This window comes from Jeotgalibacillus proteolyticus (assembly GCF_050107735.1).
Taxonomy (GTDB): Bacteria; Bacillota; Bacilli; order Bacillales; family Jeotgalibacillaceae; genus Jeotgalibacillus; species Jeotgalibacillus proteolyticus_A.
Genome location: NZ_JBNILO010000006.1, coordinates 1 through 57,671, shown reverse-complemented (window position 1 = coordinate 57,671; position 57,671 = coordinate 1). Strand labels below are relative to the sequence as shown.

At 43.1% G+C, this 57,671-nt stretch carries 55 protein-coding genes and 1 pseudogene (1 of these 56 running past the window's edge); 13 read left to right on the top strand and 43 right to left on the bottom strand.

Going from position 1 to position 57,671, the window contains the following annotated elements; all coding sequences use genetic code 11:
- The 10 genes and pseudogenes from ACQCT8_RS10725 to glp all read right to left on the bottom strand — a co-directional run.
- On the bottom strand, nt 1-1,206 hold the 5' portion of the coding sequence (locus ACQCT8_RS10725) for an L-lactate MFS transporter (RefSeq protein WP_426870949.1). 60 nt of this gene lie to the left of the window's left edge; only the first 1,206 of its 1,266 coding nucleotides appear in the window; its start codon is at nt 1,204-1,206; its stop codon lies beyond the left edge, outside the window.
- Nucleotides 1,207-1,510: 304 nt separating this feature from the next.
- Nucleotides 1,511-2,047 (bottom strand): annotated as a pseudogene (locus ACQCT8_RS10720) (DUF1641 domain-containing protein); the annotation flags it as partial.
- A complete protein-coding gene (gene fdhF, locus ACQCT8_RS10715; protein ID WP_426870947.1) occupies nt 2,040-5,003 on the bottom strand; it encodes a formate dehydrogenase subunit alpha in 2,964 nt (987 codons plus the stop codon). The gene fdhF and the pseudogene ACQCT8_RS10720, both read right to left, overlap by 8 nt.
- 133 nt (nt 5,004-5,136) lie before the next feature.
- Nucleotides 5,137-5,643: a MogA/MoaB family molybdenum cofactor biosynthesis protein gene (locus ACQCT8_RS10710; RefSeq protein WP_426870945.1), complete on the bottom strand. Its 507-nt coding sequence runs from the start codon at nt 5,641-5,643 to the stop codon at nt 5,137-5,139.
- Nucleotides 5,644-5,743: 100 nt separating this feature from the next.
- Nucleotides 5,744-6,757 carry a GTP 3',8-cyclase MoaA gene (gene moaA, locus ACQCT8_RS10705; protein ID WP_426870943.1) on the bottom strand — a complete coding sequence of 338 codons (1,014 nt, stop codon included), beginning with the start codon at nt 6,755-6,757 and terminating at the stop codon, nt 5,744-5,746.
- A gap of 66 nt (nt 6,758-6,823) precedes the next feature.
- Nucleotides 6,824-7,420, bottom strand: a complete 597-nt coding sequence (gene mobA / locus ACQCT8_RS10700) for a molybdenum cofactor guanylyltransferase (RefSeq protein WP_426870941.1) — start codon at nt 7,418-7,420, stop codon at nt 6,824-6,826.
- 14 nt (nt 7,421-7,434) lie between these two features.
- Nucleotides 7,435-7,665 carry a molybdopterin converting factor subunit 1 gene (gene moaD / locus ACQCT8_RS10695; protein WP_426870939.1) on the bottom strand — a complete coding sequence of 77 codons (231 nt, stop codon included), beginning with the start codon at nt 7,663-7,665 and terminating at the stop codon, nt 7,435-7,437.
- On the bottom strand, nt 7,662-8,120 hold the full coding sequence (locus ACQCT8_RS10690; protein ID WP_426870937.1) for a molybdenum cofactor biosynthesis protein MoaE: 459 nt from the start codon (nt 8,118-8,120) through the stop codon (nt 7,662-7,664). The genes moaD and ACQCT8_RS10690 overlap by 4 nt, the downstream gene beginning before the upstream one ends.
- Nucleotides 8,113-8,637: a molybdopterin-guanine dinucleotide biosynthesis protein B gene (gene mobB, locus ACQCT8_RS10685; protein ID WP_426870935.1), complete on the bottom strand. Its 525-nt coding sequence runs from the start codon at nt 8,635-8,637 to the stop codon at nt 8,113-8,115. The genes ACQCT8_RS10690 and mobB overlap by 8 nt, the downstream gene beginning before the upstream one ends.
- Nucleotides 8,628-9,896 (bottom strand): gephyrin-like molybdotransferase Glp, encoded by a 1,269-nt coding sequence (gene glp, locus ACQCT8_RS10680; protein WP_426870933.1) that lies wholly within the window; start codon nt 9,894-9,896, stop codon nt 8,628-8,630. Before glp ends, mobB begins: the two co-directional genes overlap by 10 nt.
- Nucleotides 9,897-9,988: 92 nt before the next feature.
- Between glp and moaC the strand changes: the two genes are divergently transcribed.
- Nucleotides 9,989-10,504: a cyclic pyranopterin monophosphate synthase MoaC gene (gene moaC / locus ACQCT8_RS10675; RefSeq protein ID WP_426870931.1), complete on the top strand. Its 516-nt coding sequence runs from the start codon at nt 9,989-9,991 to the stop codon at nt 10,502-10,504.
- A gap of 120 nt (nt 10,505-10,624) precedes the next feature.
- On the opposite strand, the gene ACQCT8_RS10670 is transcribed toward moaC, so the two are convergent.
- Together ACQCT8_RS10670 and ACQCT8_RS10665 are read right to left on the bottom strand one after the other, a co-directional pair.
- Entirely contained in the window at nt 10,625-11,650 is a 1,026-nt protein-coding gene (locus ACQCT8_RS10670) for a ThiF family adenylyltransferase (RefSeq protein WP_426870929.1), read from the bottom strand.
- A 107-nt stretch (nt 11,651-11,757) separates the two neighbouring features.
- Complete coding sequence (locus ACQCT8_RS10665) at nt 11,758-12,255, bottom strand: N-acetyltransferase family protein (RefSeq protein WP_426870927.1); 498 nt, start codon at nt 12,253-12,255, stop codon at nt 11,758-11,760.
- Between the two features lie 155 nt (nt 12,256-12,410).
- On the opposite strand from ACQCT8_RS10665, the gene ACQCT8_RS10660 reads away from it, so the two are divergent.
- From ACQCT8_RS10660 to ACQCT8_RS10650, 3 genes are all read left to right on the top strand, one after another.
- Nucleotides 12,411-12,719: a DUF3243 domain-containing protein gene (locus ACQCT8_RS10660; protein WP_278240595.1), complete on the top strand. Its 309-nt coding sequence runs from the start codon at nt 12,411-12,413 to the stop codon at nt 12,717-12,719.
- A gap of 294 nt (nt 12,720-13,013) precedes the next feature.
- Entirely contained in the window at nt 13,014-13,322 is a 309-nt protein-coding gene (locus tag ACQCT8_RS10655; protein ID WP_426870925.1) for a PadR family transcriptional regulator, read from the top strand.
- Between the two features lie 15 nt (nt 13,323-13,337).
- Nucleotides 13,338-14,525 (top strand): chromate transporter, encoded by a 1,188-nt coding sequence (locus ACQCT8_RS10650; protein ID WP_426870923.1) that lies wholly within the window; start codon nt 13,338-13,340, stop codon nt 14,523-14,525.
- A 145-nt stretch (nt 14,526-14,670) separates the two neighbouring features.
- On the opposite strand, the gene ACQCT8_RS10645 is transcribed toward ACQCT8_RS10650, so the two are convergent.
- Together ACQCT8_RS10645 and ACQCT8_RS10640 are read right to left on the bottom strand one after the other, a co-directional pair.
- Nucleotides 14,671-15,300, bottom strand: a complete 630-nt coding sequence (locus ACQCT8_RS10645) for a YtxH domain-containing protein (RefSeq protein ID WP_426870921.1) — start codon at nt 15,298-15,300, stop codon at nt 14,671-14,673.
- A gap of 73 nt (nt 15,301-15,373) precedes the next feature.
- Nucleotides 15,374-16,093, bottom strand: coding sequence for a GNAT family N-acetyltransferase (locus ACQCT8_RS10640; protein WP_426870919.1), 720 nt, complete (start codon nt 16,091-16,093; stop codon nt 15,374-15,376).
- A 77-nt stretch (nt 16,094-16,170) separates the two neighbouring features.
- Here ACQCT8_RS10640 and ACQCT8_RS10635 point away from each other — a divergent pair, with 77 nt between their 5' ends.
- The 3 genes from ACQCT8_RS10635 to ACQCT8_RS10625 all read left to right on the top strand — a co-directional run bounded on the left by ACQCT8_RS10635 (nt 16,171) and on the right by ACQCT8_RS10625 (nt 18,246).
- A complete protein-coding gene (locus tag ACQCT8_RS10635) occupies nt 16,171-16,671 on the top strand; it encodes a metallophosphoesterase family protein (protein ID WP_426870917.1) in 501 nt (166 codons plus the stop codon).
- 176 nt (nt 16,672-16,847) lie between these two features.
- Nucleotides 16,848-17,807, top strand: a complete 960-nt coding sequence (locus ACQCT8_RS10630) for a D-2-hydroxyacid dehydrogenase (protein ID WP_426870915.1) — start codon at nt 16,848-16,850, stop codon at nt 17,805-17,807.
- Between the two features lie 175 nt (nt 17,808-17,982).
- On the top strand, nt 17,983-18,246 hold the full coding sequence (locus tag ACQCT8_RS10625; RefSeq protein WP_426870913.1) for a hypothetical protein: 264 nt from the start codon (nt 17,983-17,985) through the stop codon (nt 18,244-18,246).
- A gap of 90 nt (nt 18,247-18,336) precedes the next feature.
- Here the strand turns inward: ACQCT8_RS10625 and ACQCT8_RS10620 are convergent, their stop codons facing one another.
- Nucleotides 18,337-18,822: a GNAT family N-acetyltransferase gene (locus ACQCT8_RS10620; RefSeq protein WP_426870912.1), complete on the bottom strand. Its 486-nt coding sequence runs from the start codon at nt 18,820-18,822 to the stop codon at nt 18,337-18,339.
- Between the two features lie 44 nt (nt 18,823-18,866).
- Nucleotides 18,867-19,799 carry an alpha/beta hydrolase gene (locus tag ACQCT8_RS10615; protein ID WP_426870910.1) on the bottom strand — a complete coding sequence of 311 codons (933 nt, stop codon included), beginning with the start codon at nt 19,797-19,799 and terminating at the stop codon, nt 18,867-18,869.
- Nucleotides 19,800-19,964: 165 nt separating this feature from the next.
- Here ACQCT8_RS10615 and ACQCT8_RS10610 point away from each other — a divergent pair, with 165 nt between their 5' ends.
- A complete protein-coding gene (locus ACQCT8_RS10610; protein WP_426870908.1) occupies nt 19,965-20,849 on the top strand; it encodes an EamA family transporter in 885 nt (294 codons plus the stop codon).
- 221 nt (nt 20,850-21,070) lie between these two features.
- On the opposite strand, the gene ACQCT8_RS10605 is transcribed toward ACQCT8_RS10610, so the two are convergent.
- The 7 genes from ACQCT8_RS10605 to ACQCT8_RS10575 all read right to left on the bottom strand — a co-directional run bounded on the left by ACQCT8_RS10605 (nt 21,071) and on the right by ACQCT8_RS10575 (nt 25,775).
- Entirely contained in the window at nt 21,071-22,060 is a 990-nt protein-coding gene (locus tag ACQCT8_RS10605; RefSeq protein WP_426870906.1) for a Gfo/Idh/MocA family protein, read from the bottom strand.
- A gap of 95 nt (nt 22,061-22,155) precedes the next feature.
- Nucleotides 22,156-22,647, bottom strand: a complete 492-nt coding sequence (locus ACQCT8_RS10600; RefSeq protein WP_426870904.1) for an N-acetyltransferase family protein — start codon at nt 22,645-22,647, stop codon at nt 22,156-22,158.
- 29 nt (nt 22,648-22,676) lie between these two features.
- Complete coding sequence (locus tag ACQCT8_RS10595; protein ID WP_426870902.1) at nt 22,677-23,321, bottom strand: pyridoxamine 5'-phosphate oxidase family protein; 645 nt, start codon at nt 23,319-23,321, stop codon at nt 22,677-22,679.
- Between the two features lie 15 nt (nt 23,322-23,336).
- Nucleotides 23,337-24,062 (bottom strand): MOSC domain-containing protein, encoded by a 726-nt coding sequence (locus tag ACQCT8_RS10590; RefSeq protein WP_426871233.1) that lies wholly within the window; start codon nt 24,060-24,062, stop codon nt 23,337-23,339.
- A 56-nt stretch (nt 24,063-24,118) separates the two neighbouring features.
- Nucleotides 24,119-24,793: a VOC family protein gene (locus ACQCT8_RS10585; protein ID WP_426870900.1), complete on the bottom strand. Its 675-nt coding sequence runs from the start codon at nt 24,791-24,793 to the stop codon at nt 24,119-24,121.
- 32 nt (nt 24,794-24,825) lie between these two features.
- Nucleotides 24,826-25,182 (bottom strand): VOC family protein, encoded by a 357-nt coding sequence (locus ACQCT8_RS10580; protein WP_426870898.1) that lies wholly within the window; start codon nt 25,180-25,182, stop codon nt 24,826-24,828.
- A gap of 260 nt (nt 25,183-25,442) precedes the next feature.
- Complete coding sequence (locus tag ACQCT8_RS10575; RefSeq protein WP_426870896.1) at nt 25,443-25,775, bottom strand: four-helix bundle copper-binding protein; 333 nt, start codon at nt 25,773-25,775, stop codon at nt 25,443-25,445.
- Nucleotides 25,776-25,977: 202 nt separating this feature from the next.
- Between ACQCT8_RS10575 and ACQCT8_RS10570 the strand changes: the two genes are divergently transcribed.
- Nucleotides 25,978-27,105, top strand: a complete 1,128-nt coding sequence (locus ACQCT8_RS10570; RefSeq protein WP_426870894.1) for an ATP-grasp domain-containing protein — start codon at nt 25,978-25,980, stop codon at nt 27,103-27,105.
- Complete coding sequence (locus ACQCT8_RS10565; RefSeq protein WP_426870892.1) at nt 27,102-28,796, top strand: methyl-accepting chemotaxis protein; 1,695 nt, start codon at nt 27,102-27,104, stop codon at nt 28,794-28,796. The genes ACQCT8_RS10570 and ACQCT8_RS10565 overlap by 4 nt, the downstream gene beginning before the upstream one ends.
- 365 nt (nt 28,797-29,161) lie before the next feature.
- On the opposite strand, the gene ACQCT8_RS10560 is transcribed toward ACQCT8_RS10565, so the two are convergent.
- From ACQCT8_RS10560 to ACQCT8_RS10530, 7 genes are all read right to left on the bottom strand, one after another.
- On the bottom strand, nt 29,162-30,106 hold the full coding sequence (locus tag ACQCT8_RS10560) for an acetamidase/formamidase family protein (protein WP_426870890.1): 945 nt from the start codon (nt 30,104-30,106) through the stop codon (nt 29,162-29,164).
- Nucleotides 30,107-30,315: 209 nt separating this feature from the next.
- Complete coding sequence (locus tag ACQCT8_RS10555) at nt 30,316-32,973, bottom strand: MMPL family transporter (RefSeq protein ID WP_426870888.1); 2,658 nt, start codon at nt 32,971-32,973, stop codon at nt 30,316-30,318.
- 3 nt (nt 32,974-32,976) lie between these two features.
- Entirely contained in the window at nt 32,977-33,423 is a 447-nt protein-coding gene (locus tag ACQCT8_RS10550; protein ID WP_426870887.1) for a MarR family winged helix-turn-helix transcriptional regulator, read from the bottom strand.
- Nucleotides 33,424-33,735: 312 nt separating this feature from the next.
- Nucleotides 33,736-33,888, bottom strand: a complete 153-nt coding sequence (locus tag ACQCT8_RS10545; RefSeq protein ID WP_426870885.1) for a YpzG family protein — start codon at nt 33,886-33,888, stop codon at nt 33,736-33,738.
- Between the two features lie 146 nt (nt 33,889-34,034).
- Entirely contained in the window at nt 34,035-35,900 is a 1,866-nt protein-coding gene (locus ACQCT8_RS10540) for an adenylate/guanylate cyclase domain-containing protein (RefSeq protein ID WP_426870883.1), read from the bottom strand.
- A 23-nt stretch (nt 35,901-35,923) separates the two neighbouring features.
- Nucleotides 35,924-37,069 (bottom strand): HD domain-containing phosphohydrolase, encoded by a 1,146-nt coding sequence (locus tag ACQCT8_RS10535; RefSeq protein ID WP_426870881.1) that lies wholly within the window; start codon nt 37,067-37,069, stop codon nt 35,924-35,926.
- A 152-nt stretch (nt 37,070-37,221) separates the two neighbouring features.
- Nucleotides 37,222-37,668 (bottom strand): DUF4385 domain-containing protein, encoded by a 447-nt coding sequence (locus tag ACQCT8_RS10530; RefSeq protein WP_426870879.1) that lies wholly within the window; start codon nt 37,666-37,668, stop codon nt 37,222-37,224.
- Nucleotides 37,669-37,827: 159 nt separating this feature from the next.
- Here ACQCT8_RS10530 and ACQCT8_RS10525 point away from each other — a divergent pair, with 159 nt between their 5' ends.
- Entirely contained in the window at nt 37,828-38,508 is a 681-nt protein-coding gene (locus ACQCT8_RS10525; RefSeq protein ID WP_426870877.1) for a GIY-YIG nuclease family protein, read from the top strand.
- A gap of 397 nt (nt 38,509-38,905) precedes the next feature.
- Here ACQCT8_RS10525 and ACQCT8_RS10520 read toward each other — a convergent pair whose 3' ends face one another.
- The 13 genes from ACQCT8_RS10520 to ACQCT8_RS10460 form a co-directional block, all read right to left on the bottom strand.
- A complete protein-coding gene (locus ACQCT8_RS10520) occupies nt 38,906-39,976 on the bottom strand; it encodes an ABC transporter substrate-binding protein (RefSeq protein WP_426870875.1) in 1,071 nt (356 codons plus the stop codon).
- A gap of 14 nt (nt 39,977-39,990) precedes the next feature.
- Nucleotides 39,991-40,770: an ABC transporter ATP-binding protein gene (locus tag ACQCT8_RS10515; RefSeq protein ID WP_426870873.1), complete on the bottom strand. Its 780-nt coding sequence runs from the start codon at nt 40,768-40,770 to the stop codon at nt 39,991-39,993.
- 4 nt (nt 40,771-40,774) lie between these two features.
- A complete protein-coding gene (locus tag ACQCT8_RS10510; RefSeq protein WP_426870871.1) occupies nt 40,775-41,581 on the bottom strand; it encodes an ABC transporter permease in 807 nt (268 codons plus the stop codon).
- 163 nt (nt 41,582-41,744) lie between these two features.
- The gene (essA, locus tag ACQCT8_RS10505; protein ID WP_426870869.1) at nt 41,745-42,230 is read right to left on the bottom strand and encodes a type VII secretion protein EssA; all 486 of its coding nucleotides are present in this window, start codon (nt 42,228-42,230) and stop codon (nt 41,745-41,747) included.
- Nucleotides 42,217-45,036, bottom strand: coding sequence for a type VII secretion protein EsaA (gene esaA, locus ACQCT8_RS10500; RefSeq protein ID WP_426870867.1), 2,820 nt, complete (start codon nt 45,034-45,036; stop codon nt 42,217-42,219). The genes essA and esaA overlap by 14 nt, the downstream gene beginning before the upstream one ends.
- Nucleotides 45,033-49,490, bottom strand: coding sequence for a type VII secretion protein EssC (gene essC / locus ACQCT8_RS10495; RefSeq protein WP_426870865.1), 4,458 nt, complete (start codon nt 49,488-49,490; stop codon nt 45,033-45,035). The genes esaA and essC overlap by 4 nt, the downstream gene beginning before the upstream one ends.
- Nucleotides 49,490-50,827 carry a type VII secretion protein EssB gene (gene essB / locus ACQCT8_RS10490; protein ID WP_426870863.1) on the bottom strand — a complete coding sequence of 446 codons (1,338 nt, stop codon included), beginning with the start codon at nt 50,825-50,827 and terminating at the stop codon, nt 49,490-49,492. The genes essC and essB overlap by 1 nt, the downstream gene beginning before the upstream one ends.
- A gap of 13 nt (nt 50,828-50,840) precedes the next feature.
- A complete protein-coding gene (locus ACQCT8_RS10485; protein ID WP_426870861.1) occupies nt 50,841-51,080 on the bottom strand; it encodes an EsaB/YukD family protein in 240 nt (79 codons plus the stop codon).
- 138 nt (nt 51,081-51,218) lie between these two features.
- Entirely contained in the window at nt 51,219-51,512 is a 294-nt protein-coding gene (locus ACQCT8_RS10480) for a WXG100 family type VII secretion target (RefSeq protein ID WP_426870859.1), read from the bottom strand.
- A 520-nt stretch (nt 51,513-52,032) separates the two neighbouring features.
- Complete coding sequence (locus ACQCT8_RS10475) at nt 52,033-52,602, bottom strand: superoxide dismutase family protein (RefSeq protein ID WP_426870857.1); 570 nt, start codon at nt 52,600-52,602, stop codon at nt 52,033-52,035.
- Between the two features lie 131 nt (nt 52,603-52,733).
- Nucleotides 52,734-53,654, bottom strand: coding sequence for a proline dehydrogenase family protein (locus ACQCT8_RS10470; RefSeq protein WP_426870855.1), 921 nt, complete (start codon nt 53,652-53,654; stop codon nt 52,734-52,736).
- Between the two features lie 76 nt (nt 53,655-53,730).
- Nucleotides 53,731-54,741 carry a FecCD family ABC transporter permease gene (locus ACQCT8_RS10465; RefSeq protein ID WP_426870853.1) on the bottom strand — a complete coding sequence of 337 codons (1,011 nt, stop codon included), beginning with the start codon at nt 54,739-54,741 and terminating at the stop codon, nt 53,731-53,733.
- Complete coding sequence (locus ACQCT8_RS10460; RefSeq protein WP_426870851.1) at nt 54,738-55,760, bottom strand: FecCD family ABC transporter permease; 1,023 nt, start codon at nt 55,758-55,760, stop codon at nt 54,738-54,740. The genes ACQCT8_RS10465 and ACQCT8_RS10460 overlap by 4 nt, the downstream gene beginning before the upstream one ends.
- A gap of 176 nt (nt 55,761-55,936) precedes the next feature.
- On the opposite strand from ACQCT8_RS10460, the gene ACQCT8_RS10455 reads away from it, so the two are divergent.
- Nucleotides 55,937-56,905: an ABC transporter substrate-binding protein gene (locus tag ACQCT8_RS10455; protein ID WP_426870849.1), complete on the top strand. Its 969-nt coding sequence runs from the start codon at nt 55,937-55,939 to the stop codon at nt 56,903-56,905.
- Nucleotides 56,906-57,101: 196 nt separating this feature from the next.
- Complete coding sequence (locus ACQCT8_RS10450; RefSeq protein ID WP_278240636.1) at nt 57,102-57,536, top strand: peptidylprolyl isomerase; 435 nt, start codon at nt 57,102-57,104, stop codon at nt 57,534-57,536.
- Nucleotides 57,537-57,671 lie beyond the last annotated feature (135 nt).

Genomic DNA, 57,671 nt, shown 5'->3' with positions numbered 1-57,671 from the left:
TAATAGTGATATGGCAAGAGCGGCTACAAACGCACCTGCAAAAATGTACATGGTGAGCTGATAGCTGTTTGTCGCTTCTTCAATCCGCGTTACAACACTTGGTCCCACAAGCCCTGCTGCTGCCCACGCAGTGAGTATATAGCCGTGAATAGCGCCAAGCTGCTTCGTGCCGAACAAATCGCCAATGTAAGCGGGAATTGATGCGAATCCGCCGCCATAGCAGGATAAAATAACAAAGATTAATATCTGAAAAATGATCGCATTTGTTACATTTGGCAGGATAAAAAATGCTGCAGTCTGAAGAATGAAAAATGTAGTATAAACATTCGGCCGGCCGATATAATCCGATACAGATGCCCATCCAATCCGTCCAAAGCCATTAAACAGACCCATAATTCCAACCATAAGGGCAGCTGCTCCAGCCGTCATTCCGGCTACGTCCTGTGCCATAGGAGAGGCTACAGCGATAATGGCAATTCCGCAAGTAACATTTATAAACAGCATAAACCAAAGAGCCCAGAAACGAATGGTTTTTACTGCTTCATTTGCAGTAAGCTGCGATAAGTCGCCGGTTTTTTTATCCGTAGTTTTTTCCTCCAGCTCTTCTTTCGTCATCCCTTTAGGAAGGAAATCCTTAGGCGGCGGAGCTAAATACAGAGATGAACTGAACATCAAAACAAAATAAACCGCACCTAATAGAAAGAAAGTGTTCGAGATTCCCATGCCATTTATCAGCGTTTCAATGATTGGGCTTGCAATTAGTGAGGCAAATCCAAAACCCATAATGGCAAGACCCGTCGCTAATCCCCTTCGGTCTGGGAACCATTTTACTAAAGTGGAAACAGGCGTTATGTACCCGATTCCGAGCCCCATGCCTCCAAGGGCTCCATAAAAGAAGTATAAGAGATAAAGATTGCCTATGCTATCCGCAAAGCCTGCTCCAATCATGCCTATTCCAAATAAGATAGTAGCCACAATCCCTGATTTCTTTGGACCGTGCTTCTCCACAAAATGTCCCATAAATGCAGCAGATAAACCTAAAAATAAGATTGCTATACTAAAAGTAAGTGCTACTTCGCTTGAAGACCACCCATGTTTCTCTGAAAGTGGATTTGAAAATACACTCCAGGAATAAACTGAACCAATAGAAATGTGAATGCCCACAGCTGCTGCTGCAATCAGCCATCGATTTTTTGTTTTCGCCATTGTTGCGCTCCTTTCAGCCTGAGGGCCTCATTGTCACTTGCTCAGATATGAATTACATCCCCTTAAGACATGGTTTTTCAATGTCTTAAGGGATTCTGCTGCCTTATTTTATAACTAGGTCTTTCTTTTTAAGAGCAAGTGTAAGAGGAATAGAGAGCAGGGATACTCCTGCTGCTGCGATCAGCCAGCCCTTCCCGCCGGTACCTGTGCTAACGCGTTCTGCTTCCTTGCCCTTGCTGTCATGACTCTTATCGGACGGAATGCTGGTCGGTTCACTTCCAACCGTTCTTTGTACTCCGCCCGATTCTTCCTGAGCATTTTGTTCATGCTGCTGATCCTCTGGCGTTTTAGTTGTGCGTTCAAGGTCATCCTGCTTTTCACCAATCCCTTTCAAGAAGGTGATGCCTACAGCCATCGCTCTTTTTACGTCCGGATCAGTTAATGACCGGAGAAGGGTGAAGTAACCGCCCTTCTCCTCTTCCTCTGATAGCTCCGAAATGCGGGCAATACCCGTATTAACTTTTAAAATTAATGGCTCTAGCTGCTGAACATTCAACGTTCCTAATGTTCCAAGCATCAGCAGGAGATTTTTCAGCGTGTTGGTTGTTTCAGGAGAATCCGCTGTTTTAACCAGAATATCCATTACCTTGTCTCCCTGGGAGAGGAGCGCGGTCCCCATTTCCAAAATCCCCCGGTCCTGGAGGTGGTTCAGGATTTTAAATGTTTCCTGAATCGCCTCTTTATTGGCCAGAAGCATGTTTTCAATTGATTCCAATTCACTTTTCCGGAGCTCTTCTTCACTTACCTGAAGACGGTGAATGACTTTCGTTGCTTTAGCCACGGTAGCTCGACTCCTTCTTAATCTTCACCAGATCACCAGGGAAGATGTAATCCTTGCGCTTCCATTTTTCTTCCACTTGCACACCGATTTGCGGCTGCGGATTTCCATTTCGATGGTTGATTCTAGGCAATGGGCTTTCCCCTTTTGGTCTGAGAATCTCAAGCTTTGCACTGATTTCCTTATACGCAGGAGTATCTGTATCTTTGTCGGCATGACTGCTTGTTAGAAAGTTGATTGCGGCTTCTCCTGAATCGTTCATAGGAAGGTAGACTTCTTTTCCTTTTACTCGGTCCGTAACTAGGCACTCTACTTTTACATGCCCGTATGGGGAAGTGAGGCGGACCAGTGTGCCATCCTCAAGCCCTCTTTCTTTTGCAAGCTCAGGTGATACCTCCAAAAATGCTTTCGGTGTTTTAGAGGTAATGCCTTTAGATTTATACGTCATATTGCCCTCATGGAAATGTTCAAGCAAACGTCCATTGTTTACGTGAATATCGTATTCCTGATCGAAATCAAGAGGCTTGGTCCATTCAACAGGGAATAACCTTGCTTTGCCATCCGGAAACGGGAAATCTTCTGTGAATAGTAGCGGTGAGTCAGTGCCATCTGCAGCTACAGGCCACTGAAGACTCTTGTAGCCTTCAAGACGCTCATAGGTTACTCCTGCATAAAGCGGAGAAAGAGAAGCTGCTTCTGCCATAATTTCGCTCGGATGATTAAAGGTCCAATCTCCTCCAAGACGGTTCGCAATTTCCTGAATGATTTTCCAGTCCGGTTTTGAGTCCCCTAATGGATTCATCACCTGATACAAACGCTGGATTCTTCTTTCGGTATTCGTAAAGGTGCCTTCTTTTTCAAAGCTTGGACTGGCCGGCAGCACCACATCTGCAAATTCAGCTGTTTTGGAAAGGAAAATATCCTGGACAACAAAGAAATCAAGCTTTTCAAAAGCCTCATGAACATAGTTTAAGTTTGAATCCACCATTCCCATGTCCTCGCCTTTTAAATACATCATTTTTAGATCACCGGAGTGAACAGCAGCGATCATCTCGTGGTTATTTAATCCTGGCTCGGACGGTAAAGGTCCTCCCCATTTTTCTTCATATTTAGCACGAACGGCATCATCTGTAACTTTTTCATATCCAGGAAAACGATCTGGCATACTGCCAAAGTCGCTGGCACCTTGAACATTATTATGACCGCGAAGAGGATAGCTTCCGGCACCTGGCTTCCCGTAATTTCCTGTAATCAGCAGAAGGTTTGATATGGCTGTGCTGGTATCGCTTCCACCAAGATGCTGCGTGACACCCATGGCCCATAAAACAGATACCGTTTTTACCTCCACGATTTGTTCAGCCATAAAGATCAGGGTTTCTTTGTCGATTCCTGTCGTCTCTGCCGCATACTCCATTGTGTATTTTTCTAAGCTGGCAACATACTCCTGAAGACCGTTGACCCGGTTTTCAAGGAAGGTTTTATCAGCCCAGCCCTGATCCACGATGTATTTGGTCACGGCAGAAAGCCATACAATATCCGTACCTGATTTCGGCTGGATAAAGAGATCTGCGCGATCTGCCATTTCATGCTTTCTGAGATCTGCGACAAACAGTTTCTGCCCTTTTAATTTGTGCGAGCGCTTTACTCGTGTAGCAAGAACCGGGTGGGATTCAGCAGTGTTCGATCCAACAATCAGAACGAGCTCTGCTTTTTCAATATCTGTAATGGATCCAGAGTCTCCACCGTGGCCTACTGTTCTGAAAAGTCCCATGGTTGCAGGAGTTTGACAATAACGGGAGCAATTGTCCACGTTATTGGTCCCAATAACGGAACGGGCAAGCTTCTGCATGACATATGATTCTTCATTTGTACATTTGGAAGAAGAGATAAAGGCCATCGAGTCTGGTCCGTGCTCTTGCTTTGCCTGAGAGAACTTAGACGTAATAAGCTGTAGAGCTTCCTCCCATTCAGCTTCACGGAAGGCATCTCCTTCACGGATGAGCGGTTTTGTGATGCGTTCTTCGCTGTTAACAAAATCCCAGCCGAATTTCCCTTTTACACAGGTCGAGATGCCATTTGCAGGTGCTTCAGCCTGAGGCTCCACTTTTAAAATTTTGCGGTCCTTTGTCCAGACATCAAAGCTGCAGCCTACACCGCAATACGTACAAACCGTTTTTGTTTTTTTAATTCTCTCGTCACGCATGGCAGATTCCATATCAGAAATTGCCAGAATGGAGCCGTAGCCTGTTTCTACATTTTTTGTAATTTCAATCATTGGACGAAGAGTCTTTTTAGCGATTCCTGTGAGGAAACCGGCTTCCCCTTCCATTCCCTTTTCCATCATGGCATTACATGGACAAACGGTAGAACAATGTCCGCAGGATACACAGGAGGATTCATTTATTTTGGAGTCCTTGTCCCAAATCACGCGGGGCTTTTTTAAATTCCAGTCGATTGTCAGCGTTTCTGTGACCTGAACATCCTGACAGGCTTCCACGCAGCGTCCGCACAGGATGCATTGATCCGGATCATAGCGGTAAAACGGATTGGAATCATCTACTTCAAATGGTTTTTCTTCAAATGGCATACTTTGGTGATTAATCTTCATATCTTTAACTGTATTATGTATTTCGCAGCTTCCATTGTTATAGTCACAAACTGTGCAGTATAGTTCATGATTTTTCAAAATGCGGTCCATGCCGATCACTTGGGCTTCTTTTACATCCTTATGTTCGGTGTCCACTACATCTCCTTCGTTTAATGACGTAGAACAGGATCGGACAAATTCCCCGTTTACCTGCACAATACAGGTATCGCATGTTTCAATAGGACCCAGACTTGGATGATAGCAAACCTGCGGCACTTCAATGGAATGCTCTGTCAGCGCCTGGAGAACGGTTTGTTCTTCACCGACATGAACGTCTTTTCCATTAATATTGACTCTCTTCTGATCCGGCACGATCATCTCTCCCCATAATTTAATGTTTTTTCAAAAAACAGTCTTTTTACTTTGCTACCCTAAAGGAATAAATTAAAACGTCATCGGTCCTATTATGTCGTAATTTTCCGATTCTTTCAGGGCTCCGCCTTTCTTACTGCTTATTAATTTCCATTACAATATGGCCAATTTCCGGCAAAATAAGTTTGTTTAGCGCAAGCTTAACTGCACCCGTTGAGCCAGGCATCGCAAAGATCACCGTTTCTTTTACAGTTCCTGCGACAGCTCTTGATAAGATGGCCGCTGAACCGATATCTTCTGTATAGCTTAAGCAGCGAAAAATTTCTCCAAAGCCGATTAATTCTTTTTCTAAAAGAGGGGTAACAGCTTCAATGGTTACATCTCTTTTGGAAAACCCTGTTCCCCCATTTAAGAGGATTGCATCAATTTCAGGGTCCTGTATGCCGCTTTGAACAGCTCTTTGAATAAGGAGTTTTTCATCCGCAGTAATTTCATAGCTTTTCACTGTGTGCTCATTTTCTTTCAGCAGATTAATTATTTTCTTCCCGCTTTTATCTGTTTCTTCTGTTCGTGTATCACTGACGGTTATGACTTTGCAGGTGACGGGTCCGGCAGACTTTTTTCTGTGTTCAGACAACATATTTTCATTCCTCCACTTTACCAGCATTTTTTAGTTTAAATTGGCTGGGTATTCCAACGCCAAAAAAGACAGACGGAATCTATTCCGCACTGCCCTTGGGCTAACCCCCGATATACGACATCTCAATTTTCTTTCTGTTTTTCGCGGTCTCTTCTGTCCGTTCATCAGAATAACGGTCTTTTCGCTTGTTCCACAGAAGAGCAATTTTGTCTGTTATCTCTTCACTAGTGGAAGTATTTCTCATAAATGCTTTTAAATCAAAGCCATCTGATGCAAATAAGCATGTATAAAATCGTCCGTCAGCTGATATTCTTGCACGGGTGCAAGTGGAACAAAAAGAATCTGAAACGGAAGAAATCACTCCTACTTCAGAAGAAGTGCCGGCATAGCGGTAGCGGCTCGCTACTTCACCATAATAGGCTTCATCAAGAGGAATTACCTTGAACTTCTCATTCAAACGCTCAATAATCTCTTTTTTTGTTACTACAGATGATAGCTTCCAGCCGTTTGTACTGCCTACATCCATAAACTCGATAAATCTGAGTGTAATGTTCCGGTCTTTGAAATACGAGGCCATTGGAATAATCTGGTCGTCATTCACGCCCTTTTGCACGACCATATTAATTTTTACCTCAAGACCGGCATTCAGTGCCGCAGATATCCCTTTTAAAACCGGTTTTGTGCTGACATTTCTACCATTCATTTTTTTAAATACGTCTTCTTCAATCGCATCCATGCTGACATTGACACGCTGGAGACCTGCTGCTTTTAATTTTTCTGCATACTTTGGAAGCATCATCGCATTGGTGGTCAAGGCAATATCCTGAATTCCCTCAATGGCATACAGTTTTTCAATCAGCTCATGCAGATCTTTCCTGAGCAGCGGCTCACCGCCTGTTAAGCGGACTTTTTCCACGCCAAGCTCTGCCATTGATCGGACAAGCTGACAGATTTCATCAAATGATAAATACGCTTCTTTAGGAAGAAAGGCAAAATCCGGTCCGAAAATTTCAGCTGGCATACAATAGGAGCAACGGAAATTGCATTGATCCGTAACCGATATTCTGATATCTCTAAGAGGTCTTGAATAAACGTCCCGTACTGGTTCGGTCATGTTCAATCTCCTTTCTTAAGCACCTGTGACTCATTTAAAACGCACTAGAATGCAAGCAGAATAATACTATTCATTCTTTTTCAGATGTTCAAATTCCAGTTGGTCATTTATATTTTCAAAAGCCCGTTTTCTTATACCGGACTCTTCTTCTGACACTGTCTTAGCATGAAAGCGCTCAATCCATTCCATCATGCGGTAGCTCCCCGAGGCTAATTGGTTGGTTAAATGAAGCAGGGTATCTCTATGATAAATAGCACATAAGGGCTGCAGTCTGTTATCAGAACAAGGAATGACACCTTGAATGCCGCTCGAAAGATACCTGAAAAGTTTTCCAGCCGCCTCCGCATTAAAAAATGGCATGTCACAGGCAAGAACGAAATACCATTGTGCGTCCCTTTGCTGCATTGCAGTATAAATACCCGATAAAGGACCTTTTTCTATAAAAGGCTCTTGATCCTGTATAACAGAATACGCTGTTTCGTTTTCAAAGCGGTCTTTTAAATCAGGATGACTGACGACCAGTATTTCTTCTGTGTAAGGAGAAAGCGCGTCTGCTGCATGCTGATAAAATGGTTTGCCGTTCATTTCAGCAAACGCTTTCGGTTCACCGAAACGTGTAGATCCCCCGCCCGATAAAATAACGCCGATGCATTTTTCTCCCACTTTTTTTCTCTCCTTTACCCGCCGCTGACTGGTGGAATCAAGGCCACACGATCGCTTTGGGATACCCGATCTTCAGGTGCAGCATATTCTTCATTTATAGCGACCATTAGTGACTCCGTTTCGATAGCATAGCGTGAAGAAAGTTCTGCCAGCAGTTCAGCCACAGAAAGCGAGGTTTGCTCAAGAGTGATCGTATCCTGTCCGGTCTGTTCTCTTAAATGCGCAAAACATTGAATGTGTATCATAAGGGCTTCACCTCCCCGGGTTCCCCATTTGAATAAGGTGTTTTTTCAAGCTGATCTCCTATCCATGCTTCTCCGTCTTCCCAATATTCCTTTTTCCATATCGGCACGATTTGCTTGATCCGCTCGATCGCATATTCATTTGCCAAGTAGGCATCCTTTCGATGAGGAGTCGAGACTGCAATGACAACGGCTATATCTGAAATAGCCAGCTTTCCTGTACGGTGCGTAATCGCAGTGACGGCATCCGGCCATTTTTCTTTAATTTCATCGCCTATTTTCTCTAATTGCTTTTCTGCCATTTCCGGGTACGCTTCGTATTGAAGAGACAGCGTTCTTTTTCCCTTCGTAAACTCCCGGGCGGTTCCGATAAAGTTCACAACGGCTCCTGCCTCAGGACGAATGACTTTCTTTGTTACTTCTTCCACCTCGATCGGCTGAGAAGTGATCCTATACATAAATTTTCCCCCTTAAAAAATCGACAAACCACCCACAGTATTTTTCATGTTCGTCTCTTAAAAAAACAGGGATGGATAGGTCCTCTATTTCCACTGTTTTCTCCCGAAGAATCAGTACGATATTTGTCAGATCTTTTAACAGTGAAGCATCTTCCTGTTTGCCAAGCATCACAATTTTCGGGTAGTGGGCTTTTTTATAGCCTTCGATGAGGATGCCATCTGCACGAAGGGCTTTATAAATAGCCGTTAGCTCTTCGAGAGTCCACTGCCCTTTTTGGTTTGCGAGCTGTAATACACCGTCTCCTTCAACCGCGCTGAGAGCTGCACCTGCCTGCATATGCTTATGGCTGTCTTTTGACGACAGAGTTCCATCAGGCTCACCGCCATGTCCATGGTGTTTAATGGTCCCCAGCCGGAACCCCGCTTTCACAGCGCTTTTAATCAGCCGCTGTGCTGCAGTGGTTTTGCCGCTGTTTTGATAGCCGACGATTTGAACAACCGGAAAGTCTACTCCCATGGCCACTCACTGCCTTCAGTTGATTCAAGAAGCAGCACGTCCACCTGATCTCCCTCTTCGTAGCCTCTTGTTCCTCCCGGCAGCACGATAAAACAATCGGTACCGGCAAGAGATGTGACGGCACTTGACTTATCAAATCCATTTGGGCCGGCCCATACTCCTCTTTCATCATAAGAAAGCCGGCTGCGGACAAATCGTGTAAAAGGATTTGGTTTAGGAAAATCCTTTGATAATCGCGCCGTCACTTTTAACAAATGCGGCTTGGTATTGAATAAACGAAGATTTATGACTGGCCTGACATACAGCTCAAAACCAACAAAACAAGCAGAGGGGTTTCCTGATAAGCCAAAAAGTAGTTTCCCTTTAAGATGAGCAACCGTTGTGACACTGCCGGGTCTCATTGCGATCTTGTTAAATAATACATCTGCGCCAAGTCTGTCGTAAATGGCAGGAAGGAAATCAAAATCTCCGACAGAAACGCCGCCGGTAGTAATCAGCATGTCTACCTCGTCTATTGCCTTCTGAATGGATGAAAAGCAGCCTTCAAGATCATCATCCAGCTTTCCAAACATTTTGACTTCTCCACCGGCAGCCCTAATCTGTGCAGCTGCCATATAGGCATTGCTATTGCGGATTTTGCCTGGCTGCAATTGTTCACTTACATCAAGCAGCTCAGAGCCGGTAGCAAAAACTCCTATTAAAGGCTTTTTGGCTACCTCCACAAACTCATAGCCAAAGGTCGCCAGAACAGCCACTACACCAGGTGTGATTTTCGTTCCTTTCTGAACGAGCACCTCACCCTCTTTTGTGTCTTCTCCTGTGAACGAGATATTATCCCCTTTTTGAAAGGCCCGTTTGATTGACATACTCTCCTGCCCGTCCTTCGAGGATTGGGCTGTTAATTCAAGCATTACCACCGCATCACACTCATCCGGTATTTTTGCTCCAGTCATAATCCTCGCAGCTTCAAACGCATTTACTTTTTTTGAAGCGACAAAGCCGGCACCGATTGTCTCTGTAATCATAAATGTGACAGGGTGCTGTCTTGTTGCATGAGTTGAATCTTCTGCCCGGATGGCAAACCCGTCGTAAGGGGACCGGTCAAAAGGCGGAACGGGATGCAAAGCTTTAATGTCCACAGCAAGGGTTCTGCCGTATGATTCTTCAATATGTACTTTTTCTGTTTTGCCTGAACCTGCAAGAGTGATGACACGGCTCACCGCTTCTGCTACCGGAATGGGCTTTCTTTTCTCAACCATGGCGCGGCTCTCCCTTCTTCACTATTTAAACCTGCGATTAATTGAACTGACATGATACAATGACGAATATGACGAGTAAATGAGGTGCTCCTATGGCAGAGTTTACACATTTTAATGAGCAGGGCAGAGCAAAAATGGTGGATATCTCCGAGAAAACGCACACAGTCCGCTCTGCAGCCGCTCAAACCAGTGTACTGGTTAATCCCGAAATCTATCAAAATATTACGAATCAAACCATGAAAAAAGGGGACGTTTTAAGTGTCTCCCAGGTAGCCGGCATTATGGCTGCAAAGCAGACCGCATCTCTTATACCAATGTGCCACCCTATCTCTCTCAGTGCTGTTGACATCTCTTTCAGCTGGGAGCAGAAAAAAGAAAGCTTCGAGCTTATCATTGTTGCAACAGTCAAAACAACCGGAGGTACAGGTGTGGAAATGGAGGCTTTAACGGCTGCATCCGTTTGTGCGTTAACTGTTTATGATATGTGCAAGGCGCTTGATAAAGGGATGGTAATCGGACCTGCTTTTTTAAAGGAAAAAACAGGAGGAAAAAATGGAGATTATCACCGCCGGATGATTCCAGCTATGCATATGGATGAACGACCCTGATCAAAAGCAAGGAAAGTACATGATTATACTTATTCAGTTGTTCCCCTCTTACAGGAGGGCGAAACGTTCTGCAGCTGGTTTTCCCTCTCGTCCAGGCAAACGGACCAGAGGGATTTTTTCTCAGCTGAAAATTCTATGGTATATCTTTTTCGCTTCTGCAACGTCGTTTGTACCATGAATAAGCACCCGGCCATCTTCAAAGACCACCATCCGTTTTTCATTCATTTCCACACTCAATAAAAAATGATTGTACTGCACAGGCAGCCCTTGTGTAGTAAAGATTGCATTTAAATCCGGCAAATGAAGATTTTTCTTCACAGCAGGACGGATTTGTACAGTATCCCTTCCGCATAGCACCGCTGTTTTCATAGTATGTTCAGCAGATAAATACGGATAGGTCGGCTGAGTTCCACAGGTTGGACACATGCTGCTTTTACGTTTTCCGACTTGAATGGCTGCATGTGTATTTTGCCACAGATCAAACGTAATTAATTTTCCGCTAAGCGACCCTTTGTCCTCCACCAATAATTTCAGTGCTTCCGTTGTTTGATAAGACACAACCATTCCCACTGCCGGACTGATAATCCCGGCTGTATCACAGGTCTGCCCGCCTGCAGTCGGCATTTTATTCCATAAGCATTGAAAACACGGGGTCTCACCTGGAATAATGGTAAACGTCATTCCACTGCTTCCTACACAAGCTCCATAAATCCATGGAATTCCCAGTTTATGTGATACATCATTTAGGATCAGCCGCGTCTCATAATTATCTGTCGCATCCAGAATTAAATCTGCTTCACCTGCTAATTCCAGCAGGTCAGTCCAGGTCGCATCAAGTACATGCGACTCTACTTTCACAGTATGATTAATTTGTTCAAGTCTGTATTTTGCTGCTATGGCTTTAGGCAGCTTTTTTTGTGCATCGAGCTCGCTGTATAATTGCTGCCGCTGCAGATTGCTGATCTCGACGTAATCTCGGTCCACGATGGTCAGCTTGCCCACTCCAGCGCGTACAAGAGACTCTGCGTTTCCTGTGCCAAGAGCTCCTGCTCCGACAAGCAGGACATGCTTCTTTTTGAGTAATTGCTGTCCTTCTTCACCAATTGGACGAAAGAGTTCCTGTCTTGAATATCGATCGTCTGTCATTGATCTCCCCCCTTTTCCTATTTGACTTGTTATGTACAGAATGGCATTTAGTTGAAAAGTGTCCTTTAAACATAGCAATAATTAGACATGGGAACAAGAATTTGGTTTTAGTTCATTTCGAGTTTCATATATTCTTCATCAATATAAACTCCGTTTAGTTTAAGCGCCTTTTTTTCCAGGCCATATGGTTTAAATCCCAGCGAAGTATATAAGCTTTTCGCATTTGCATTTGATTCCACTACAGTCAACAGCAGCTGTTCCACTTCCTTTAATTCACCCGCTTTTTGAATCGCTTTTTCCATTAGCTTTCTGCCAATTCCTTTTTGTCTGTATCGAGGATCCACGTACATTGCCACGATATCTGATTTATGCCGGAGTTTTTCTTTTTGCTGTGGAATAAGTGTAACGGTCCCCACGAGTTTTTCCTCGATCCATCCACCGAATGTAAATAAATAAGGAATGTCTAGACGCGCTTGAAATGCTTCGACGGATAATTCTTTTTCTTCTTCATAGCTGGCTGCAAAGGCTTCTGGATTTTGCAGAAGTGCCTGCAGTCTTAACTCTCTATACTCTTTTGCGTGCTGGCCTGTTAGCTGAATGATCATCTTATCTCCCTTTCTCTTAATCTGTTTATTGAATTATAAAGGAATTTCACTTATGAAGATATTACCCTTTTTAAAGCACATCGTCAGGTTTTGATTTTAGCATGCCGGGTATCCATAAACTGTAACCAAAAATAGAAATATCAGGAGGTTTTATCATGAGTATCGAAAATAAAGTAGAAAAAGAGATTCAACAGACTGATAATGAAAAAAAAGAAGATATCCTTCAGAATTTTGACCGCTTTAAAAACTATCTTGGCGACCAGGTATCTAAAGGTGAAAAGCTTGGATTAGGCGAAGAATCACTCGCTAAAGGTGCAGAAAAAGTCGGAGACTACCTATCGAAAAACGAAGATCCGCGCAACCGCGAGGAAAAACTTCTTCAGGAGCTATGGAAAGTTGGAGACAAAGATCAGCGCCATCAGCTTGCACATCTGCTTGTCCGTTTAGCACAAACAACTAATTAATCGATGCAGCTGAAAAATAGAGGGTGACCCTGTATCTGCTTTTATGCAGATGCAGGGTCACCTTTTTTTCTTGATTTTAATAGTAATCGTTCACAATCCTATTAGTTCCTGTGCAGGAATGACTATTTCACCCCCACAAAATGGTTTATTTACAGCGCTACCGCTTCTTCTAATGTAGAAAGTTAAGAATTCGTAAATAATCCTCCTGAAGCTTCACAGCCGCAGCCCGTCCTGCTAAACTTCAATGTAGAATATCGATATCGATTTACAATAGTAAGGAAGAGGAGATTCTATTTGGAGGATAAAGTTCTACGCAAACTATTTCTTGGTTTTATCCAGATTCATATTTTGCATCATGCTAAAGAAGAACCCATTTATGGTGCCTGGATGGTACAGGAACTCCAGGAGCATGGGTATACCATGTCATCCGGCACCCTCTATCCCATTTTGCATTCCATGGAAAAAGATGGTTTAGTCACAAAATACGAAAAGGTAACGGATGGGAAAATACGCAAATATTATTCTGCCACAACGAAGGGAATAAAAGTACTTGAAGAAGCAAGGGTGAAAGCAAAAGAACTAATAAAGGAAATTAATGATTAAGGTTAGGAGACGATTATGAAAGAACGAGTAACTTTTCAGACACTTATTCAACTTTTACTTATTTCCACAAGGCTTGGGCTTACGTCATTCGGCGGACCTGTCGCCCATTTAGGCTATTTTCATGATGAATATGTCCGCCGTAGAAAATGGATCGATGAAAAAACGTACGCAGATCTTGTGGCTTTATGCCAATTTCTCCCTGGACCTGCAAGCAGTCAGGTGGGCATTGGGATAGGAGTCCTCCGTGCCGGCACGATTGGAGGAATTGTTTCGTTTATCGGGTTTACTTTGCCTTCCGTTCTGGTTCTTATATTATTTGCTCTCGCTGTGCAGAGCTTTGATGCCAGTAACGCAGGATGGCTGCAGGGCTTGAAAATTGTGGCAGTTGCTGTTGTCGCTCATGCCATTTTGGGAATGGCCAAAAATCTTACACCGGATTTAAACCGTAAAGCGATCGCACTGCTCGCGCTGACAATCACTTTGCTCTGGCAAACAACGTATTCACAGATCCTTGTGATTCTACTCGCAGGGGTTATTGGCTGGATTTTATTTAAAGGTCAGCAAGCTGAAGAAAAAAAATCATTTTCTTTCCCCATTTCAAAGAAGTTTGGTGCTGCTTGTCTAGTCTTGTTTTTCGGTTTATTGCTCCTTCTGCCGATCTTGAGAGAAGCCACTCAGTGGGGGTGGATGGCTATGTTCGACAGCTTTTACCGGGCTGGTTCCCTTGTTTTTGGTGGAGGCCATGTTGTTCTCCCGCTTCTCGAACGTGAATTTGTCCCGACCGGCTGGATCAGCCAGGAAGATTTCTTGGCAGGCTACGGGGCAGCGCAGGCAGTACCTGGTCCTCTATTTACTTTTGCAGCTTACTTAGGCGCTGTAATGGATGGCTGGTCAGGAGGCTTGCTTGCTACATTTGCTATTTTTCTTCCTGCCTTTTTATTGATTCTAGGCGCTCTTCCATTTTGGAATCAGCTGCGGCAGAATTCTTCTATTAAAGGAGCGCTGACAGGTGTGAACGCTGCAGTAGTCGGCATTTTAATTTCAGCCTTTTACTTCCCAATCTGGACAAGCTCCATTATGGAACCTGTTGACTTTGCTTTTGCAGCGATTTTGTTCAGTATGCTGGTTTTCTGGAAGCTGCCACCTTGGGTAATCGTTTTAAGCGGTGCAGTTGGCGGAACTATTATTTCCTACCTTTGGTAACTACAGCGGTATCGGGGGAATAGCCAATATAAGTAAATGCAAAAAAGGACATTTCTACGCCCTTTGAGATTCGTCAGACTTTGGGTAAATGTTTTACATTATCAAAAAAACCACCTGCCAGTTGGCCAGGTGGTTTTTTCTTCTATTATTTTCTTCTTGTACGGTTTCCAGGAATATCTCCTTTTGGAGAAGCAGCTACCGTTTCTGCACTTTTAGGATTTAATGTAGCTGTGCCTGTGCCAGCTGATGATCCAGTGTTCGTAGAACCCGACTGGCTGTTCGCAGATCGGTTTTGGTTAGAAGAAGTTGAATTAGTTGAAGAAGAAGATAAGCTGTCGTCGCTGTCTCCTGTTACTTCACTGCCTGCTTCCGCTACCTGGCTGCCAATATCTTTAACGCCTTCCGTTGTTTCTTTTGCCGTTGATACGATATCAGAAGCACTTTCTCTGATTTCGTCCACCTGAGGAAGAACATCCTCGTTCACTCTTTCATATAAGCTTTGAGCATCACTCATCGCATTTTTTAATACGCTCGCAGCAGATTTTAATCGGTCCTGCAGATCATTTTTAATCTCTGAAGGATTATCTTTTACTTTGGTTACAAGCCCTACAGTTGAATCCTTTACGCCCCTGCCGCCTGAAGCTACAGATTTGCGTGTAGTAGAATCAAGCATAGTGACTGCTCCACCAATCACTGCGCCTATTAAAACGCCTTTAAGCAATTTGCTGTTCTTTTCCTCTGTGCTGGTTGCATTATATTGTTGAGTTTGTGCCATGGTAATGCCTCCTATAAAATTAATTTTAATGTGTTAATTTTGTAGTTCCCCGCTTTACCAGAAAATAAACTTTTTAATTTTTCTCTTTAAGTCTAGCAAATACAATCCAATCACCAAGTTCGGTCTGATCCAGCCAAATGCCTACGTATCCTTTTTGGAGAAAATCCCGATGACGGCTGGTTTTATCCAGTCTAATATAAATATAAGATGATGTATCAACCGGAAAGTCATTTACCAGATGTTTGTAAAATATATATCGACTTATTCCTTCATATTTCTCCTTCATCTGCACAATCATAAGTCCTTGAGAAAATTTGTCTTTTATTGACGGAACATTTAATGGAGAAACTGTGCAGCAAAGATGAGTAAAAAAATCATTCGTATACTTTAATTGCTGCATGAGCACTTTGGCGAGTGTCTGTTGAAGATGATTGCCGCGGTAATCTGTATGTACTAAAGAGATCTCCTGATGGACCACCTTCATCCGCTCATAGTATGGCAATTCAAGGTCATGACCTATGTTTTCACTGTCTTCACCAGGATAGAGCAATGCTCTTGCACCGATTAAGTGATCATTCACAAATGCACCCAGCATGATTCCACCCTCAGACAGGATGTACAGAAGCTCATTTTTCGTAAGCGGCTGCAGCATGTCAGGGTTTTCCAAGCCTTCCGAAATCTTGTTCTGCAATTCAAAAAATAGTCCCTCATCTTCCTGATCAAGCTGTCTTACAGTAAATTGTTGAACTGTATCTGTTGGCTGATGTGTTAATTCTCCCTGAAATAGGTGCATACATTCGGATCTCCTTTATGTCGTTTCAATTCTACTGATACAATAGTTTAACATGTAATGTGAATGGAGTGAACAAAATGAATATCATTGTACTATCTGATACGCATATGCCCAGAATGGCTAAAACGCTCCCGCCAGTTCTTGAGTCTTATCTGCACAAGGCAGACGCAATCATTCATGCCGGAGACTGGCAAACAGCTGCATTAGCCGATGAATTAAAGAAATATGCTCCATTATACGGAGTGACAGGAAATGTGGATGAACCACCGCTTCACGAGCGATTTGAAAAGGTCATAAGGCTGACCTTTGGCACCTTGACTATAGGCGTCACTCATGGAGACGGAAAAGGGAAAACCACCGAACAGCGGGCAATGGAACCATTTAAAGATGAAAACCCCGATCTCCTTATTTTCGGCCACTCTCATATTCCCGTTAAGAAAAAGGTGAATGGAACCGTGTTATTCAATCCCGGTTCGCCGACGGATAAAAGAAAACAGAAGCACTTTTCTTTTGGTCATCTCCATGTGAATGAAAATGAGTGGTCTATTGAGCATATTTATTTTGATTCAAAAACCTGAAGCTTAAAGATTGGTTAATCTTATACAATCTTTCGCCTTCAATGTTCGGTTTTCCTTTATTCAGGCAGCTTACTTTGAGAGAAAAGGGGAATATGAGATAGGAAGAGGTACTCCAACATCGAAATAGAAGAAACCGTGGATAGGATAGAACCAACTGCATAAAGGAGGAAATAACTATGTCAACACGCACATTAATTATTACGCAAAATTTGTCATCCCATTTGGAAGAACAAGTACATACTCTTTTGCCTGACTGGAACATTATTACCGGCAAGGATGCATCAAGCTGGAAACCTCATCTTCAGGAGGCTGAAATCATCGCCGGCTGGAAAAAGGAAATGGATGAGCTTTTAACGGATGATGCCCGTCTTAAGTGGCTTCAGTCCTGGAGCGCCGGGGTGGATAATCTATCACTTGATGTATTTGAAAAACGGAATCAACTTGTTACGAGTGCAAATGGAGTTCACGCTAACCCAATTTCAGAAACGATTTTTGCTATGATGCTCGGTTTAACCAGACTCGTCCACACGTATGTTAAACAACAGCAATCCAAAACCTGGCACCACGCCGGACTCGGTCTTGAAATGCACGGGAAAACGCTGGGACTGCTTGGAGCAGGAGCAATCGGGAAAGAAACAGCAAAGATTGCGAAAGCCTTCGGCATGAAAGTCATTGGTTTTAGAAGAAGCGGGAAAGAAGAAGAATATTTTGATACCATGATTCCCATGACTGAATTGACCAGTGCTCTGCCCGAGTGTGACTACGTCGTTAACACATTGCCGCTTACAAAAGAAACAACAGGACTTTTTAATACTGAACAGTTTGAATCAATGAAGGAATCTGCCTATTTTATTAACATTGGAAGGGGCGAAACAGTGAATGAAAAAGCGCTCATTAAAGCCTTGCAGGAAAATAAAATAGCAGGTGCAGGTCTGGATGTGTTTGAGCAGGAGCCGCTTGAAGAAAACAATCCCCTGTGGGAAATGGATCAGGTCATTATCACACCGCATACATCAGGCGCAACAGAATATTATAATCAGCGTGTGATTGAAGAGATTTTTATACCAAACCTTAAGGATTACTTGAAAGACCAAAAACCCTCAATTAATCTGGTTGATTTTAAAAAAGGATACTAGTTATACAGGTACAGGCAGTAGACCGGTTTATCTCCACTGCGGGGCATCCCTCAGGCATAAGAATGAACCGGTCCTATTACGTGTGACAGACTTATATCTAGAATGCTTGTAAATGTCTCCCCTCCCATTTTGAATGCATACACTAGAAAAAAGTGATTCCATGGAGGTTTTACAAGTGCAAAACCCGGCCAATTGGTATATGCCTTCCCCCTTTCCCTACCCCTACGCACCGTGGATGCAGCCAGCAAATCCATACGGTCAATTTGATCCTGTAAGTCAGCAGTATCAATCCTTTATTCCGCTTTATGTGCAGGCTTTCCCTTACTACAATCCCGGAGATCCGAAATTTCAGGCATGCAGAAGCCGCTGTACACTTTTAGGATTAACACCCGGCACGCCTTCCTGGTCCAATTGTGTTCAGAGCTGCATGCGCTTTTAATTAATGTCCATGCAGCTGATTAAGAAGCTAAGGGTTGGGAAACTCTGTTTAAACGCTTTATGATTTTCCTTGCTATATTTTTCATTTAGTTCAGCCGGCTTCAATCGAATAGACTGCTTGCTCTGCTTCAAATCTACTGATTGTCTTTTCACGCTTCATTCCTGATTTCTCCAGCAATTTGCAGGAGGACACATTGGCCGTTTGTGTTTCAGCTATAATTTTTTTCAGCTCTAATTCAGTAAACGCATAATTTATTGCGAACAAAACCGTCTCTTTGGCGAACCCTTTCCCCCACCACTCAGGTAAAAACTGATAGGATAGTTCAAAATCATGTCCATCGTGATGCGGATTAAGGGAGAGGGTCCCCATAAACCGGTCTGTACGTTTCTCTCTTACCACCCAGCAGAAAATGGGTTCACGTAAAAGAACCATTTTGTTTATTTCTTCCTGAACGAAATTTGCGTCACGCACTCCCCCAAGGTATTTTCTTACTTCCTCATTGCTGTACATTGCTTTTATCTCTTCAGCGTCTGATATACGAATTTTTCTTAATCTGCATCTTCGTGTTTCAAACAATTACCTTCAGCTCCCTGGAGTTTAATGATCTGCTTCATCGTACATTAAACTTCTTTGATATAAGCCACAGCCTTTGCTGCATCCTTCGCAAAATCTTCAGGAACAGCATGCCCCATCCCCTTTTTAATGATCAGCTGGCAGCGAATGCCTTGTTCCTCAAGCGTTTTTTGCAATTCAACTGTTTGTTTCAAAAAAGGGTCCTGGTCCCCAGTGATTAAGCAGCCTCTTAAACCCTGAATTTGTCTTTCAGGCAGCATGAAGTGTTCAAGGTCCTCATCTCTAATTACCGGGATTACAGCGATAAACCCATCAACATCAGCCAGCCGCCCTTTTAAACACAGCTCCAGTGCCAATGAACCGCCTTGAGACGCACCCGCGACGATCCTGTTTTGCGCAGTGAATTTTCCCTGAAATTCTTCATAGAGAGACGTGACTTCACGTAAAGCCTTTTCTTTATCATCCCAGCTGTAAGCATGCAGACCAAACACCTGAGAGGATTGGGGAAATCCAAAGACGCATTCTGTCTCCGTTTTTTCATCCAGCCAAAATGAAGAAAAATCCTCTGCATTCCCCCCTCTCCAGTGCAGCGGGAAAATACTTGTATCCGCTTTCTGGCTGCCGTAAACGAAAAGCTTTGCTTCTGCATCCTGTGTGTGTTCTTCAAAGAGCTTTGAACACTGTGCAATTATTTCGGTAAATTCTTTTTTACCGTGAAGGGGCAGTAAATCCTTGTCATTTTTCAACATTTGGGGATGCCACCAGATGCCCGTATGCAGTGCTTCCTGTAGGACTGATATGGCTGCATCGTATTCATGCTGACTAGAGAAGGCACACGCTCTCCATAAGCAGATCTTTTCCATCCGTTCAGGAAAATCCTGCTCTGTTTGAAGTAAAAGTCTATGAAATTGCTGCAGCTTCCCTTGTTTAAAATACTCAAAAAGCTCCTGTTGACGATCAGAAAATGTTTTTATCAGCATTCTGCCACTCCCTCTTCTTTTCCTAAATCATACTAGTAAAGAGTATTTAAATGTTAAAATATTCTTACTAGACTGATAACATGTTCTTTAAAGCTGTTTTCAGTTAAATTATTTTCACTGAGAAATGAAACACTCTATTATGACTAAAAAACAAAGAGGGATTAGATGAAGGGAACTATTTCTGCCGTGCTCGTTTTACTCGCAGCTGTTTTATGGGGGACTACAGGGACTGCTCAGTCTTTTGCGCCAGAAGGCACTCACCCCATAGTATTCGGCACCATCCGTCTTGCCATCGGCGGGGTGTTTTTATTGGTTTATGTACGCTTGAAGGGAAAATGGACGATACAAAATTGGCCATTTAAAACGGTTTTTCTTGCTGCATTATGCATGGCTTTTTATCAGCCTTTCTTTTTTTCAGCCGTGAGCATAACCGGGATCGCAGCCGGGACCGTCATTGCAATCGGAAGCGCTCCTGTAATTGCAGGTATGCTGGAGTGGACGTTTTACAGGCGGACTCCTCAAATAAGCTGGTGGGCTGCCACCGTCTTAGCCATTGGAGGCTGCGCTTTACTATTTGCCAACCCGGATTCCATTCAAATGGAACCGTTAGGAATCGGACTTGCGCTTGGGGCAGGAGCCTCTTTTGCTGGATACACCATTGTAAGCAAGCAGCTGCTTTTATCACATTCGCCGGATACCGTCGTTGCCCTTGTATTTACGCTCAGTGCCCTGCTTTTACTGCCGCTCTTACTTGTGTATGACCTTAGCTGGATCACTCAGGTGAACGGTCTCGCATCCAGTATATATATCGGCATTTTCGCTACAGCAATTGCCTATTTGCTTTTTGCAGCTGGCTTAAAAAACATTCAAGCCTCCACAGCCGTTACATTGTCGCTCGCTGAACCGCTGACAGCTGCTCTTCTCGGCGTTTTCCTGGTTGGAGAGTCGCTTTCATTGCTTTCGTGGCTAGGGGTCGGTTTGCTCTTCAGTGCCATTTTGGTTTTAAGCCTGAAAACAACATCTTCAGCATCGCCGGCAAATACATATTAAACTGAATAATTGAATTGGCTGCAAAAAAAGTTGGTTGGTGCATAACAAAATGAAGGTCGCGTCTCAAGCAGCCAATCCCTGTGGAAAGCTTCCACCTGACGCGCAGCAAACCGGTCAAAGAGCTTGGGACACTTTGTCCCAGCCTCTTTGACCGGTTCATTTCACTGCTGGCAAATGATTCTGACCATGACTTTATTAAAAAAGTCCCATTTGACTTTTAGTTATGTAGAGCTTTCGCTTGTCTTCAGATTGGATTGACTGGCAAGTTCATTTACACGGGTCAGTTGAATCATGTCTTCTCTTGTAATGGCAGGCTGGATGCCGTGAAGAATTTCATTTACCCATTGCTGCATGGCGCTTGGCAAATTAGCAGGCAAAGAAGGTGTGGTGATCCATTCACCGTTATTAACCAAGCTGCTTTTATAACGAACATGTTCATCCTGTACAAGATAGACCCCTTCTGTTCCATGCAGCTCAAGGGCAAAATAGCCGCCTGAGACGAATCCTGTTTCAATCACACCGAGTGCTCCGCTTGCATACTCAACCAGCACTACTGCCTGATCATCCACTTCGTAGTTGAAAAAATGACTGAATCTTGCATTTGCATTTTTCACTTCTCCTGCAAGCCGGTTTGTCAGATAAATAGGATGTGCACCTAAATCAATCAGGGCTCCTCCTCCAGTCCCCTCTTTCTTTAGAAAATGGTCCGGAAGCCAGCCGTTTGGACTGCCATCAAAAGGAACGGCCCCATTATGTGCTGTTCTGCAGCGGATCATCGTCAGTTTTCCGAGAAGCCCCTCGTCAAGCACCTCCTGAGCGTGTAAATAATAGCCTGCAGTGAGTCTTGGGAGAGACAGCATGAGTGAAACATTTGCTTCGTCAACAGCCTTAAAAATCTTCTCACATTCCGCAGCAGTGAGTCCGAGCACCTTTTCACTGAAGATATGCTTACCATAAGAGGCGGCTTTCGTAATAATCCTTTCGTGATCACTCGTTGGTGTGTCCACAATCACAGCATGAATCGTTTGATCTGCTAGAAGCGCATCCAGATCCTTTTCAAAACGGACATTCAGTTCCTCTGCCCATTTTTCACCGCGTTCCTGATCTTCATCCCATACAGCCTGGACATGAATCATAGGGTTTTCCATCGCTTCTTTTGCGTAATCGTCTGCATGTACATGCCATCTGCTTATTAGTGCTGTGTTTAGCATTTTTTATCCTCCTCTGATGTTTTTGTTCTGTATTCGTATGTTAAGCTTCATATTCTATTATTCTTTCAAATCATAGAAAGATGACTCATGGAAGATCACTGCATCTTCAACTTTCTTACTAAAGTAATCGAAGTTCCGTATGTTCCCGCTTCAACAAAACCTGCTTTATCGTATAATTTCACAGCCGGTGCATTTTCGGGGTCCACACTTAATGACAGTGCCCGATAGCCTTGCTTTTGGGCTGAGAGAATCATGGCATCTAACAGGGCTCTGCCTGCCCCTTTTCCTCTGGCCTGCTTCTTTACCGCCATACCGATTTCAGGTATGTTCTCATCAACGAAGCCATACCCGGGATTCTCTTTTGAAAATAGCCGGTGCCAGATGGCTCCAGCGGGCATATCCTGCTCGTCCACTGCCAGAAGTACTGCATCTCCCTGTCTTCCCCAGTTTTCAATATACTTTTTTATTCCCTCTTTTTCTAAAAGCTTATCAACCTGGGGTTTGTCATGGGAAATATAAATAGATTCATAGAGCATCTCTTTTAAAAAAGGAAGCTCTTCTTTTTTCATACTGCGAATGGTATACATGAATGCTCACCTTTCATACTATGCGCCTTTTAATAGAGCCTGTTTATATAGCCGTCTTCTAACCTTTGTGTCATTTGTTCCGTTGTGTGATCGTCTATCTTTGTGTGCTCGATCAGCATTTTCGCAGCCGATGGAAGCTCATGCCCGGCAGGCCAGGTTTCCGGATTCCACAGCCCTGAGCGCCTAAATGCCTTTGCACAATGAATAAAGCATTCTTCCACTTCCACAGCAATAGCCAGCAGCGGCTCTTTCCCTTTGAAAGCCAATTGGGAAAGGATTTCTTCATCCTGAATGAGCTGGGCTTTACCGTTAACCCGAAGCGTCTCTCCCAGACCCGGTATAAAAAAGAGGAGGCCGATCCCTGGATTGAACAAGAGATTTCTCATAGAATCAACCCGTTTATTTCCCGGCCGCTCTGGAATGACCAGTGTTTTTTCATTTAAAACATGCACAAATCCAGGGTAATCTCCCCGTGGAGAAGCATCACCTCTCCCTTTTTCATCCGATGTAGACATGACTAAGAAGGGAGACTTTGAAATAAAAGTGCGGCAGTGCCCGTCAAGTACGGGTATTACTTTATTTATAGCGAGCTTGCCCGGTTCGCCGATAATGGCTTCAAGCTGCTCGATGGTGGTGATTTTTTTATCAAATGACAGATCTGGATCTGTATTCATAGACTGTTTCACTTCCTATTCTTTCAGGCGGATTTCATCACCCATGCGGATTTCGCCGCTTTGAAACACGGATGCATAAACCCCAAACTGGTTATTTCTTTCTTTTGCTACAGCAGCTAATAGGGAGGGATCTTTTTCAGCGCTATCAGGATGAACCGTGATGATCATACATCTCGTACAGGTCGACGTTACGTGGATCTCCACCTGTTTGCCTATCACCAGCGTTTTCCCCAGCCAATTTTCTTCACTGTACGGCTGGTCCTGCAGCAACTCGATTACGAGGTTGGGACGAAACCTTCTGCCGTCCACATTCCCTCCCCTTACCTTTGAAAGCTCATTCAGCGAAGAGCTCGTGATCATAAGCAAGTGAGCTTCTTCAATCGCCCCTAATGGAACATAGCTGGGGGCATAGCGCACAAGACTCAGCGGACGGCCGGACAGAGCTTCGAGGTCCTTCAGAATGGCAGGATCTCCCCATTGCTTTATTGCACCATCCGGCTGAGTAATGGAAAGCTGGGGAAAAGCGTGTAAGGATTCCGCACCTGAAAATGCTGCTTTATATTGAGCCATTTGCCGGCATTGAGTAATGGTCAAAAATTTATCTTCTCTTGATTCATCTTTAAATGCGTGACTTCGATCTCCATATAAGCCATAGTCCATGACTTGTGTTTTTTTTACGTTCTCACCCTGAAACGATTTTACCGGATAGCGGGTAATTTCCTTCACGTGTCCAATTAACAAAGCAACCACCCTCTCCTGAACTGCGATGATACTTTATGATATGTGGCGGAGGCTGGTTAGTATCCATTTATATTTTTGATTAAAATATCTCCGGAACTGTCAAGCTCTACTCTTTTCGTTTGATTGACCTCAATGGCCACCGGGTGAATCTCTGCCTGATGGGTTGAGAAATACCATGTGCGTGCAGGCGGCCCGAGTAGAATAAATGCTTCTCCGTCTCCTACAAAATTCAGCTCCTGCGGATGGATCGTTTTCTCTTCTCCTAGAATCCCCTCTTTTTTTAACTCTTCCGCTGCCTTTAACACCTGATCTGTTGTCAGGTTAATTTCGCTGATATTCAGCAGCTGATCTGCCGAAAAAGAGTTTCCAAATTCACTTTTATTCCCGCTGCGGCCAATGAATTCTATGATATTTCCACATGGATCTTCAAAATAAAAAGAATCCGCATCAAACGCTCTGAAGTATACTTCGTCTTCTCCATTTTCCCTGTTCAGCTCTACCTTTGAACGGACCCATTCTTTTGCAGTGTGAAAATAACGAGCAGGAATATTAAAAGCAAAATGATAAAAAGGATTTCCGCTTTTCTGTATGAACATCAGTTCGCTCGTTCCCGCCCTGACAGAAAATTTTTCCCTATCCTGCTTTATTACGGAAAATCCAAGTGTTTCTAAATAGAACGCTTTCAATTTCTTCAGATCACCCGTATAGATTTCCACTTTCGAGATTTCCACGCTTTTTTTCCTCCTGTCTTTTTGGTGCTCCGTCATTTCATGTGTTCAATTAAGCCGATGCCCAGTCCTTCAGGATCTGTAAAATAAGCGAGCCAAAAGTCATCAAACTCCATTTTTTCTGTCATATTGCGGGCTCCCAGGCGTTTTGCTTCTTTTAATGTAAGATCAATAGAGTCTACTTGAATCTGTATTCTTGTTCCGTGCGGATATTCCTCCGGACCCTTGGCGATTCCTCCGCCAAGCCCTCTCTCCCCTTCACTGCCCGTATGCACTGGCGTGTAGCCCCAATTACTGCTTTCCATCTCCCAGCCAAAAATAGTTGAATAAAACTCCATAAGTTTCTCAGGCTGCTGACTGTTTAATTCAAAACCGACCACTTTCCCTGACATGCTCAACATCCCCCTTTTTTCAGCTGAACTATTCTATATGTTTCATCATAACAATAATTCCCTCTTTCTTTCCTGTGAAGTTCTAGATTTTCATAAAGTAAAAGTAAAAAACTATCCTTTTTTTGTGCTCTTAAAAAAATCCGTCCTGCATGTACGCAAAACGGATGTCGATTAAAGAAAAGTTTTTTCTTTTAATTGCAAATTGACAGGAGCTTAAGGAAAAACATTGGGGATCTTTCCCGGCAGCCCCCAGCATTTTTTTATGCTGCTTTTCTGCAGGCTTCTGCGCATCTAAAGCAGGCCTCTGCACATTGACGGCAATGATCATGGTGATCTGCATGTTTTTGGCATTCGTTTCCGCAGGCTTCACAAATATCTGCGCATAAAAAGGCAAGCTGAGCGATAAACGGAGAATTTCTGGAAATTGCCTGTTCCATAAACGCACACATGTCAGCACATTCTCTGTCTAACCGGATGCATTCACTCACCATTTTCACATCATCTTCGTTTAAACAAGCATCAAAGCAATGGTTACAGGCTGCTGCACAATCGTGTACAGCCTGAAGTAATTCACTATGTTGTTCATGTCCCATTTCATTACCTCCTATCTATTAATCGTTCTATTACTTTTCTTTACCTTTCTGATTACAACTAAACATTTCAGATTAAAATCATTTCACATTCAATAACACTTATATTTATAATCTTCTGAATTAATGTATTTTTATAGTTCATATTAACTATTTAACCTCCCAGCCGATGAAATAAGTACTACGATCCGGAGGTGCTGAATTTTTGCTCATTTTAGATAAACAGATTGTTTCTCCTTTATTAATCCAAACAGCAATTAACCATAGTATTCCAATCTATTACAGCGGTGATAAAAGGAAACTCGCACTTCCTTCCAATGGAAAACTGCTCACCAATTCAGAAAGCTGTCTTTCCATTTTGGAAAACCAGCATCCTGCACACGCTTTTACGCTTGCATCCAAGCTGATGAAAAATAAAGCAGCCTTTCGGGAATTCGCTTCAGCTGTTAATCCAAGCTACTATTTTGCTTTATTAACAATGGAAGAACTTCTTGCCAAGGATAAAAGTAACGTCCCTTATCCCGTTGTCATTAAACCAAATAAGGGCTATTCAAGTGTAGGTGTTTATATTGTTCACCGTGAATCAGAGTGGGAGGAGGCTGTAAAGGGTTTGTATGCAGATTTGCTGCTGTCAAAAAGCATGTATTCCAATTCAGTGCTGGACGGGGAAGAAATTATCGTTGAACAATGGATCGACGGAGATGAATACGCAGTAGATTGCTATATTAATCACGACGGCAAACCTGTCATCCTCAATATTCTAAAGCGTATGTTTGCAGACGAGCATGATACTTCAGACCGGATTTATTATACTTCCGCTCCTATCATGCAGGAGATGAAGCAGTCGATTACAAACTATTTAACAGAGTTGAATAAGCAGTTAAATATCGTAAACTATCCTTTTCATTTAGAAGTACGGAACAGTAAAAATGGGATTGTTCCAATCGAATTAAATCCATTGCGTTTTGCAGGAGCAGGAACGACGGATGTGAGTGATCACGCCTTTGGAATTAAGGGTGCTGAGTACTATTTCAAAGACATGGAACCGAAATGGGCAGAAATTTTGAACGGGAAAGATGACGCTGTATACGGCTTTTTCTGTGCAGAGCTGCCATCAGACATCAGTAAATCACTGGTTCACTCAATCGATCACGAAAAGCTTAAAAAAGAGTTCACACATATTCTTGAATACCGCGAAATCTCCGCTTCAGATGATCGGACATTTGCGGTTATATTCTTTAAATCTATGGATATAAGCGAAATTCATCACTTACTCTCTCTTGATTTGTCTCATTATATACAATTACTGTCGTCTAAGGAGCCTGTCATATGAAAAAGCTTAACCCGAAAAAGTCACTTCGCACTCAATTATTTCTCAGCTTCATCATACCGTTTGTCTTTCTTGGTATGCTGGTATTTGGTTTTGTTCATTTTCTCACAACATATATTGTGGATGAGCACGTCCTGCCTCAATTTGATCAGATCCTTCAAATTAACGGACAGTACCTGGCAGATAACCTTGATGAAGCCCTCATTTCAGATGCCATTCAAAATCCCGAAGAAGCTGGCGGTGAACTGACAGAGTCCTTGAATTCCTTTATTTCAGGCAAAGAAGGAATTGAATATGTATATGTTCTGACCAAGCAGGAAGGCACAGACTATATCGTTGCACTGAATGGCAGTGAAGAATCAATGATCGAGTCCCCTTTTACATCGGAGCAGGAACAGGCTTACACCTCTCAGGAAACGGTTTTAACCTCGATTTATGAGGATGAATGGGGTGTACATAAATCATTTTTTATTCCACTGGCCGGCTCGGACGCAGTCGTTGGAATTGATATGGATACAACCTTTGTTCACGACCTGCAGGAATTAATCCTGGTGTTTCAAATCATTTTATTTGCCGTATCTCTGCTGATAGGAAGTCTTATCGCTTACTTTATGGGCAGACAGATCAACAAACCAATCTACTCCCTGCTCTCTTCCTTAAAGAAGATTAGCAACGGTGATTTATCAGAGGAAATTAATGTAACACGACAAGATGAAATTGGCACTCTTGCAGCAGGCTTTGAAGATATGCGCACCAGCCTGGTCCAAATCATCGGAAGTGTGAAAACAAACTCAACCCAAATCAACCAAACGAGTGAAACATTAGTCCAGGCATTTGACGAATTGTCTGAAGCCTCCTCACAAATCGCGGTCGGCACGGGCGAAGAAGCCAGAGCATCTGAAACCCGTACCCAGCATATCGATAATATCTCACAGGGCTTCTCTGTTATGGCAGATAAAATCGGGGATGTTTCTCAGCAGACGCAGCAAATTGAACATTTTACAAAAGAAACGGGTAAGATTGCTGAAAAAGGTTCTACTCAACTAAAAGAAATCTCAACACAAATCAACCGAATCCAGGAAAATGGCCATGTAAGCTCCGGCCGCATTACGCTTTTAGGAGAAAAAATCAGCCAGATCAATGAAGATATTAAACTGATTAAAGACGTTGCAGACCAAACTAATCTTTTGTCACTGAATGCCTCAATTGAAGCAGCAAGAGCAGGAGAAGCTGGAAAAGGCTTTTCGGTAGTAGCACAGGAAGTACAAAAGCTTTCCGGCCAGACTGAAGAAACGGTATCAACGATTACAGCGATCTTGAGAGAAATCACGGATCAATGTTCAACCATGCTTCAATCAAATAAAAGTGATAATGAAGAAATAAGCAATGGAGTGGAACTCGTCACGACCAGCGGAGAACTTTTTGATCAAATTTTCAAGGCTGTCAACGAGCTTACATCAAAAGTGGACACCATCGTAAACAGTGTGGAAGAAGTAAATACTGCTTCCACGGAATCGATTAAATCCATTCATGAAATTGCTGCTATTTCTGAAGAAGGCGTCGCCACCATTCAGGAAATCTCTGCTTCTTCCCAGCAGCAAAATGCAACCGTCGAAATGCTTCAGGAGCAAAACCACGAGCTGCAAAAGATGGCTCATTCATTGAATGATTTAGTGAAAAAATTTGTAGTGTGAAAACAAGCTTGAAATGAAGACTGATTTATGGGGCCTGTTCATTTCGGATACTTTCAGGCTGTTTACAAGGAAGCTTTTATATTACTAATAATTTGCACAACAAGACTAGGAGCCTGAGACAAAGTGTCTCAGGCTCCTAGTCCGGTTTACTGCGCTTCAGGCGGACGCTTCCCCAAAGACGGCGCTGAGCCTTGCCCTGAAAAGTCTCAGCTTGCTGTCATATCCTGCGGGAGTCGTCACCTTCTGCTCCGCACACCTCATACTATTAATAAATACTGCATCATTTTTAAACTTCTTTTAGTTAAGTCTCTACCTCTTCGAACGATTCACTGCGCTTATGGTGCAAGCATTCATGCTTTCATTTGTTAGGCTTCTTTCAGCACACCATGTGGCAGGACAGCGTGAACTCCTTTTACTCCATTTACAATTTGCGTGATTCTTAAATCCACGGTAACACTTGCTAAAGCCATCGCTTCTGTTTTATCAAGGCTGTATTTTTCCTGCATAATTTGCAGAATTCCTTCGAGCGCAATGGCGGTCGCCTTGTTCAGGTCATCATCAAAGCCAAATGCGACCCACCCTGAAGGTGTATGCGCATGCGGCATGGTCAATGTGGGCTGGCCGTGAAGCGTAAACGTTAAATCTACTTTATCCATCGGGCATTCAATGGCGGTTCCGGAAACTTCTCCGTCTCCCTGTGCCGCATGACCGTCCCCTACCGAAAACAAAGCTCCATCCACTTCAACCGGCAAGTATAGCGTACTCCCCTTCACTAATTCCTTGCAGTCAATATTGCCTCCGCAATTTCTCGGCGGAATCGTGGAATGTGCGCCTTCATCGGCAGGAGCATTTGCCATAATCCCCATAAACGGTGCAAGAGGAACAGAAAAAGACCGGTCTCCTATTTTTGCTTTTCCGGTCATTGTGTCCCGGTTCAATTCCCAATCCACACGAAGCTGAGGAGTTTCAGTTAAACCAACAATGGAATTATGCCAGACATTTGCCCCGCCTGCCACATTCCAGCCATACCAGCTTGGGATAATATCATTTATTTTAATTTCCAGCATCATGCCGGGCTGCGCTCCTTCGATTCTGATCGGACCAATAAGCGGATGCCCCAGCCCATCTTCATTTTCACGTGATAGAAATTTTTCTTCTTTGCCATCCTCATATGTGTAGCCCCATTCCAGTCCGATCGTATTCAGTTCAATGGAATCCCCCGATTGAATGGACATGATTGGTTCATAATCCTTTGAAAATGTACCATGCAAAAAATCGTTTTTCGCTTCTAATCGATGTGTAGTTGACATAGATTTCATCCTTCCAGATAAAATGGGGTTTTTGAAAGAAACTTCCCTTTCCATTCATTTACCCGAAATTCATTTTTTCAAATCCTTACCAGCTGAATTCAGGAAGAAAGAAGCACGATGATGAATGAGCCCATATATTAAAAAAGCCGGTGAAACTTTCTGATTGAAAGTCTCACCGGCACATTTTTTGCCTTCTTAAACCGTTGTAGTTATTTCTTCTTCTTAAACGGCCACCAGACACCGTTATCAAAAGAAACGGTAATAGCCGGTATAAGGAGCGGCAGAACAATTAATCCGTAAAGCAAAAGTCCTGTGATAACAATGGTCGCAATTTGCACAAGGCTCAATACGCCTGAAGGCATCATCGCTCCGAATGTTCCTGCAAGTATTATGGCAGCGGTAATAATAACCGTTCCCATTTTTGCCATGGAAACCTTCATTGCTTCCCGGACGCTTAACCCGCCGAGTGCTTCTTCTCTAAAACGGTCAAGCAAAAAGATTGAATAATCCACGCCTAACGCCACAAGCATCACAAAGCCGAAAAATGGAACAGCCCAGCTGATGCCGTCAAAATCAAATACATTCACAAAGATTAATTCTGCAAATGCAATTGAAGTAAAGTAGGTTAACAGAAGCGAGCCGATCATATACAGCGGCATTATAAATGACCGGAATAAGATGGCCAGCACAATGAATAAGCTGATCAGCATAATCGTAACCGTCTGAGTAAAGTCATTAGAGGAAATGACGTCCAGGTCACTGTTAATGCTTGAAATGCCTCCATAAGCAATTTCAGCATCTTCAAACGGGGTATTTACTACAACCCGATCCACTGTTGTTTTTATTCTCTCCACTGTTTCAATGGACTGCGGAGAATAAGGATTGTCTTCTAAAATCACTTCCAGCTTCGTTCCGGTTTCTTCTCCGATCGCGTATCGGTCAAGTACCTGAACAAAATCTTCACTTTCAAGTGTTCCTTGAGGAATAAAGACGCCCGTGTCACGGACAGCTTCACTTTCACTCATTTCCTCCATAATTGAGACAGCACTCTCTAGTCCATCTGAAATTTGTGTGAGACCTTCATTTGAAGCACTCACACCTTCAGCAAGCTGAGATAATCCATCCCCAAGTCCTGCTGCCTGCCCACTTTGCGCTTCAATCTGCCCTGCTGCACCGCTGATCCCTTCCTGAACAGCTCCAAGCTGCTGCTGAATAGCGGCGATTTGCTCAACCGTTTGCGGGATGTTTTGAGACTGCTGCAGTCCTTGAGATACAAGACCGAGCTGTTCATTAATTTGCCCAAGACCTCCAGCAGCTTCTCCAAGACCCCCTGCGCCTTCCTGAGATTCACCTGAAGGAATCTGACCAGTTATTTCGTTCAGGCCTGCTTCGACTTCAGTCAATCCGCTTTGCACATCTCCAAGACCGTTTTGCGCTTCATCCAGCCCTTCAGTCAGCTGTGCAAGCTGGCGGTCAATATAGAAATCTTCAATCACTTCTCCGGTCGGCCGGGTAATGGCACGAACGGAATCAACACCCTCTACCTGAGAGATCTCTTCACTGATTAATTCAATATAAGGGACAGTACTTTCTGAAATAATATCTTCATCACTCGAAATAATCACCTGAGCCGGAAGGGAATCCCCCGCTCCAAAGCCATCCTCAATTGCATTTAACCCTTTAACGGACTCATATTCACCGCCGATTTCATCCACCGTATTGTACGATAAATCATCATCATAAGTGAAAAGCAGCGGGATGGTAATAATCGCAACGACCGCCATGGAAATTAACGGTCGGTTGACAGACAATCCGCTCAGCCGTGTCCAAAGTTTACTGTCATTATGAGAAACAGATTTTTTAGACGGCCAGAACAGCTTTTCTTTTAATACGGCCATAAAGAATGGAACAATCGTAAATAAAACAAGCAGCAGTACAGCAATTCCGACAGAAACCGCTACAGCTGATTTAAATATCGGGAAATCTGCAAAGCCAATTGCAAAAAAGCCGATAAACACTGCTAGGCCGCTGATCAGCAGCGTTCTTCCCGCTGTTTTATACGTGTTCACGATCGCTGTTTCAACCGGTTTCCCAGCTGACAGTTCTTCTTTATACCGGCTTAAAAGCAGGATGCAGTAATCTGTTCCGATCCCAAACAAAATAGCTACCAGGAAGATCTGAGTATAGTTGGAAACCGGAAAGCCAAACCAGTCAATAAAAAACGACACGATGGATTGACTGATCAAATACGTAAGCCCCACTGCTACCAATGGAATAAACGGCGTTACAACTGAGCGGAAAACCGCAAGCAGCAAAGCAAAAATTAATACTACTGTAATAATTTCTGTCCGTTCAAGCCCTTCCTGCGCACTTAGGTTTACATCATTATTGATCACCGCTTCTCCTGTGAGATACGCTGTGATTTCTTCCCCAATGATGTCTGATCGTATGCTTTCAACAAGCTCAATAATCTCTTCATTTGTACCTTCAACCGTAACAGGAACTAAAACGGTCTGCTGATTTTCGGACACAAGCTGGTCTTCAATTTCCTCACTTTCAAAAGGATCAAGAATATCCGTTACGGGAGCCTCAAGCTGTTCAAGCTCCTCGACAATCGCGCCGATTTCTTCCCTTGAAGCCTCATTCAACTCCTCCTCTAAAGGAAAAACGAGCGAAATTGTATCCTGTCCTGCTCCGGCATTTTCCAGGATTTCAGCAGCACGCTGAGAATCAGCATTTTCCGGCAGCTGAAACGTTCCCGCTTCCTCAGCCTGCTGTGTAAGATTAGGTGAAATTAGAAATAATAAAACCGTCACAACGACTAAACCAATGGCGATGGGCCATCTCCACTTAATAACCTGATTCACGAATTAAACACCTTCCCATTTTAAAATTTCCCTGATTTTTTTAAAGGTCGCAACAAATTGGTTCAGCTCTTCATCGGTCACCTGATCGGAAAAAAGCTTTTCCACATACTCATAAACTGCCTGATCCGATTGCCGCACCACATTTTCACCTTCGTCCGTCAGCTTAATCAGCTTAGTACGCTGATCCTCTGAGGATTTTATGATGTGAATCAGTTTTTTTTCCTCGAGTTTTTTGATTCGGCTCGACACAGCACTTTTATGTACCCCCTGTAAGGAGGCAAGCTTACCCGCAGGCATTGCTCCGTTTTTGCTGATCATTTTCATCAACTGCAGCTGTTCACGGGAATACTCCTGCCAAATGGGTGAATCCACTGATTTCAGAACACGCTCCGTCCCATGCACAATAACGTCTTCAAATAACTCAACTGCTTCAATCAGTCGTTTGTCCATCTAGTTTACCCCCTAAACTATTCTACCTGATTAGTTTAGGGGGTAAACTGTTTTCTGTCAATAGTAATCTTCTAATCTTGTGTTTTACATAAGCGAGTTTAGAATTTAAATTGTGCTTGGGATAAAATATGTCTCAGGCTTGTCAGCCTATTCACTGCGCAACAGGCGGACGCTTGGCGTCATCTCCTTCTGAGTCCCCCGCCTTCCGCTCTGCTTCTTACTAATAATCTTTCTTGCCTTAAGATATGGATTTTTTAAATATGCCGCCATTCTAAAAAAACAAGACCCGGAAAACCTCCCGGGTCTTGCTTCTTACCGGCGTCCGGATCTCGGAACTCTCCGCAGTTTAATATCGTGCTGGGACATTTCTGTCTGACCATTCACTTGCGACGAAGCATGCTTTGGCCTTGTCCAATTGTGGTGGAATTTCTGAGATTGCGGATCTAAATGATCTTGTGTGCTCATCGACTCACCTCATATACAGGATAAAAAACAGGATACTCTCGCATCTTTCTTAGTATGCGTTGATCCCTTTAAATTATGTTATAGATTTGAGGTGGGGACCGTTTCATTAAAGTACTGTCATGTGAAAATTGGGTGCATTCTTATGTTTATTTACTGCCTGCCGCCTGCAGCTGCCTGGCATCTTTTTCAGCATGCCCAGCATACGTAATGTTTTTCAGTTGAATAAGCGTGATTTCCTGATCAATTCCGTTCAGTTGAGTATTTACTTGATAAGAATCGTACTGAAAAAGAGAAAGAAATGGAGATAGATGATCCAATTCATCCTTGCTTATAACGATATCATTTCCTTCACTCTGCTGTTGAATCCGGGCTGCAAGATTCACGGTTTGGCCAAAATAATCAAGGAGATCGTTCGCATTTACTGCGATCGTGGGGCCTGTAAACAATCCAAGCTTAATGGTTAAAGAAGTGCTCTTTTCTTTATTATAAGCATCGATGCCTGCTTGTATTTCAAGCGCAGCAGCAACCGCATCGTCTGATCGATTAAACACCGCCATAACTGAATCACCTATAGTCTTAATCACCGCTCCCCTGTTCTGTGCGATATGGTGCTTTAAATAGGCAAAATGCTCATCCACCTGCCGATACGCCATCGCGTCTCCAATGGTCTGATAAAGAGACGTAGAGCCTTGAAGGTCGCTGAACAACACGGTCAAGGATTCGATGCCAATCTGCTGATCAGGAGAAAGCACTTCTTTTGAAAAAAGATCCCGGAAAAGCTGCCGGGATGTGACCGTCTGAGCTGTTGCCGCCTGCTCGTCCCAAACGGTTTCCTCAAAAACAACAGTAATTTCATTTTCAGTACTATTCCGGATTTCAAGGAACCCGCCCTGGTCAGGAAAATGGATAAAATCCTTGTCCCACCCGCCTGTACCAAATACCAATACAGAACCGGAATTTTCTTTTTGATAAGCACTGTGATTGTGCTTCAGCACTCTCAGCCTCATCTCTTTATGAAATGGGGGAATGCGTATTTTCTTTTGGTCGGACGGTTTAATCCGATGCTGCGCAGTAATATGAGGAGAGGTCATAGGGCCTCCCATACAGTAAGTCTGATCCACAGCTTTTCGCACAGCGGGATGAACGGAAAAACGCATTTCAATATATCGGTCAAAGTTTATGTTAAAGTCGATCCCGCAAAGATCGCAGTGAACCTGACTAGTGACACCTGATAAAGAGGAGACCGTCGCTTTCGGCACCCGGCAGTTTGGACACATTAAGCTCCATGACTGGATAAGAAGTCCTTTTTGAGTGGCATGAAGACATAAAGCCAGAACCTGCTCACGATGTTCACTCCATTTTTCTGCCAGGGCATAAGGTTTCATTTGCAATACCTCATCATCCCCGTTGAAAAGTAAATGATCTCTTAATTGCTCCACCAGCTTGCTGCTGAACTGTTCTTTCACCAGTTCATCGCAAATGCGGAAAAGTCGGTCCTGGTCAACCTGAAAGGATTTTCTTATCTGCGGCAGCTTTTCTTTCGTGCTGTTTTTAAAAGAGGCAAGGTATAAATCAATATAATTCATAATTCTTTTAATGGGAGGTACACCTGCAACCGGGATCGCGGCATAACCTGCAAGAGACGCCGGAGTAAATATGGCTCTTCCGATTACTTTAGTGCCTGAGGTTCCATTAGGTAAAAGATGATCTTCACATTCAATGCTCCACAGCAGCCGTTTAATCGGTCCTTTCACATACACCCTTTCGATTGAATAAATCTCTTCTTTCACCCATTCAAAAGGAAACTCCTTCCACTTTAACGGGATGATACCGAAAGTCTTAGCCTCTGCCCAGCGGAACATGGCATCATCAAGAAATTGAGCGGGTGAAAAATGCACGGAGAAAAGACCTGAAACCCGGTTTAAATGCTCTGTATTAGATAAAAGCTCCCACACTTTTTTACGCGGCAGTTCGTATGTTTTTTCAAAAACATAAATCTTATCTTTTAACACAGGATGCTCCCCTTCCCCATTCACTATGCGTGCCCGTCCTGATAAGCGGTTTTAATTTCAAGAAACGCATCCAGATTTGTCAGGAAAAGGTCCACCAGACCAGGATCAAAATGCTTACCGCGTTCTTTTTTTATTAACTGAAGAATCGCCTCCATGGACCACTCTTTTTTATAGACCCTGGCAGTTCCAAGGGCGTCAAAAACGTCTGCTAAAGCCGTTATTCTCCCATACAAATGAATGTCTTCTCCGCTCAATCCACTTGGGTAGCCTTTGCCATCCCACCGTTCATGGTGCTGCTGGGCAATTACAGCCGCAGCTTTTAGAATCGTTCGTTTAGATCCTTTAAAAATGCCATACCCGATGCTTGCATGGGTTTTCATCTTTTCAAATTCTTCCGTTGTTAATTTGCCGGGTTTTTTTAAAATCTCATCCGGGATTGAAACCTTGCCTATATCATGCATGGGGGAAGCAAGTTCAAGTATGTTGCATTCTTCTTCGCTTAAACCCCAAAGAGAACCAAGTAATCGGGAATATTTCGCTACCCGTTTTACATGCTGGCCCGTTTCCTGAGATCTGTTTTCGCTTATTTCACCCATCGTAAAAATGATTTCCTTTTGTGTTTCAATCATTTCCACATGCAGCATTGCTTTTTCAATGGACTGTCCTGTGTAGGAGGCAGCAAGGGATAAATGCTTTACGTCTTTTTCTGTAAATCTACCCTGCTCTGTCAGCTTGTTGATCGCCTGGTAGACACCAATAAGATGCGCTTCGTCATTTCGGATTGGAATGCAAAGAACGGACTTTGTTACATATCCTGATTCTTTGTCTATATCAGCATTAAAACGGGGGTCGTTATACGCATGATCCACGACAACCGGTTCCCCAGTGGAGAGGGCATGTCCAACAAGACCTGAATCTGCCGGCACTTCAATTCTGTCCAGTCCATGAGACACTTTTGCCCACAGCAAATGCTTTTCCTCATCCAGCAGCCAGAGCGTGCAGCGGTCAGCCTGTATCAATTTTTTCCCCAAATCAGCCATTAACAGATGAAGCTTATTCAGGTTATTTTCATGTGCAATTTTCGCTGCAAAATCAAACATAATCTCAAGCATTTCTTCCGCTTGAAGCTCCGTCTGCTTTTGTGGGGCTTCTATATTTTCCTGATTCATGTCCCATCCTCCAAAATAGGTGTAATTAAGTTCTTTATATGACAAATTTCTCATTTCAACTAATTATAAATAATGCTTTTATTATACCATATAAAAGAAATATAAGTCATATTACCCAATAAAAAAAGCCTGCAGCTACCTGCAAGCTCCTGTTATCCATATTTTTTCTGATGCTCTTTTTTCGCTTTTAAATATTCTTCATCTTCCCTCACGATAATCCATTTCTTTTCAAAAATCGCTGCTGATTCTGCTTTTTCATCATTTATCTGACGGTCTTTTATTTCCCCGTCTTTATCATATTTGCTGCCACCTTTATAATTGGCATACCGTCTTGCGCGGGTATAGCCCATCTGAATAAATTTTCTGGCCATGTCCATCCCGACAAAATCATTTTTCTCTTTATACTCAAGAAACATTTCATAAATTTTTTCAGAGGATTCTTTCGCTATATCCGGAGTTTTAAAGCGCCAGTGCGGTAAAATTTCACCCTTATAAGGCTCCACCATCAATACACCCTGCTCTCCCCGACCGACCCTGTACAATTCAGGCTGCTCACGGAAATCAATATTATCAAAATCAAGATCATAATCAAACGCCATATTTATTCCTCCCTTTCTCCAACAGTACCCCCTAACTCAACCCGCCTAACGTTAAGCAGCACAATCATGATTAAGCAGACATTCCATTTATTTGTAACTATAGTATAATAGAACTAGTTCCCTTAAATAGACCTTATACTTATAGAAAGAAGTGATATTATGATCAAGGATTTTGTAAACAGGTTATTCTCTTCCCCTCCAAAGCAAGAAACTCAGCAGGTCATTTACCAGCAGCAAAAAGTGTTTCTTTATGAACCGAATGAGCGGGAGATTCAAAAGGCAATGGAATCATCAGATATGGATGGAAATGCACCAGGGTATGTGTATTTTGTTCAGGAATACATGAACGGAACGTTTAAAATAGGCAAGACCAAATATGTAGATAAAAGAATGAATCTGTTTAGTGTAAAGCTTCCCTTTGAAAATAAACTGATTCATTTAGTTAAAACGGGAGATCATCACAAAACAGAGAAGGCTTTTCACCATCACTTCTCTGAAAAAAGAGTAGAAGGAGAGTGGTTTTCTTTATCAAAGGAGGACGTAGATTGGATAAAGAATGGCCATTATTCCAAGGACATATTGCACTCCATTCATCAAAACCGGCAGTCAGAATCAGTCTCATTCATAGAAAATCAACAAGAAGAACGGTTGCCCCTTACTAACAAACAGCAGGACTATGCAAAAATTTTGCTGAAAAAATTAGAAAACGAGTATACACTCGTTCAGGATTTCTCTTCTTTAACTACTGACGATTTAAAAAGGCTGAGCGTTTATTTTAGATATAAAAACAAAGGTGCATTGGTGAATCTGGTAAAACAAGGAGTGTTGAAGCCGAAGTAAAACAGGTCCGGTAGGCTTCAGCACACCTTTATTGCAGAAACAAAGTGAAACTGTCAAAAGAGGTTGGGACCTAGCTGTTAAAAGTTATATTTAGCAAAATGTATTTGATGGCAAGATGATACTTCACATGAAAAGTCTCATCCTGAAGCGCAGTGATTCGGCTAAAAAAGGCTGGGACAGAACTCTAAAAATTTTGAAAAAAGAGGATATATTTAGTTAGTAATAGTAGTGAGCGGAGCGGAAGGTGGCGACTCCCTGCAGGATATGACGGCAAGCTGAGCCTTTGCAGGGCAACGCCCTGAAAAGGCTCAGCGCCGTCCCTGCGGAGAAAGCGTCCGCCTGAAGCGAAGTGAACCGGTCATAGAGCCCGAGACACATTTTGTCCCAGGCTCCTCTTTTAGTTATATTCCCCCAAAATTTCTACAGCTTCTTTTGTTAATGTCGTATCAATTGCTTTATTAAAATCGATTTCTCCCTGAATAGCTCCATTGTTTTTGTACAATTCATACTGCTCACGAATATTATCGACAAACATTTTTCCATCAGGATCGAGACCTGTAACAAATACATCCTCCCAGACCGCTGCATCCTTCAGCGCAGTATATTGCGTCATAATGTCTATAATTTCATCCTTATCCTGACCTTTGGTAAAAGCATCATTATAGTCCCTTACTCCCTTTAAATACGCAGCCATAAAGCGGAGAGAAACGTCTTTTTCTTTGCCTATGAAATCCGGGGAGCCCAACACCATGGCGATTTGTGCTTCTGGCGCAAAGTCCGTTGCATCACCTAATCGAACATGAATGCCATTCGCAATTCCCTGTGTTATAAGGGGCTCAATTTGCAGAGCTGCATCGATCGATCCATTTTCAATAGCCGCTAGCATATTCCCAAAGTCCGGCATTAGAACAAATTCAACATCATCCTTATCTAAACCGGCGTGCTCAAGCATTTCAAAATAAATGTATTCATCTAATGCATTTTGTGATGAAACAGCAACCTTCTTTCCTTTCAAATCGCTGTAGTCCTTAATTTCCTCCTGCTTATCTGCACCGATGACGAAGGTGAAGTATGATTTTCCTTCTACATTATGACCTTTGTCTGCCACGATTTTCACATCAATTCCTTGCGCTATCGCGTTAAAGAATGATGCCGAAGAAATACCGCCGGCGATGTCTACTTCTCCGGATGCAAGGGCAGGCAGCATATCATCACTATTGGCAAATGTGGCAAATTCGATTTCAATATTGTAGTCGTCAAAGTATCCCTTTTCATTTGCAATATAAAAACCCGCTCCTGATGCAGCTCCGTCCTCAGCGATGACGACTGTTGTTTTTTTGCTTAAAGGAGAAAGATCACCGGATGGATTTTCTTTGTCCACTCCTTCTCCCTCATCAATCGTTGTCGGATTTGAACATCCCGCCAACAACATACATAGAACTCCTGCAATGCCGATCCATTTTTTCAACGAAATCTCCCCCTTTACTTCCTTGATCCCTGCACTTCAGTCTGGAGATGCTTCCATATCTCCAAAAACTTTTTAGCCATTTCAGGGTCTGAGCGCACATCTTCAAGCTTTCTTGGGCGCGGCAGATCCAATTTTATTTCAGCGATGATTTTACCCGGCTGCGCACTCATTAACAGCACGCGGTCGCTTAAATAAAGAGCTTCATCAATGCTGTGGGTAATGAAGAGGACCGTCTTTTTGGTTTCTGACCAAATGGACAATAGTTCCTCCTGTAAAATATATTTATTTTGTTCATCTAACGCTCCAAACGGCTCATCCATTAGAAGGATTTCCGGGTCATTCGCAAACGCCCTGGCAATGCTGACCCTCTGTTTCATCCCGCCTGACAGTTCCTTAGGATACATATTCGCGAACTTTTCCAACCCGACTTTTTTTAGAAAATAAGAGGTTCTTTCATCGATGAATGCCTTTGGCAAATGCCGCATGGCTAAACCAAATGCAACATTTTCTTTAACCGTCAGCCAAGGCAGAATTCCTTTTTCCTGAAATACCATAGACTGACTCGGTCGATCCTTATGACGCTGATGAATTGTAAAATCTCCTGAACTTTGTGTTTCAAGACTTGCCAGAATTCGAAGCAAAGTCGTTTTTCCGCATCCGCTCGGTCCTACCAGACAAACGAATTCTCCCTCTTCAATCTCTAAAGAAATCTTCTCAATCGCAGTTACGCTCTGCTGTTTCTTATAAAACACCTTTGTCAGCTCGCGAATCGAGATTTTCGATGGTTGGTCCACATTGTCACCTCCATGGAAGCAGCTTTTTTTGAAGGCCCCTTAGAATCAATGAAAAAAGATAACCGAAGAAGGAAATTAAAATCAGCCCCACAAACATCTCCTTTAATAAAAAGGCGCTGTAAGAGGTCCAGATTAAATAGCCAATACCTGACCTTGCCCCCATCATTTCAGCAGCTACAATAGTCAGTAAAGCAATTGCCTGCCCCATTTGAATCCCTTCTAGCATGACTGGCAAAGCCCCTGGCAGCGCAATCTTCAGGAAAAAATCCCTGCGGCCTGCCCCATAGTTTTTCGCTACATCCAAATGAATGCTTTCAATTGAAATGACACCTGCCACTGTATTAATGACAACTGGGAAAAATACACTTCCTGCGATCGTCACCACTTTCGATACTTCTCCAATGCCGAAGATAATGAGAATGATCGGCAGCAAGGCAAGCGTTGGGATCGGCATTAGCGCCATTATAATTGGGGAAACAAAGTGCCGTACAGGGGCGTATAAACCCATGCATAGACCAATAATAACGGCGGGAATGACCCCAAGAAGAAAGCCAAAGAAGATGCGGAACAAAGAAATATTTATATGATCAAATAAATCCCCGCTTATCAGCAGAGTGAAAAATGTAGAAACAATGGAGGTGGGCGGAGGGAAAAATCTCGCATCAACTAACCCGCTCCGGGATAAAACTTCCCAGATCAGCAATAGAAAGATGGGAGAAAAAATAGTCAATATCGTTTTTGCTCTTTTTTTACGCTGCTCTTTTTGCCATTCTCTTTTTTCAGTTTCAAATGGGCTTTTATGTGCTTTCAACTTCACCACCCCTTCTTGAAAATAATATGTTTTCCCTTGAATATGTGTGCCTTCCTTTTGGAACAAAACACTTGGTCAATCCTTCCAAATGCATACTTTTCGTAAATTACCACGCAAAAAAACCGCTCTCCATATCGGAGAGCGGCTGGTTGATATTGATTAACTAGGCAGAAGGCTTTGCCCCGTTTGAGGAAAATCTGAAGAGTAAAACGACCATTAACAGTATAGCTCCCAGTATAATTCCACCAAGAATGATAATCATTAAATTAATGCCTGAATCTTCTTCAGGTGCATTCTCCATATAACGGGTACTGCTGCCGGGTTGCTCAGAGAATAGCTCCATTTCGCTGGCACGCGATGCAATCGTATTTGTTTCTTTTGCGGGAGAAAGAAACAGCCCGGCTCTCAGTTCATCAAAGTTTGTCGTTTTTTCTCCGTCAAATGTAAGCTCAAGTACTTCCTCTGACAACGATTCTCTCTGTTGACGCATCGACTGCTCATGAAAATAATTCGTATCGACATCAATCTCTTTTTCTTCGTACTGGTTCGGCTGCACCATAGACGCAACTGCTCTTTCAGGCTGCTCAGCTGCAGTCCATAACGTACTGAGCAGCAGACTATAAAACATAATCCTTTTAGGCCGCTTCATGATCTTCAGCTTCCTTTGAAGTGAGGCTCTTTTTCGCAAAAGCCAGCAGACCTAATACGACAATGATAATACTGAGCACGATGACGGCCATCGGGAACAAGCTTTGAGCTCCATATTGAATGGAGAGATACACTCTTGTAATCGGATCTTCAAACGTAAAGTTCGGGAGGATCAGATCAAGTAATGGCGCTGTGAATAAAAGCATTAACAGGACTGTGACAATCCAGCCAATCGTTGTACTGAAACTGAATGCTGTAAACACCAGACCGGAGGCAGCTATCAGAAGCATGACTGTCCATACAGACCACATAATCGATTGATCATTTTGCATCGGATAAATCGTCAGTCCAAAAATACTGATCATCAGCCCTACGACCACATTCAGCAATCCAAATAAAGATAGCTGAATGAACCATGGTGTGAGAGAGAAATGCTGGGTGAAAAATCCAATTAATAAAGCACTCGCCAGCAAAATCACCAGCATCACAACCGGAGGCAGATTAACCACCTCTTCTTCCAGTGTTTCCCCTGAAATGGCTACAGGATTAGAAAGAAAATCATACACATATCCGTTATCCTGACCATCAACAATTGCATTATTAAAAATTTCATTCAGATCTTCTTCTACATTCATGGTAAATAATACATTTTCTTCCCAGTTTGTATTCAATAAACTGGATTCAAGCTGAACACGTTCAACTTCCTCCTGCATCACACTCGTAGAAGAAATTACTCCTTCCTGACGATCTGACAGAGACGTAATCAGTCCATTGAGTGATACGATCTCACTTCCAATTTCGGATTGATAGGTAAGTGCATTTGACCCTCTTGTTAACGGATCGCTTTCTCCGTTTAGCAATGCGGCTTCTTCTGCATTTGCTTCTGCAAGAGTAGAAGAGAGGTTTTGAGAGCTTTCCACAATCGTCTCTAATTCTCCTAAAATCAGTCCTTGCTGTTCTTCAATAATAGACGCATAATTTGCCATCAGATTGTCCGCCTGAACAGAAAAATCATCTACATTGCTTCCGGCTGATGCAACAGATCCGCTAAGCGCTTCCCACCCTTGACGTTCTTGTTCGCCAACGGCCAAAATGGATTGATAGTTTTGGATAAGGTCTTCACTTGCAAGCAGCTCATCAGCAACCGGATCTTCAGTCTTTTCAATTTCATTTACAAGCTGAGCATATTGCCCAAGTGCCTTTGCATAAGAAATCAGCTTCTGTCCGTTTGTCGATTCAAGACTCTGGTTGAAAAAGCTGTTAAGCTCATCTTTTCTGGAATCCGACAGGACATCTGAAGAGAGAATTTCCTCTTCGATCGCCCATATGGCATCTCTAAATGAGGTGTCGGGCTCTTCTTCTTCTTCTACTTCTTCAACAGGGGGTTCGTACTCGTCAATCTGTGCTGCAAGATCGTTGAATAATTCCTGCCATACTGCATCAGACTGCTGTTTTTCCTCTAAACCGGCATCAATGGTTTGAAGAGAAGCCGTGATTTCATCCAGTGTCAGCATAAGTTCCTCAGTTTCAGGAAGAACATCTGGTGATATAAGAGAAATGGTTTCTTTAACTGCTTCAATTTCCGCCGCCGTACTGCCAAGCGCCGCTCGTTCGTCTTCAATCAGATCAAGTTCTGCTTCGGGTACTTCAGGCAATTCCGGAACCTCGTCTCCTGGCTCCTCAGGCTGCTCCGGTTCTTGTGGAGCGTCTGCTTCAACGATGTCATTTCTTAACGGGATTAAAACCTCTTGCACCTGATTTAAGCTTCTTACATAAAGATCCTGCTTATATGATTCTAAAATGACAGCCTGGAGGTCCACAAGTTCCTGAAGCTGATTTCCGACCGCTCCTGTGCGTTCTTCATTTAAGCTGTCGGCAATGGTCGTTGTGGCATTTATCTGTTCTTTAATATCATCTACATTATCTAAAACAGAAGCCTGCTGATCGGCATACGACAGCATCGCCTGATTTTGATTGGCGGAAATTTCGGATGAGCTTTCCTGTATTAAGCGCTGGCTCTCTGCATATGTGTCATTTAACACAGTCTGCTGCCTCTGCTGATATTCTCTGTATACTTCTACATTATCGACAAAAGCAGTCAGCGTCTCATCAGCTTCTTCAATGGTTTGTATACGTTCAGTGGTACCCTCAGTTCCATCCTCAATGGAGCTTTTTAAGCCATCCAGCATTTCTTTTTGATCGCTTATTTCCTCCGCAAGCGTTTGGGAACCGGTACTGTAAAAGGAGTTCATGGCTTCCTGAAAATCTATTTCCTTTTCAAGAATATCTCCGAAAGCAACCTTTACATTATCGATCTCCTGAGCAATATAGCTCCAGTAAATAGTCGACATTTCACTATTAATTTTGTTTCGTGCGGATTCCAGCTCCCGTTGAACCCGCTGGCTGTTTTTGGCATTCAGCTGTGGTTGAAGTTCAAATTCTATTGACGCTTTTGCTGGTGTGCTCTCTTTAAAATTCAGGACCGCTTCAGAGAAGTCGGAAGGAATATAAAATACAGCGTCATAAACCTGACTTTCCAAGCCGTTTTCTGCAGCGCTCCTGCCTACTACGGTCCAGTTAAAGTTAGAGGAATCATTAATTAAAGAAGACACTTCCTGTCCAAATCTCAAAGACAGTCCTTCCTGCTCAGCCCCTATGTCCTCATTCACGATGGCAATTTCTCTTGTGGATTGTTCCGTTACCTCTTCAGGGTTATCCCCAATGTAGGTAAAAAACAGAACAGGAAGAATCATGATGTAAACCATAGTGCCGAGCATTTTCAGCAGATGCTTTCGTTGATCAGTCATTCAGGCACAGTCCTTTCTGCTTCTTCAAATAATGGAATTTGAATCCGCTTTTCTTTTCCATTTTTTATAAAATAGCCAAACCCGGGAAGCACTTCCTCTTCATTTCGGGTAAAGGAAAGCGTAAATAGATTTTGATCAGATTTCTTCATAAGTAAAAGAGCCTGACGAATCTGTTTTAGTTCACTTGTAAGTGAATCAAAGCCTTTAGACACTTCGTTGCTGTTTCCGGCAGCAATAACCTTGAAGCCCAGGTAGCTGTATTGCTTCATAAAACCTGCAATTTTATCCTGAATGGATGGATTAATGGTTTGCTGAAAACGTCCAACTCCATCAACTACCAGCACCACTGGCGTAAAAACAGGCACGGGTCTATGTCCTTCAAGAGCAGCTGCATATTCTTCTCCTCTTTCCTTGAACAGCCCTTCGGCTTGTGACAGCCACTCTTCAATATGTTCTTTTGTCTGCAAATACGTAATTTGATCTTCCTTTGCGTAACGTGATAGACCTCTGTCGATTGAGTCAAATAAACCGATCGATTGCTGTTTTTCTTTTAACAGATCATGAAGGACCAGTCGTAAAACATTTGTTTTTCCTTTTTGAGAAGACCCGATAACAAGCCAGTGATTTCCTTTTGCCACATCAATGTAGACCGGCTGAACCGTTTCTTCATCCAATCCTACCGGAATAAGCCCTCTGCTTCTTTCATCCAAATACCTTTCTGTAAAGACAGAAAGCGGCAATTCACTAGGAAGCATAGGGACTCCAGACGGAGAAGCAGATCCTTCATAGAAATGATTGATTTGCTGAATCTCTTCTCTGATGTTCTCAAAGATCTCCAAATCACTTTCTCCTGCTACAGGGAGAGATACCTGTGTAAAAAGAGACTGCTCTTTTTTTATAACGGCTCTTCCGGGTATCGATTCAAGCTCAAACGGCAATTTCCCGATAATGGTGTAGGCCTCGCTCGTGTCCATTAAGTAATGAATAACTTTCGTTTTCAAATTATTGAGCAGGGCCTGGCGGACGGCATTGACTCTTGTCGCCGTTAAGATGACATACACACCGAGCGATTGACCGTCGCGTGAAATTTGAGTGAACTGGGAATCAATATCCTGCAGTTCTTCTTTTACCAGGTCAAAATTATCAATAGCAATAAAGCATAAAGGAAGCTTATCTTCGCTTAGTTCATTGTACATTTTGATGGAACTGACCTCTTTTTGCTGCAGCAGTTGCTTTCTTCTGTTCAGTTCCTGTTTCATCAGACGCAGGAATTTATCAATTTTTTTAGGCTGATCAACTTGAAAGTAATCAGCAGTATGAGACAGCTGCTTAATTGGCAGCAGGGCACCATTTCCAAAATCAAAAACATAATAATGTAATTCCTCAGGTGACAGCGTCCGGGCTAATCCTAATAAAAGAGTAAGAACGGTAGTAGACTTGCCGTACCCGGAAGATCCGAAGATTCCAATGTTGCCATCATCCATCCATTTATATGCGTATGGCGTCTGCAGCTGCAATTCCGGCTCGTCCACCAAAGCAAATTCCAGCGCATCTTCTTTCTCAGAAGGCAGCACCAGCCTCGCAGGCAGCGGAGGAAGCCACGGACTTGGGAGCTGCTTGATTTTCAGTTTTTCCTGAACACGCGATATCTCTTCTACGATGGCCTCAATTTCTGTTATGCCAGACGATGTCTTTTCTTCTTCTGTCGAAATGGATGACAGCGGCACGAGTCCAAGGTCAGTAACGAGGGCTACCTCATCTTCATTCGCCAGTGTTTCCTGCTGATAGGCTGCTCCGCTCCAAGCGGACTGAAACAATTCATACACTTCATTGTTGCCTACCTGCAAATAGCCTCTGCCTGTCACGGTAATATTCGCAGCATCCGGGTTTTTCAGGATTTCCCTGCTGTCACTGGCATCCTGAACCTTCAGGGAAATCCGGAATCTTGCGTTGCTCCATATTTGATCATCTATGATTCCGCCCGGCTTTTGAGTAGCCAGAATTAAATGAACACCCAAACTACGACCGATTCGCGCTGCGCTCACGAGTTCCCTGATAAACTCAGGCTCTTCAGTTTTTAATTCAGCAAATTCATCCGAGATTAAAAACAAGTGGGGCATCGGTATTTCAGCTTCACCTTGTTTAAACAGCTTTGTGTACTCATTAATATGATTGACTGTATGCTGATCAAACAGGCGCTGCCTTCTCTTCAGTTCACTTTTTATCGAGGCGAGTGCGCGTGCGCTGAAATTTTTACTGCCTTCAATATTGGTGATAGTACCAAGCAAGTGAGGCATATGTTTAAACGGCTGGGCCATACCGCCGCCTTTATAATCAATTAGGAGAAAGGCAACCTCGTGAGGGTGAAAGTGAACCGCCAGCGAAAGAATATACGTTTGTAAAAATTCACTTTTTCCCGAACCTGTTGTGCCGGCCAGCAAACCGTGCGGGCCATGTGCTTTTTCGTGTAAGTTCAGTTCTACGAGATCTTCTTTTCCTTTTAAACCAATTGGAACCGCCAGCGATTTGGCAGATTGAGAGGTTTGCCAGCGCCGGTCAATTTGAAGCTCGGCTGTATCTGTTGCTTTAAATAAATCAAGATACGAAACTGAATTAGGAATTGAATTGGTCATCCCAACCTGGTGGTCAAGCGAACGCAGCGTTCTGGCATATCGCTCATTTGTTTCTTTTTTCATTTCATCCATTACAAAGGGAATGCGGACCGCTTTTTTCTCTTTAATTAAAATATCGCCTTCCTGCTCATTAATGTAGCGGACCAGGGTGTGGATATTGTCGCTCAGGTTTTCTTTGGATTCAGCTGCAAAAATAACAGATAGGCCAAGGTGAGAGTATTCCCCCTCCAGATATTCCATAATGACATGCTCAGAAATCAGCAGCTGATTTGTTACAACAAACACAAAATGCGGGACAAAAATGGCTTCTTTTTCTTCTTCAAGCTCTCTTTCCCTGATCCATTCATAAATCGTAGACAGAAGCTGATCGCGGGTCTGCTCATTGTATATGAAGCCTTTCGCATAGGAGTTGGGAAGCATAAAGTGAGGCAGCCATTTCATCCATTCCCACGCTTTGTATTCATGTTCATGAGAAATGAAAACAAAACGAAGGTCATGGTAGCTGTGAGCAAAAGCCAGCTGCCCGATCATTTGATGGAGTTCATCCTTCATCACGGATTGCTTCCCAATTAATCCTACCGCTCCTTCTGCCAGACTGATAATGACGGGTGCGTCCTTTACTTCTTTATAATGCTTTTCAAGCTGCTGTGCCTGCTCGAGCAAATCATCAATTTCCCTGTTGGATAAATCGGCATTGCTGAGCGACACTTTATAGCTCGAGGGAATATTTCCTATCCCAAGCCTTAAATGGAGAAAATCATTGCTTGTCAGCGTGCGTTCCCAGATCCGGTCGCTGATATGAGAAGTTAAATACTTCATTTGTTCAAAGTCAGGATAATGAAAACGCAGAACTTCCTTCTGTTTTGAAGCAAGCTTATTCAGTTCTTCTCTTTTTTGCTGCAGATAGCTTGTATACACATTCAATCGTTTAGCTTTTCGTTTTTTATGATTTTTGCGCTCTCTAAAGTATTGAACGGTCGATGTAACAATGGTGGTCATAAACATCACCGCGGAAATAATAATAAACAGGCCTCTTGGCTGAATCAAGGCAATGATCACCATAACCATCAGCATCATCAGAGGAGGCAGGACCATCATCCACAGTCCGCGATTATTATTTTCGCTTTCCTGACTTGGAAAGGTCATCTGCACTTTTTCCTCCGGCATTTCGTAAACCATACGCGGAGTTCGTCTGTAAATCGGATAGTTTTGCTTCATTTGAGTGGTAGGTTCCACTAATCGTGGCAGAGTGCTTTTTACTTCTTCATTGCTTTTTATCATCAGGCTGTCCTCTGCTGATAATTGAAACTCCACACTGCTCCAGTGAATCACATCTCCAATTTGCAGTCGGAGCGGAGCGGTTTGCAGCGTCCCATTCACATAAAGAGCCTTCCCGGATGGCAGAAGAACCCACCCTTCCCCGTTTTGAGCAATTCTCCATTGTGCACCAGCATGTTGAGCCCATTCGTTCTCCAAAATATGGATTTGAGCCTCATCATCTTCCTTTGCAGCAATCGTGACTTCCTGTTCTCCGCCAATGTAGAATAATGTTTTCGTTCTCGGTACTTCCTCCAGAAGCACACGCAGCTGCAGTCCACCAAATGACAATGAATAAGCAGCTCCAGTTTCAAGCCTGACCGTCTCTTCCCCTTTTACAAGAATCATGTGATCGTCTTCTTTTTTTATGTAAAAAGCGGCTTGCAAGGCTCGTATGGACAGTGTATCTTTTCTGCCTGGCCCCACCGTGATCCGGTCAAAGGTGTGAGGATCAAATTCAATCCGCTGAAAATGATTGCCATAATACACAGTTATCTGCTCCATCACACCACCTCATTTCCCCTCACGCTTTTATCTGCTGCAGCCTGATCATCACGGTTGTCACTTTCTGTCTCTTCAGCATCTTCTTCACTCTCGGGCTGAGCATCAGCCTCTTCATTTTCCTCTTCAGCCGGTTCTTCTTCTGCATTCTGCTCTTCCTCTTGCTCCTCCTGCTCAGCCTCTTCCTGCATCACTCTTTCCTGATCGTATTCCTCGAGCTCCTGTTCGATTTGATCGAGCTCCATTTGCTTTTCTTCTCCAGTCAATTCAGGATCTCTTTTGATTGCTTCTGTATATTGCAGCAAAGCCATCATAATCAAATCCCGATCTTCAAGAGACCGGGCTACGTCGATTGCTTCTTCTTCCATTCCTCTGCCGATGTAGCTCCAATACAAAAAGTACTGTGGATCTGTTTGCAGCGTCAATCCATTTAAGATGGTTCTTTTCTGACTATCTCCAAGCGTTTCATTATTAACATAGGCCACTGCGAGCTGGTATTGCACGACATAAGGCATATCCTCAGGCTCGTGCGGGGCAAGCTCTTCTACTACACTGCTAAAATTGTTTTTCATAAAATATTCATTTGCTGCTATATAAGCATCCTGCCTTGGCTGTATAAAAAAATAAGAATAAAAGCTGAAAGCAAGCAAAGGGATGATTAACACAATAAGACCAATTAAACTATATTTTCTTCTTTTCCATGCTTTATTGGGTACATGGGTAAACGTTTTTTGCTGCTGTTCCTCCTGATCAATCTGTTTGATTACCAGTTCTTTTAATTCTTTTATATCGCTTGCTTCACGCAGCTCCTTCATAACAGGCGTCAGCTGCATGGTATGATAAAGGTTAAGATAATCCTTGAATGATTTCGAGGGATCCAATGCATACAAAATCGTTGCTTTTATTTCGTTAAATTGCAAATCCTGGTCTTTTTCATAGGGCGGAAGGCTTTCCTCAACCCCGTAATGAAGCAAATAAGGGACATTCGAGCGATCCAGGATGATATTATCAGGAGAATAGATCGGATGCAGCCGCTTTGAACGCTTTTGTTCTGCAAAGTGAACAAGCCTCAGTGCAAACGTCCAACGGGCTAACGCTGATTTTTTGTGCAGCGAAGAAAATGAATGAAAAGAATCCGGTGCTTGCACGGTGATTGTTACTTCATCCTCTGTGGAGAGTATTTCTTTTTTTAGCTCTGGATGAACCGTTTTAATCAAATGAATCTCAATTTCATTGACAAGTTTTATTTTGGTCTGCTGAAAAATAAAAACATGATCGTCTTTATGTTCCACTTTGGCGTCCAGCCGGTCTTCAAGGTATGTGTGCGAAGGTTCTGTCATGACGTGATCTCCCTTATAAAATTTCTATCCGGTCTCCTCTGGTTACGCCTTTTTCAGAAAGCTGATGAGTGCCGTATAAAAGAATATTTTTGTTTTCAATTCGAATCCAGCTACCTTCTTTCGGCTGAATGGAAATCTCTTTAGCCTGCCATACCACATCCACCAGTTTTTTGGCAGAATAATAATCAGACAGCCTCAGGTCAAACACTTCACCTGTATAATGCTTTAAATCAATCGTTACAGCTATGTACATCCAAAATTCACCTCTTTGTTTCATTCGTCTTTATGAAGTGACATCCTTACTACTGGATTATGTTTCTTGAAAATCAGAAAAAAAGCGCTATCATCTTTACAGAATCAGCGCCGCTTTTGTTATATAATTTTAAATTAATTAGCCGCGGATTTGACCGGCAACATTTTGGTCTGCTTCCTGCAAAGCATTGGATGCACTGCGAAGCTGACGGGAGATTTCTTCAAGAAGCTGAGACATTCTTACATAGGATGGGCGTAATTCTTCAAATTGTTCTGCAAATGCCTGACTGGCCTGTCCTTCCCAAATCGAAATTAAATTATCGATCATGTTGTCCAAACGGGTAACCTGCTCTGTAGCCATGCCGCTTTCCTGTAAATACTGGCTCGCAATTGCTTCTAATTCTGCTGGTGTAACGCGAATATTTCCTGACATCTCAATCTCTCCTTTTATTAACTTTTTTTACCTGTTTCCATTGTATCAAGTAAATGGAAAATATCAATTTTAAACCGGCATATTCTATAAAATATGTAAAAGGACTGATACAGAAGAGCTTATTATTAGGAAAATCGAACAAAAATAGGACCTATTTACCTTTTTATCCAAAACAAATAAGTAGAATTGCATATATAAATCTTGTTAAAAGCAACTATTATTCAAAAAACAATCTATTCAGAAAAGAAGTGAACAGGTCAAAGAGAGCCTGGGACAAAAGTGTCTCAAGCTCTACGACCGGTTCACTTCTCTTCAGGTGGACGCTTTCCGCAGGGACGCCGCTGAGCTTTTTCAGGGCTACGCCCCTCAAAGTCTCAGCTTGCCTTCATATCCTGCAGGAGCCGCCACCTTCCGCTCCGCTCACCTATTACTATTGATAAATATATCCTCTTTTTAAACTTCTTTGAGTTTTGTTCAAGCCCTCTTCTTTTCATCCGGTTAACAGCTTCTATCACAAAAATTATTGCCCGTTTATTTCTCCACAAACAATTCGTTTTCCGCTTTTTCCAGCTGGGTCTGTTTTGTAATCATCCGGACCCTCATGAATTACCAAGGCGCTTCCATCTTCATCCAGCAGGGAGTTTTTTGCTCCCTTTTTCAATGTAACTGCTTCAACAATCAGCTCCAAATCCACCGTTCCGTCTTCATCCACTCTAAGGTTAGGCAGATCTCCTGCATGGAAACCTTCTGGATTATCAAAGCCATGCTGTTTGCCTTCCGGATTAAAATGTCCTCCTGCTGATGTAAATTCCGGAGGCTCGCAGGAACCCTTTTCATGAAAATGGATGGCTTTTTCACCCGGTTCTAGACCTTCCACTTTTAACGCAATAGAGACGCCTTTTTCCGTCTCATTTAAAAGGGCAGTGCCAAGTGATTCTCCATCTGTACCTTTCATAACAGCTTCAATCATCGGTGCAGCTTCTTCACTCACAGTGACGGTTTCTTCATCCCCTGTAATGGAGGAAAATGCATTGCATCCTCCAAGAATTGCACCGATAAAAAAACAAATTCCAATTGATTTAAGCTTCATCTCTTTACCCTCCTAAATCGTATGTTACATTAGCAGGATTTCCATCATTGATGAAAATAATTCCTTTTTTAGGCAAAGAAAAAAGCGAGCCGGTTAAGCTCGCTTTAAATTATTCCGGTGAGAACTCCCTATTACCTTCTGAATACAGACATGACGGTGAATCCGACATTTGCCGGTCTTTCGGCAAGCCGCTTCATGAAGTAGGTATACCAGTCAGGTCCGAATGGCACGTACACTACCACATTATAGCCTTCTTCAGCCAGCTCTTTTTGCTTTTCGTCGCGCATTCCCTGCAGCATTTGAAATTCAAACTGATCCAGGGGAATATTATGTTCTCTAACCGTTTTTTTAACAAAATCGATCATATCGTTATCATGAGTCGCTATTTGTGTATAATTTCCTTTTAGCAAATTCGTTTTTACGAGGTTTTGATAATTCCAATCCACATTGGACTTATCATCCATATCCACGTCTGCTGACTCTTTATATGCTCCTTTGACAAATCGGATGATTGGAGACAGATCATCGAGCTTTTCAACATCTGTTTCTGTCCGATACAAATTGGCCTGAAGCGCAATTCCTACATTGTCATACTCATTTCGAAGCTTTGTAAAAACCCTAATGATTTTTTCGCAATTTTTATATTCTTCCATGTTGATTGTTACAAAAACATCGTATTTTTTGGCTTCTTCTAAGATATTTCGCATATTATGAATCGCAATTTCTTCGCTTAATTCCAAGCCAACGGAATACAGCTTAAGGGATATTTGCCCTTTTAATTTATTTTCGTGAATGGCATGGATCGCCTTGTAGCAAAGGTTAACCGTTTCTTTTGCATCCTCTGTTCCTTCAATCCGTTCTCCAAGGCAATCCACGGTCACACCCAGACCCTTTTGATTAAACTCTTTTACCTGGTCCACCATTCCCTCTACTTCCTGACCTCCGACAAAGTGTGAACCTCCAAGCGTCAGCCCACTTTTCCTTGCAATTTTAATCAATGGCTTGCTGTGCGCAAGAAAAGTGAAAAAACCACGCATCGTTTCTTCAACCATATAGATCCTCCTTAGAAAACCAGTGTTTATTCCCTTACTTTCCCTTTTAATCTGCATAAAAACCTTTCGCCGCATGTTACTTCACGCGAAGCAGCAGATAAATAAAGTAAGGAACACTAATAATGGAGACGACAATGCCGGCTGGAAGAGAAAGCTGGGATAAAAGGTTTTTCCCTATTGTATCTGCCAGGAGCAAAATAAAGGCACCAATCAGCGCAGCTGTCGGGACGAGCGCACGATGCTCCGGTCCGACAAGCCTTCTTGCAATATGAGGAGAAATAAGGCCAAGAAAGGCAATGCCGCCGCCAACTGCTACCCCAATTCCTGCGAGCGCTACCCCGCATAAAAGCATTTTCAGCCGTTCCACATTTAACTTAAGTCCGAGACCCTTCGCAAGATCATCATGCAGATTTAAAATATTCAGCACATTGGATTTCACGATAAGATAAGGAAGCAGAACAGCAAACCACGGAAGCACCGCCCAGACATATTCCCATTGCGTAGCCCATAAATCTCCAGAGAGCCAGACAGTGGCGCGCATAAAATCCTGAGGATCCAGCCTTAGCTGAAAGTATATCAGTGCGGCGCCAAGACCGGCATTGATCGCAATTCCGACCAGAATTAACCGGATAGACTCCATGCCATTACGCCAGGACAGAAGAATAATCGCAAGCGCAGTCAGCATGGCGCCGGAAAACGCAACCGCCGGCATGACGAAGGCGCCAAGGATAGAGAGCCCCTGACTAATCGTGCCAAAGAAAGTAATGTAAATCACAACCGCCAGACCAGCTCCGGCATTGATTCCTAAAATGCCGGGATCGGCAAGTTCGTTTCGTGTAATGGCCTGGAGGATGGTTCCTGACAGCGCCATCGCCATTCCAACTAAAATGGCGAGAACGATTGACGGGAGCCTGATTTGAAAAAGCACAAGCTCACTCCGGCTGTCTCCTTTTCCTAACACGGTCTGAAAAATTTCTTCTATTGTAAGCGTGACGTTACCCAGATGAAAACTGATAACGGCAACAGCAGCAATGAGTAAAAGTAATATTCCTGATACAAACAGAACCCGTTTTTTTCTTCGCATCATTTTATCCCCACTCCTCTGCGTTTAATTAAATAGAGAAAGAATGGGACGCCAATTAACGCGGTCACAATACCGACGGAGGTTTCAAAAGGAGGATTCATAAACTTTGAACCAAGGTCAGCCAGCACCAAAAGCAGCCCCCCAAGCACCATCGATACCGGTATCATATGAAAATAATCTTCTCCCACAAGCATCCTGCTGATATGCGGAATGATAAGACCGACAAATGAAATAGACCCCGCAACAGCAACTGAGCTGCCTGTCAGCAGCAAAATCGTGATCACTGCGAAAAACTGCACCATCTTCACCCGCACTCCCAGGCTTCTTGCGACATCCACTCCAAAACGAATCGTCGTCATAGGACGCAGCAAATAAAGAAGGACCGGAATCGCAGCGAGACCAAATAAAGAAAGAAGCTTAACGTCTCCCCACGCTGCGGTGTAAAGTGCACCAGCATACCAAAAGCTCATATTTTTGGCGACATCATAATAAAGGCTGATAGCCGTGGTTAAAGAGGTAAGAAACATGCCAATTGCCATGCCGGCCAAAGCCAGTTTGACTGGAGAAGAACCGCCTTTGGTCCAATTCGCCAAAGCCAGAATTAAAACCATTGTAATAGAAGCGCCGATCATCGCCGCTGCCGTTGATCCAGCAGCTGACATTCCTGGAAACAGTGCAAGGCCAATAACCAAAACGAACGCTGCTCCACTAGAGATACCTAGAAGGCCTGGTTCTGCCAGAGCATTTCGTGTCAGTGTCTGCATAAATGCACCGGAAACCGCTAAAAAACAGCCTACCAGCAAAGCGGTGAGCATACGGGGCATCCGTATGTCCCAAATAATCTGCCCCTCTTGTGTCTCAGTTCCTGTCATCAACACATCCTGGAGGGTCTGCATGGAATACTGGACGGATCCAAGCGCAAGGGAAGCCACCATGGCAGCAAGAAGAAGGACAAGGCCAGCGATAAGAATAAAAAATGTTTTTACTTTTGCTTTTCTATTTGAAGATTTTTTTTTCATCATTAGATGTCCCCCGAAACCCATACATACTCTAGAATTTTCGTTCACTCATTTCGTATTTTGTCACACATTGTTGTACAATGGAAAGCACTGTATCTTGAAATGTCGATTGACACCTAAAATGAAAGTGATTATCATTACCATTGAACCATCTAATCATACATGCTGGAGGAAGAAAAATGAATAGTCTAAAAAAACGTTCACTTATTTATACACCTATGTTCTCACTCGCACTGATTCTGGGCGCATGCTCCAATGCTGATGAGAATAATGCTGGCACTGAAAATGACGAAAATACCGATTCAGAGCAGGAAATGGAAGTCACCCTAGAAGATGCTACTGGTGAAGTAACCATTCCAACAGATGCTGAACGGATTATCGCCCCTTATATGGAAGACAGCCTGCTGTCTCTTGATATTACACCTGCCGCTCAATGGGCTATTGGAACCAGCGTGTTAGATTATCTTCAGGATGATCTTGCCGATGTTCCGACCATTGAATGGAACCTTCCGCTTGAAATGACAATTGAAGCAGATCCGGATCTATTACTTTTCAGCTCTCAAGCTGCAATGTCAGAGGGTTCAGCTGACGAGTATAGTGAAATTGCCCCAACCTATGTTTTTAGGGATGAAGAAGGATCCGACTGGCGCAAACAGATTGAGGTAATTGGCACTCTTACACAAAACGAAGAAAAAGCTGAAGAAGTTTTGGCGGACTATGAGGATACAGCAGCAGAAGCAGCTGATCAAGTTGAAGAAATGATCGGAGATGAATCAGCTGCAATGGTATGGGTCATGGCTGATCAATTCTACATTTTCGAAGAACAGCGCCATGCTGCAAATGTTTTATACGGAGACCTTGGCATTTCCGTTCCTTCTTTTATTTCTGATCTTGGTGAAACGGAAGCAGCGTGGAACCCGATTTCACTTGAAGCAATGGCTGATCTGGATGCAGACCACATTTTCCTTATCTCATTAGAGGAAGAAGCAGGTTTGACCCGTTTACAGGAAAGCTCTCTTTGGCAGGGTCTGCCGGCAGTTCAAAATGATCAGGTGTACAACATTACTGATTCAAGCCACTGGAACCTTACCGGCAATATTGCAAACCGGCTGACGATTGAAGATGTCCTTGCGGAGCTTGACAGCTAAATTATATAACATCTTACCTAAAGCCCGGCTCAGGCATCTGACCCGGGTATTTTTATTCAATCTGCTAAACTTGAACAAAATGACTTTTGGCTGGTCTCACCTCCGACCCCCAGGCTGCTTTCTTTTATTTCTATCTTTTGTGAAAACGTGGTAAGATGTAAATCGATAGAAAACCTTTTTAAGGAGTGACTTAAGCATGTCTAAAACAGGTACAATTGAATTAACAGACGGCAGCAAACTTGCATTTGAACTTTATCCGGAGGAAGCTCCCGGTACAGTAGAAAATTTCGAAAAGCTGGCAAACGAAGGATTTTACGATGGGCTGAACTTTCACCGCGTTATTCCAGGCTTTGTAAGCCAGGGCGGATGTCCAAATAAAAACGGCACCGGCGGACCAGGCTACACGATTAAATGTGAAACAGCAGGCAATCCACATACTCATGTAGCTGGTTCTCTATCCATGGCGCATGCTGGAAAAGATACAGGCGGAAGCCAATTCTTTATCGTACACGAGCCGCAGCCGCATCTTAACGGCGTTCATACCGTGTTTGGCAAAGTAACAGAGGGATTAGAGCACGCATTAACGATGGATCAGGGTGCAGGAATCAATTCGATTCGAGTATCTGAATAATTCTTATAAAAAAAGAGGCTGGGACAAAACTCAGCTGAATAAACGAGAATGCCCTCATGAACTTTAGTAGCTCATGAGGGCATTTTTTATTTAGATAATTAAAATTTTTAATAAAAGATAAGGACAACCTCTGGT

Excerpts from the sequence above, each read along its gene's own strand:
- ACQCT8_RS10575 (WP_426870896.1), bottom strand. The coding sequence starts at position 25,775 with ATGGGACATGAACAACATAGTGAATTACTTCAGGCTGTACACGATTGT.
- essC (WP_426870865.1), bottom strand. The coding sequence starts at position 49,490 with ATGGAGCAGATAACTGTGTATTATGGCAATCATTTTCAGCGGATTGAA.
- ACQCT8_RS10465 (WP_426870853.1), bottom strand. The coding sequence starts at position 54,741 with ATGATGCGAAGAAAAAAACGGGTTCTGTTTGTATCAGGAATATTACTT.
- ACQCT8_RS10635 (WP_426870917.1), top strand. The coding sequence starts at position 16,171 with ATGAATATCATTGTACTATCTGATACGCATATGCCCAGAATGGCTAAA.
- ACQCT8_RS10525 (WP_426870877.1), top strand. The coding sequence starts at position 37,828 with ATGATCAAGGATTTTGTAAACAGGTTATTCTCTTCCCCTCCAAAGCAA.
- esaA (WP_426870867.1), bottom strand. The coding sequence starts at position 45,036 with ATGACTGATCAACGAAAGCATCTGCTGAAAATGCTCGGCACTATGGTT.
- ACQCT8_RS10650 (WP_426870923.1), top strand. The coding sequence starts at position 13,338 with ATGAAAGAACGAGTAACTTTTCAGACACTTATTCAACTTTTACTTATT.
- ACQCT8_RS10485 (WP_426870861.1), bottom strand. The coding sequence starts at position 51,080 with ATGTACATAGCTGTAACGATTGATTTAAAGCATTATACAGGTGAAGTG.
- ACQCT8_RS10455 (WP_426870849.1), top strand. The coding sequence starts at position 55,937 with ATGAATAGTCTAAAAAAACGTTCACTTATTTATACACCTATGTTCTCA.
- ACQCT8_RS10560 (WP_426870890.1), bottom strand. The coding sequence starts at position 30,106 with ATGTCAACTACACATCGATTAGAAGCGAAAAACGATTTTTTGCATGGT.
- ACQCT8_RS10545 (WP_426870885.1), bottom strand. The coding sequence starts at position 33,888 with ATGAGCACACAAGATCATTTAGATCCGCAATCTCAGAAATTCCACCAC.
- ACQCT8_RS10710 (WP_426870945.1), bottom strand. The coding sequence starts at position 5,643 with ATGTTGTCTGAACACAGAAAAAAGTCTGCCGGACCCGTCACCTGCAAA.
- ACQCT8_RS10615 (WP_426870910.1), bottom strand. The coding sequence starts at position 19,799 with ATGCTGATAAAAACATTTTCTGATCGTCAACAGGAGCTTTTTGAGTAT.
- ACQCT8_RS10580 (WP_426870898.1), bottom strand. The coding sequence starts at position 25,182 with ATGTCAGGGAAAGTGGTCGGTTTTGAATTAAACAGTCAGCAGCCTGAG.
- ACQCT8_RS10565 (WP_426870892.1), top strand. The coding sequence starts at position 27,102 with ATGAAAAAGCTTAACCCGAAAAAGTCACTTCGCACTCAATTATTTCTC.
- ACQCT8_RS10480 (WP_426870859.1), bottom strand. The coding sequence starts at position 51,512 with ATGTCAGGAAATATTCGCGTTACACCAGCAGAATTAGAAGCAATTGCG.
- ACQCT8_RS10670 (WP_426870929.1), bottom strand. The coding sequence starts at position 11,650 with ATGACAGACGATCGATATTCAAGACAGGAACTCTTTCGTCCAATTGGT.
- ACQCT8_RS10665 (WP_426870927.1), bottom strand. The coding sequence starts at position 12,255 with ATGATCATTCAGCTAACAGGCCAGCACGCAAAAGAGTATAGAGAGTTA.
- ACQCT8_RS10640 (WP_426870919.1), bottom strand. The coding sequence starts at position 16,093 with ATGCACCTATTTCAGGGAGAATTAACACATCAGCCAACAGATACAGTT.
- glp (WP_426870933.1), bottom strand. The coding sequence starts at position 9,896 with ATGGTTGAGAAAAGAAAGCCCATTCCGGTAGCAGAAGCGGTGAGCCGT.
- mobB (WP_426870935.1), bottom strand. The coding sequence starts at position 8,637 with ATGGGAGTAGACTTTCCGGTTGTTCAAATCGTCGGCTATCAAAACAGC.
- ACQCT8_RS10605 (WP_426870906.1), bottom strand. The coding sequence starts at position 22,060 with ATGCTAAACACAGCACTAATAAGCAGATGGCATGTACATGCAGACGAT.
- ACQCT8_RS10610 (WP_426870908.1), top strand. The coding sequence starts at position 19,965 with ATGAAGGGAACTATTTCTGCCGTGCTCGTTTTACTCGCAGCTGTTTTA.
- ACQCT8_RS10535 (WP_426870881.1), bottom strand. The coding sequence starts at position 37,069 with ATGAATCAGGAAAATATAGAAGCCCCACAAAAGCAGACGGAGCTTCAA.
- moaD (WP_426870939.1), bottom strand. The coding sequence starts at position 7,665 with ATGATACACATTCAATGTTTTGCGCATTTAAGAGAACAGACCGGACAG.
- ACQCT8_RS10550 (WP_426870887.1), bottom strand. The coding sequence starts at position 33,423 with ATGGACAAACGACTGATTGAAGCAGTTGAGTTATTTGAAGACGTTATT.
- moaC (WP_426870931.1), top strand. The coding sequence starts at position 9,989 with ATGGCAGAGTTTACACATTTTAATGAGCAGGGCAGAGCAAAAATGGTG.
- essB (WP_426870863.1), bottom strand. The coding sequence starts at position 50,827 with ATGACAGAACCTTCGCACACATACCTTGAAGACCGGCTGGACGCCAAA.
- ACQCT8_RS10530 (WP_426870879.1), bottom strand. The coding sequence starts at position 37,668 with ATGGCGTTTGATTATGATCTTGATTTTGATAATATTGATTTCCGTGAG.
- essA (WP_426870869.1), bottom strand. The coding sequence starts at position 42,230 with ATGAAGCGGCCTAAAAGGATTATGTTTTATAGTCTGCTGCTCAGTACG.
- ACQCT8_RS10450 (WP_278240636.1), top strand. The coding sequence starts at position 57,102 with ATGTCTAAAACAGGTACAATTGAATTAACAGACGGCAGCAAACTTGCA.
- ACQCT8_RS10475 (WP_426870857.1), bottom strand. The coding sequence starts at position 52,602 with ATGAAGCTTAAATCAATTGGAATTTGTTTTTTTATCGGTGCAATTCTT.
- ACQCT8_RS10690 (WP_426870937.1), bottom strand. The coding sequence starts at position 8,120 with ATGTATAGGATCACTTCTCAGCCGATCGAGGTGGAAGAAGTAACAAAG.
- ACQCT8_RS10645 (WP_426870921.1), bottom strand. The coding sequence starts at position 15,300 with ATGGCACAAACTCAACAATATAATGCAACCAGCACAGAGGAAAAGAAC.
- ACQCT8_RS10660 (WP_278240595.1), top strand. The coding sequence starts at position 12,411 with ATGAGTATCGAAAATAAAGTAGAAAAAGAGATTCAACAGACTGATAAT.
- ACQCT8_RS10470 (WP_426870855.1), bottom strand. The coding sequence starts at position 53,654 with ATGGTTGAAGAAACGATGCGTGGTTTTTTCACTTTTCTTGCGCACAGC.
- ACQCT8_RS10460 (WP_426870851.1), bottom strand. The coding sequence starts at position 55,760 with ATGATGAAAAAAAAATCTTCAAATAGAAAAGCAAAAGTAAAAACATTT.
- ACQCT8_RS10595 (WP_426870902.1), bottom strand. The coding sequence starts at position 23,321 with ATGAATACAGATCCAGATCTGTCATTTGATAAAAAAATCACCACCATC.
- moaA (WP_426870943.1), bottom strand. The coding sequence starts at position 6,757 with ATGACCGAACCAGTACGGGACGTTTATTCAAGACCTCTTAGAGATATC.
- ACQCT8_RS10630 (WP_426870915.1), top strand. The coding sequence starts at position 16,848 with ATGTCAACACGCACATTAATTATTACGCAAAATTTGTCATCCCATTTG.
- ACQCT8_RS10600 (WP_426870904.1), bottom strand. The coding sequence starts at position 22,647 with ATGTATACCATTCGCAGTATGAAAAAAGAAGAGCTTCCTTTTTTAAAA.